Source organism: Sphingopyxis sp. LC363 (genome assembly GCF_000756385.1).
Lineage (GTDB): Bacteria > Pseudomonadota > Alphaproteobacteria > Sphingomonadales > Sphingomonadaceae > Sphingopyxis.
Genome location: NZ_JNFC01000045.1, coordinates 1 through 57,671, shown reverse-complemented (window position 1 = coordinate 57,671; position 57,671 = coordinate 1). Strand labels below are relative to the sequence as shown.

At 62.4% G+C, this 57,671-nt stretch carries 52 protein-coding genes, 3 pseudogenes and 1 riboswitch (1 of these 56 running past the window's edge); of the genes and pseudogenes, 39 read left to right on the top strand and 16 right to left on the bottom strand.

Annotated elements, in window-relative coordinates; translation table 11 throughout:
- The 6 genes in view from FG95_RS15355 to FG95_RS15330 are tightly spaced (at most 56 nt apart) and all read left to right on the top strand, a layout consistent with a single transcriptional unit that may run on beyond the window.
- Positions 1-1,520: the 3' portion of a polysaccharide biosynthesis protein gene (locus FG95_RS15355; protein ID WP_235211583.1), read on the top strand. It extends 475 nt beyond the left edge of the window; the window shows 1,520 of its 1,995 coding nt (coding positions 476-1,995); its start codon lies off the left edge, out of view; the stop codon is at positions 1,518-1,520.
- Between the two features lie 12 nt (positions 1,521-1,532).
- On the top strand, positions 1,533-2,966 hold the full coding sequence (locus tag FG95_RS15350; protein WP_037556987.1) for an O-antigen ligase family protein: 1,434 nt from the start codon (positions 1,533-1,535) through the stop codon (positions 2,964-2,966).
- A gap of 8 nt (positions 2,967-2,974) precedes the next feature.
- Positions 2,975-3,733, top strand: a complete 759-nt coding sequence (locus FG95_RS15345; protein WP_052182414.1) for a polysaccharide biosynthesis/export family protein — start codon at positions 2,975-2,977, stop codon at positions 3,731-3,733.
- Between the two features lie 56 nt (positions 3,734-3,789).
- Positions 3,790-5,982: a GumC family protein gene (locus FG95_RS15340; RefSeq protein WP_052182413.1), complete on the top strand. Its 2,193-nt coding sequence runs from the start codon at positions 3,790-3,792 to the stop codon at positions 5,980-5,982.
- On the top strand, positions 5,982-7,250 hold the full coding sequence (locus FG95_RS15335) for a tetratricopeptide repeat protein (protein ID WP_037556983.1): 1,269 nt from the start codon (positions 5,982-5,984) through the stop codon (positions 7,248-7,250). Before FG95_RS15340 ends, FG95_RS15335 begins: the two co-directional genes overlap by 1 nt.
- A gap of 1 nt (position 7,251) precedes the next feature.
- Complete coding sequence (locus FG95_RS15330; RefSeq protein ID WP_235211582.1) at positions 7,252-7,872, top strand: sugar transferase; 621 nt, start codon at positions 7,252-7,254, stop codon at positions 7,870-7,872.
- A gap of 12 nt (positions 7,873-7,884) precedes the next feature.
- Here the strand turns inward: FG95_RS15330 and FG95_RS15325 are convergent, their stop codons facing one another.
- Positions 7,885-9,063, bottom strand: a complete 1,179-nt coding sequence (locus tag FG95_RS15325) for a DegT/DnrJ/EryC1/StrS family aminotransferase (RefSeq protein WP_037556982.1) — start codon at positions 9,061-9,063, stop codon at positions 7,885-7,887.
- A gap of 55 nt (positions 9,064-9,118) precedes the next feature.
- Entirely contained in the window at positions 9,119-10,339 is a 1,221-nt protein-coding gene (locus FG95_RS15320) for a glycosyltransferase family 4 protein (protein ID WP_037556981.1), read from the bottom strand.
- Between the two features lie 233 nt (positions 10,340-10,572).
- Here FG95_RS15320 and FG95_RS15315 point away from each other — a divergent pair, with 233 nt between their 5' ends.
- From FG95_RS15315 to FG95_RS19975, 3 genes are all read left to right on the top strand, one after another.
- A complete protein-coding gene (locus FG95_RS15315) occupies positions 10,573-11,565 on the top strand; it encodes a glycosyltransferase family 4 protein (protein ID WP_037556980.1) in 993 nt (330 codons plus the stop codon).
- On the top strand, positions 11,562-12,917 hold the full coding sequence (locus FG95_RS15310) for a hypothetical protein (protein ID WP_037556979.1): 1,356 nt from the start codon (positions 11,562-11,564) through the stop codon (positions 12,915-12,917). Before FG95_RS15315 ends, FG95_RS15310 begins: the two co-directional genes overlap by 4 nt.
- A gap of 92 nt (positions 12,918-13,009) precedes the next feature.
- Positions 13,010-13,921, top strand: coding sequence for a class I SAM-dependent methyltransferase (locus FG95_RS19975; protein ID WP_052182412.1), 912 nt, complete (start codon positions 13,010-13,012; stop codon positions 13,919-13,921).
- 436 nt (positions 13,922-14,357) lie between these two features.
- Here the strand turns inward: FG95_RS19975 and FG95_RS20595 are convergent, their stop codons facing one another.
- Positions 14,358-14,666 (bottom strand): hypothetical protein, encoded by a 309-nt coding sequence (locus tag FG95_RS20595; RefSeq protein WP_152567672.1) that lies wholly within the window; start codon positions 14,664-14,666, stop codon positions 14,358-14,360.
- A gap of 426 nt (positions 14,667-15,092) precedes the next feature.
- Here FG95_RS20595 and FG95_RS15300 point away from each other — a divergent pair, with 426 nt between their 5' ends.
- Positions 15,093-15,326, top strand: coding sequence for a hypothetical protein (locus FG95_RS15300; RefSeq protein WP_037556978.1), 234 nt, complete (start codon positions 15,093-15,095; stop codon positions 15,324-15,326).
- Here the strand turns inward: FG95_RS15300 and FG95_RS15295 are convergent.
- From FG95_RS15295 to rfbC, 8 genes are read right to left on the bottom strand one after another with little or no spacing between them, the layout of a single operon-like run.
- Positions 15,323-16,162 (bottom strand): glycosyltransferase family 2 protein, encoded by an 840-nt coding sequence (locus tag FG95_RS15295; protein ID WP_037556976.1) that lies wholly within the window; start codon positions 16,160-16,162, stop codon positions 15,323-15,325. The genes FG95_RS15300 and FG95_RS15295 overlap by 4 nt on opposite strands.
- A gap of 13 nt (positions 16,163-16,175) precedes the next feature.
- Positions 16,176-17,330: a non-hydrolyzing UDP-N-acetylglucosamine 2-epimerase gene (gene wecB / locus FG95_RS15290; RefSeq protein ID WP_037556975.1), complete on the bottom strand. Its 1,155-nt coding sequence runs from the start codon at positions 17,328-17,330 to the stop codon at positions 16,176-16,178.
- The gene (locus tag FG95_RS15285; RefSeq protein WP_037556973.1) at positions 17,327-18,466 is read right to left on the bottom strand and encodes a polysaccharide biosynthesis C-terminal domain-containing protein; all 1,140 of its coding nucleotides are present in this window, start codon (positions 18,464-18,466) and stop codon (positions 17,327-17,329) included. Before FG95_RS15285 ends, wecB begins: the two co-directional genes overlap by 4 nt.
- On the bottom strand, positions 18,463-19,491 hold the full coding sequence (locus FG95_RS15280) for a polysaccharide biosynthesis protein (protein WP_037556972.1): 1,029 nt from the start codon (positions 19,489-19,491) through the stop codon (positions 18,463-18,465). The genes FG95_RS15285 and FG95_RS15280 overlap by 4 nt, the downstream gene beginning before the upstream one ends.
- 33 nt (positions 19,492-19,524) lie before the next feature.
- Positions 19,525-20,394 carry a glucose-1-phosphate thymidylyltransferase RfbA gene (rfbA, locus tag FG95_RS15275; RefSeq protein WP_037556970.1) on the bottom strand — a complete coding sequence of 290 codons (870 nt, stop codon included), beginning with the start codon at positions 20,392-20,394 and terminating at the stop codon, positions 19,525-19,527.
- Positions 20,394-21,287 (bottom strand): dTDP-4-dehydrorhamnose reductase, encoded by an 894-nt coding sequence (gene rfbD, locus FG95_RS15270; protein ID WP_037556969.1) that lies wholly within the window; start codon positions 21,285-21,287, stop codon positions 20,394-20,396. The genes rfbA and rfbD overlap by 1 nt, the downstream gene beginning before the upstream one ends.
- On the bottom strand, positions 21,284-22,357 hold the full coding sequence (rfbB, locus tag FG95_RS15265) for a dTDP-glucose 4,6-dehydratase (RefSeq protein ID WP_037556968.1): 1,074 nt from the start codon (positions 22,355-22,357) through the stop codon (positions 21,284-21,286). Before rfbB ends, rfbD begins: the two co-directional genes overlap by 4 nt.
- Before the next feature lie 16 nt (positions 22,358-22,373).
- Positions 22,374-22,946, bottom strand: a complete 573-nt coding sequence (rfbC, locus tag FG95_RS15260) for a dTDP-4-dehydrorhamnose 3,5-epimerase (protein ID WP_037556967.1) — start codon at positions 22,944-22,946, stop codon at positions 22,374-22,376.
- Positions 22,947-23,257: 311 nt separating this feature from the next.
- On the opposite strand from rfbC, the gene FG95_RS15255 reads away from it, so the two are divergent.
- From FG95_RS15255 to FG95_RS20300, 9 genes are all read left to right on the top strand, one after another.
- Entirely contained in the window at positions 23,258-23,911 is a 654-nt protein-coding gene (locus FG95_RS15255) for an acetyltransferase (RefSeq protein WP_235211581.1), read from the top strand.
- 221 nt (positions 23,912-24,132) lie between these two features.
- Positions 24,133-25,596, top strand: coding sequence for a protein adenylyltransferase SelO (locus FG95_RS15250; RefSeq protein ID WP_037556966.1), 1,464 nt, complete (start codon positions 24,133-24,135; stop codon positions 25,594-25,596).
- A 70-nt stretch (positions 25,597-25,666) separates the two neighbouring features.
- Positions 25,667-26,860, top strand: coding sequence for a nucleotide sugar dehydrogenase (locus tag FG95_RS15245; RefSeq protein WP_037556965.1), 1,194 nt, complete (start codon positions 25,667-25,669; stop codon positions 26,858-26,860).
- A 183-nt stretch (positions 26,861-27,043) separates the two neighbouring features.
- Positions 27,044-29,335: an autotransporter assembly complex protein TamA gene (locus FG95_RS15240; RefSeq protein ID WP_235211580.1), complete on the top strand. Its 2,292-nt coding sequence runs from the start codon at positions 27,044-27,046 to the stop codon at positions 29,333-29,335.
- A complete protein-coding gene (locus FG95_RS15235; protein WP_037556962.1) occupies positions 29,335-33,567 on the top strand; it encodes a translocation/assembly module TamB domain-containing protein in 4,233 nt (1,410 codons plus the stop codon). Before FG95_RS15240 ends, FG95_RS15235 begins: the two co-directional genes overlap by 1 nt.
- Complete coding sequence (locus FG95_RS15230; RefSeq protein ID WP_037556961.1) at positions 33,567-33,782, top strand: hypothetical protein; 216 nt, start codon at positions 33,567-33,569, stop codon at positions 33,780-33,782. The genes FG95_RS15235 and FG95_RS15230 overlap by 1 nt, the downstream gene beginning before the upstream one ends.
- Positions 33,761-33,942, top strand: a riboswitch (yybP-ykoY riboswitch). Its footprint overlaps the gene before it by 22 nt.
- 10 nt (positions 33,943-33,952) lie before the next feature.
- Positions 33,953-34,525, top strand: coding sequence for a TMEM165/GDT1 family protein (locus tag FG95_RS15225; RefSeq protein WP_037556959.1), 573 nt, complete (start codon positions 33,953-33,955; stop codon positions 34,523-34,525).
- Positions 34,526-34,580: 55 nt separating this feature from the next.
- Positions 34,581-34,769, top strand: coding sequence for a hypothetical protein (locus FG95_RS20590; RefSeq protein ID WP_066965032.1), 189 nt, complete (start codon positions 34,581-34,583; stop codon positions 34,767-34,769).
- Positions 34,770-34,818: 49 nt separating this feature from the next.
- Positions 34,819-35,585 (top strand): IS5 family transposase gene (locus FG95_RS20300; protein WP_152567671.1). Its coding sequence is split into 2 segments (ribosomal slippage): positions 34,819-35,131 and positions 35,131-35,585, totalling 768 coding nucleotides; the frame shifts between segments, so codons are not numbered across the junction.
- On the opposite strand, the gene galE is transcribed toward FG95_RS20300, so the two are convergent.
- Positions 35,582-36,598, bottom strand: a complete 1,017-nt coding sequence (gene galE, locus FG95_RS15210; RefSeq protein ID WP_037556957.1) for a UDP-glucose 4-epimerase GalE — start codon at positions 36,596-36,598, stop codon at positions 35,582-35,584. The two genes, FG95_RS20300 and galE, sit on opposite strands and share 4 nt — an antisense overlap.
- A gap of 167 nt (positions 36,599-36,765) precedes the next feature.
- On the opposite strand from galE, the gene FG95_RS15205 reads away from it, so the two are divergent.
- The 6 genes from FG95_RS15205 to FG95_RS15180 are packed head-to-tail and all read left to right on the top strand — an operon-like array spanning position 36,766 to position 40,252.
- Complete coding sequence (locus FG95_RS15205) at positions 36,766-37,062, top strand: BufA1 family periplasmic bufferin-type metallophore (protein ID WP_037556955.1); 297 nt, start codon at positions 36,766-36,768, stop codon at positions 37,060-37,062.
- A gap of 6 nt (positions 37,063-37,068) precedes the next feature.
- On the top strand, positions 37,069-37,932 hold the full coding sequence (bufB, locus tag FG95_RS15200) for an MNIO family bufferin maturase (RefSeq protein ID WP_235211579.1): 864 nt from the start codon (positions 37,069-37,071) through the stop codon (positions 37,930-37,932).
- Positions 37,925-38,623: an HvfC/BufC N-terminal domain-containing protein gene (locus FG95_RS15195; RefSeq protein ID WP_037556954.1), complete on the top strand. Its 699-nt coding sequence runs from the start codon at positions 37,925-37,927 to the stop codon at positions 38,621-38,623. The genes bufB and FG95_RS15195 overlap by 8 nt, the downstream gene beginning before the upstream one ends.
- A gap of 3 nt (positions 38,624-38,626) precedes the next feature.
- The gene (locus FG95_RS15190) at positions 38,627-39,085 is read left to right on the top strand and encodes a DoxX family protein (RefSeq protein WP_037556953.1); all 459 of its coding nucleotides are present in this window, start codon (positions 38,627-38,629) and stop codon (positions 39,083-39,085) included.
- On the top strand, positions 39,082-39,603 hold the full coding sequence (locus tag FG95_RS15185; protein WP_037556952.1) for a sigma-70 family RNA polymerase sigma factor: 522 nt from the start codon (positions 39,082-39,084) through the stop codon (positions 39,601-39,603). Before FG95_RS15190 ends, FG95_RS15185 begins: the two co-directional genes overlap by 4 nt.
- Position 39,604: 1 nt before the next feature.
- Entirely contained in the window at positions 39,605-40,252 is a 648-nt protein-coding gene (locus FG95_RS15180; RefSeq protein ID WP_037556950.1) for a DUF1109 domain-containing protein, read from the top strand.
- Between the two features lie 6 nt (positions 40,253-40,258).
- Here the strand turns inward: FG95_RS15180 and FG95_RS15175 are convergent, their stop codons facing one another.
- Positions 40,259-41,284 (bottom strand): NAD-dependent epimerase/dehydratase family protein, encoded by a 1,026-nt coding sequence (locus FG95_RS15175; protein ID WP_037556949.1) that lies wholly within the window; start codon positions 41,282-41,284, stop codon positions 40,259-40,261.
- Between the two features lie 309 nt (positions 41,285-41,593).
- Here FG95_RS15175 and FG95_RS20820 point away from each other — a divergent pair, with 309 nt between their 5' ends.
- From FG95_RS20820 to FG95_RS15160, 3 genes are all read left to right on the top strand, one after another.
- Positions 41,594-41,782: a hypothetical protein gene (locus tag FG95_RS20820; RefSeq protein ID WP_037556948.1), complete on the top strand. Its 189-nt coding sequence runs from the start codon at positions 41,594-41,596 to the stop codon at positions 41,780-41,782.
- Between the two features lie 64 nt (positions 41,783-41,846).
- A complete protein-coding gene (locus FG95_RS19970) occupies positions 41,847-42,833 on the top strand; it encodes an acyltransferase family protein (protein ID WP_052182411.1) in 987 nt (328 codons plus the stop codon).
- A gap of 596 nt (positions 42,834-43,429) precedes the next feature.
- Positions 43,430-44,431, top strand: a complete 1,002-nt coding sequence (locus FG95_RS15160) for a GSU2403 family nucleotidyltransferase fold protein (RefSeq protein ID WP_161786566.1) — start codon at positions 43,430-43,432, stop codon at positions 44,429-44,431.
- An 82-nt stretch (positions 44,432-44,513) separates the two neighbouring features.
- On the opposite strand, the pseudogene FG95_RS15155 reads toward FG95_RS15160, so the two are convergent.
- Positions 44,514-44,807: pseudogene (locus FG95_RS15155) on the bottom strand (transposase); the annotation flags it as partial.
- 133 nt (positions 44,808-44,940) lie between these two features.
- Here FG95_RS15155 and FG95_RS21380 point away from each other — a divergent pair.
- Together FG95_RS21380 and FG95_RS15140 are read left to right on the top strand one after the other, a co-directional pair.
- A pseudogene (locus FG95_RS21380) lies at positions 44,941-45,483 on the top strand (IS3 family transposase); the annotation flags it as partial.
- 157 nt (positions 45,484-45,640) lie between these two features.
- Positions 45,641-45,970, top strand: coding sequence for a hypothetical protein (locus tag FG95_RS15140; RefSeq protein WP_052182410.1), 330 nt, complete (start codon positions 45,641-45,643; stop codon positions 45,968-45,970).
- A 444-nt stretch (positions 45,971-46,414) separates the two neighbouring features.
- Here the strand turns inward: FG95_RS15140 and FG95_RS15135 are convergent, their stop codons facing one another.
- Together FG95_RS15135 and FG95_RS15130 are read right to left on the bottom strand one after the other, a co-directional pair.
- Entirely contained in the window at positions 46,415-46,714 is a 300-nt protein-coding gene (locus FG95_RS15135) for a HigA family addiction module antitoxin (protein ID WP_037556943.1), read from the bottom strand.
- Positions 46,714-47,001, bottom strand: a complete 288-nt coding sequence (locus FG95_RS15130; protein WP_037556942.1) for a type II toxin-antitoxin system RelE/ParE family toxin — start codon at positions 46,999-47,001, stop codon at positions 46,714-46,716. Before FG95_RS15130 ends, FG95_RS15135 begins: the two co-directional genes overlap by 1 nt.
- Before the next feature lie 560 nt (positions 47,002-47,561).
- Between FG95_RS15130 and FG95_RS15125 the strand changes: the two genes are divergently transcribed.
- The 9 genes and pseudogenes from FG95_RS15125 to FG95_RS21135 form a co-directional block, all read left to right on the top strand.
- Positions 47,562-48,965 (top strand): 3-keto-disaccharide hydrolase, encoded by a 1,404-nt coding sequence (locus FG95_RS15125; protein ID WP_037556941.1) that lies wholly within the window; start codon positions 47,562-47,564, stop codon positions 48,963-48,965.
- Between the two features lie 11 nt (positions 48,966-48,976).
- Positions 48,977-50,290 (top strand): Gfo/Idh/MocA family protein, encoded by a 1,314-nt coding sequence (locus tag FG95_RS15120; protein ID WP_037556940.1) that lies wholly within the window; start codon positions 48,977-48,979, stop codon positions 50,288-50,290.
- 14 nt (positions 50,291-50,304) lie between these two features.
- Complete coding sequence (locus FG95_RS15115) at positions 50,305-51,126, top strand: FAD:protein FMN transferase (protein WP_037556939.1); 822 nt, start codon at positions 50,305-50,307, stop codon at positions 51,124-51,126.
- A 19-nt stretch (positions 51,127-51,145) separates the two neighbouring features.
- Positions 51,146-52,411 carry a Gfo/Idh/MocA family protein gene (locus FG95_RS15110; RefSeq protein WP_037556937.1) on the top strand — a complete coding sequence of 422 codons (1,266 nt, stop codon included), beginning with the start codon at positions 51,146-51,148 and terminating at the stop codon, positions 52,409-52,411.
- Between the two features lie 14 nt (positions 52,412-52,425).
- Positions 52,426-53,595, top strand: a complete 1,170-nt coding sequence (locus FG95_RS15105; RefSeq protein ID WP_037556936.1) for a Gfo/Idh/MocA family protein — start codon at positions 52,426-52,428, stop codon at positions 53,593-53,595.
- A gap of 42 nt (positions 53,596-53,637) precedes the next feature.
- Positions 53,638-54,372 carry a FadR/GntR family transcriptional regulator gene (locus tag FG95_RS15100; RefSeq protein ID WP_037556935.1) on the top strand — a complete coding sequence of 245 codons (735 nt, stop codon included), beginning with the start codon at positions 53,638-53,640 and terminating at the stop codon, positions 54,370-54,372.
- Positions 54,373-54,774: 402 nt separating this feature from the next.
- Entirely contained in the window at positions 54,775-56,088 is a 1,314-nt protein-coding gene (locus FG95_RS15095) for an MFS transporter (protein WP_037556934.1), read from the top strand.
- Positions 56,085-57,497 carry a glucuronate isomerase gene (gene uxaC, locus FG95_RS15090; RefSeq protein WP_037556933.1) on the top strand — a complete coding sequence of 471 codons (1,413 nt, stop codon included), beginning with the start codon at positions 56,085-56,087 and terminating at the stop codon, positions 57,495-57,497. The genes FG95_RS15095 and uxaC overlap by 4 nt, the downstream gene beginning before the upstream one ends.
- A gap of 32 nt (positions 57,498-57,529) precedes the next feature.
- Positions 57,530-57,671, top strand: a pseudogene (locus tag FG95_RS21135) (mannitol dehydrogenase family protein); the annotation flags it as partial.

Below are 57,671 nucleotides of genomic sequence, written 5' to 3'. Positions count from 1 at the left end.
GTTACGCGCTGGTCGATGTGCTCCACCTCGTACATAGAGGGCGTCAGCATCGAGTGGCGATCTATGGCGCCGGACGTGCTGGACAACAGCTAGGGCTAGCTCTCCGCCACGAAGGTCATCTCGTTCTTGCGTGCTATTTTGACGATGACGAAAGCGTTGTTGGTGACCGAATCGACGGCGTCCGGATTTGTGCGGCGCATGATATAGGGCCGCTGATCGGGGAACTCGCCATCGACGAAATCCTTCTTGCGCTGCCCAGCGTCGTGCGCAGTCGGCGGGCCCAGATCGTCGAGCGGCTTAACAAATTCCCCGTGCGTGTCCGATCGCTGCCTAGCATCGGCAACATTATCGATGGAGAGGTCTCGATCAAGGATCTCAAGGACATCCGGGTCGAAGATTTGCTTGGTCGCGACCCGGTTCCGCCCGATGAGCAGCTGTTGGGGCAGGCCATCACGGGCAAGGTGGTTATGGTTTCGGGCGGCGGCGGCTCGATTGGTTCGGAGCTGTGCCGGCAGATCGCTGCGCGCGGACCGAGTTGCTTAGTCGTGGCCGAGCAATCGGAATTCGCCCTCTACAGCATCATGTCGGAACTTGAGGAGGGCGCGAACGATCGCGAAGATGTTCTTATCGTTCCGGAATTGATCGATGTCGCCGATGCCGCGGCGGTCCGGCGCGTCATGCAGCGTCACCGCCCGCAGACAGTTTTTCACGCGGCGGCGTATAAACATGTGCCGTTGGTCGAGAGGAATCCCATTTCAGGCCTGCGGAACAATATCTTTGGAACCTATCACTGCAGTGTTGAAGCGAGCCGCGTCGGGGCCGAGCGGTTCATTTTGGTCAGTACAGACAAGGCCGTCCGCCCGACAAACATCATGGGCGCCTCAAAACGTGTTTGCGAGTTGATCCTGCAGGCCAAAGCCGACGAGGGAAAGGACCCAACGTTGTTCTCGATCGTCCGCTTTGGGAATGTACTGAGCTCAAGCGGCTCAGTCGTTCCTCGTTTTCAAGCGCAGATCAACGCCGGCGGTCCGGTCACGCTGACGCACCGCGATGTGACGCGGTATTTCATGACTATCCCAGAAGCGGCGCAGCTCGTCATGCAGGCAGGGGCGATGGCGAACGGCGGCGAGGTCTTTGTGCTCGATATGGGGCAGCCCGTCCGAATCATCGACCTCGCGCGCTCAATGATTCAGCTGTCGGGCTGTACAGTGCGCGATGATAACAATCTCGACGGGGATATTCTCATCGAAGAAATTGGTTTGCGCCCGGGTGAGAAAATGTATGAGGAACTCCTAATCGGCGACAATCCCGAGCCGACTAGTCACAGCCGCATCATGAGAGCGAAAGAGGAACGACTTGGCTGGTCCGAACTGTTGGGCTGGTTGAACGAGATGGAAAGGGCCCTCGATTTAGGCGACGCCGACAGCGCAATGTCGGTCGTTCGCGCGGTGGTTCCTGGCTATTCGCCGACGGATGTCGATGAGGATCATGTCTCGCAAATGCAACGGAAAGAAAAATAGGATCGCAATCCGATGATTAGCTCGTCCAACGCAATTGAATCAAGGCAGGGCGACAGGGCCGGGGGGGCGTCGAAAGGGGCTCGTTCAAAAGCTGCGCTCATCATTTTGATGGTGCTTCTGGTGACAGGATTCCTGACCGCTGGGGGCGCGCGAGACGATTTGTTGTCTTTGCTTGTCTGGCGCCCGATCAGCATGATTGTTTTGGCGCTTGCCTTAGCCACAGCTTGGCGCGAGGCATGGCTTAATGGTCGCGCGGTTCTGACCCTGGCGCTGAGTGTCGTTGGGCTGACGGCGTTGCACCTTGTGCCGCTTCCACCTGCCGTCTGGACCGCACTTCCGGGCAGGGATATCCTCGTATCGATCTATCACGACGCCGGAATGGCGTTGCCCTGGCAGCCGTTATCTGTCGCCCAAGCGCGCACTTGGAACGCGCTCTTTTCGCTCGCGGCGCCATTGGCGGCACTCGTCCTTGCGCTTACGCTCGACGCGAATTCGCAGCGGAAATTGATGCTCGCGTTGATAGCGCTTGGTTTTGTGAGTGGCGTAATCGGAATGCTGCAGGCGCTAGGACCGGCGCAGGGGATGCTCTATTTCTACCGCATTACTAATAACGGGGTCAGCGTGGGCTTGTTCGCGAATCGGAATCATCAGGCGGCCTTCCTTGCAGTGATGTTCCCGATGATTGCGGCCAATCTGTCGCTGTTCAAAGGTAAGCCCGAACAGTTGTTTTTTCATCGGGCAATTGCGATTGCGGGTGGAGTGTTGCTTGTACCGCTCATTCTTATGACCGGATCGCGTGCTGGATTGGTGCTCGGGGTTGCGGGCATCGCATCGGCTTGGTGGGTCTTTCAATCGCCGGTGGCGCGCATCCGCTCGGCAGAGCGCAAAACGGACAATCGTAAGCGGTTGATTAGTTTTTGTCTTGCAGGTGTCCTTGTCGTCTTTTCGATCATCGTCGCTTTGCGCACGCCGGCGCTTCAGCGTCTTGTTGAGACGGATCCCGCGGATGAGCTGCGATTCAGCGCGCTACCGGTCATTGTCCAGGCGATCGAACGGTTTTTTCCATTCGGGAGCGGAGCCGGCACCTTCGTGGAAGTTTATCAGATTTTCGAGCCGAACAAGTTTATCAATCCTTCCTATTTCAACCATGCGCACAATGATTTCGCCGAATTGTTGCTAACTACAGGCTTGGCAGGCGTCGTATTGATATTGTGGGCAGGCTTCCTCGGATTTAGGTCGTTGATATCGCTTTTCCGCTCGCGAAGCCTGAAGATGGGCGAGCGGGGCTTTCAGGCTCAGGTCTTGGGCCGCGCGGGGTTATCGATCATCGCCATGCTTGCACTCTATAGCGCGGCTGACTATCCGCTCCGCGTTCCCTCGCTTATGCTGCTAGTTGCAGTGACGGCGGCTTGGTGTTCAGCTGCCTACAAGGCCGCTCGAAAGTGAAGAGGTTTATGCTGCAAGCGAGTTTCAAGCAACGCGCCCGTACGGGCTTTGTCGGTGCAATGGCCGTCACCCTGATGGCAACATCGGGTTGCGCCGGCAACAGCCTTACAAAGGGCGGGCTTGGCGGGCCGACGGTGACTCTGGTTGACACCGGTGAATTGCCGGGTCCGAACGGTGAGGTTGGTGCGGCGCAGGGTTATGAATATCGGATCGGACCCTATGACAAGCTGATCATCGACGTGATGGGTATCGAGCAATTGTCCGATCGCCGCGTCACCGCTGATGGCGCTGCGAACATCTCACTTCCCGTTGCAGGCGTCGTCAATCTTAACAACCTGACGATCGGCGAGGCAACGGACCGTGTGACACAGCAACTTCGCGCGGGCCATATGCGCAGCCCACGGGTCGCCGTGAACCTCGAGGAAACCGTCAGCCGCTATGTGACGATCGACGGCGAAGTCCAGCAATCGGGCAATTACCCGGTTGTTGGCGGCATGACGCTGATGCGCGGGGTCGCCGCGGCGAAGGGGGCGACGGAATTTGCCAAGCTGCGCGAGGTGGTGATCCATCGCAATGTGCGAGGCCGGCAGATGATCGCGCTCTATGACCTCGCAGCTATTCGCCGGGGCGCATATGCGGATCCCATACTCTATCCCAATGACATAGTGGTGGTTGGTGAATCGCCCGGACGCCGAATGTTCCAGCAATTCATTTCGGTCGCTCCGCTTCTCGTTTCGCCGCTGGTTGCGGTCCTCGACAATCGCTGACCTTCCTGTTCGGGTGAGTTCTTAAATTTATGTCCACCATGCAATCTCCGACAAAGATGTTCAGCCAGGACGGAACCGCGGCAGGCACGCACCAATTCTGGTCTGCGCCCACGATCCTCGAATATTGGAACGCGCTTAAACGGCACGCTTGGCTTGCGAGTGCGATCCTCGCGGTGACGCTTGTCGTCGGCGTCATTCTGACGTTGCTGATGACGCCGCAATATACGGCGACTTCGCGGATCGAGATCGCTCGCGAACAGGCAAATGTTACGAATGTCGAGGGATTGAAGCGCGAGGATAGCACACCAAACCAGGAATTCTATCTGACGCAATATTCGCTGCTTAACGCGCGCTCTTTGGCAGAGCGCGTCGAGCGGCGCCTCCGCCTGTCGTCGAACAAGGATTTCTTCGCCGCGCACGGCGTAACACCGGAAGGTGAGGGCTTTCTTTCGTCTGAAGGCAGCGCCCCCGTCTCGGTGGAACGGATGCGCGGCCGGCAGCGGCAAGCCGTCGATCTCTTGTTGAAGAATGTCGCGATTTCGCCGTTGCGCGGCTCGGCGCTGATTGACATCAGCTATACTAGTGCATCGCCCAATATCTCGCAATCGGTGGCCCGAACGTGGGTAGGCGAGTTTGCACAGCAGAGCATGGATCGCCGATTTGCCTCTACTTCGGATGCGCGCATTTATCTGGAAACGCGCTTGCAGGGACTGCGCGAGCGGCTCGAGCAATCCGAACGCGACCTCGTAAATTATGCCGCCCGGCAGGGGATCGTGAGACTTTCAGAATCGAAGAGCGGCGAGGGACGGACGCAGACCACGCAGACGCTGGCATCGAGCAACCTCGAACAGCTGAACCGCGTGCTCATTGAAGCGACGGCCGAACGGACGGCCGCCGAAGCGAAGCTGCGCGCGGCGCGATCGCCCGGCAGCACCGAACTGGCGCTTCAGAATCAATCGCTGAACCTGTTGCGCCAAAAGCGCGCAGAGGCGCAGGCTAAATATCAGGACCTGCTGGTCCATTTCGAACCCGAATATCCCGAAGCCAAGGCGGGGCGCGAGCAAGTGGCTGCGCTTGATCGCGCAATTTCCGCTGAGGAACGCCGCGTCCGCGATGCCTATCTGTCGGAATTCGACGCCGCATCACAGCGTGAGCAGGACCTGCGGCAGCGCGTCAACGGCTTGCTCGACAAGTTCGACACCGAAAGCCGTTCGAACATCCAGTATAATATCTACCAGCGCGAAGTGGATACGAACCGCCAACTCTATGATTCTTTGCTGCAGCGCTACAAGGAAATCGGGGTTGCGGGTGTCGGAACCAACAATATCTCGGTCGTCGATTCTGCTCCCATGCCCGAAAAGCCGTCGTCGCCGAAGTTGCTGATCAATGTGATCATGGCGCTTCTTGCCGGCCTCGTGCTCGCAGCCATCGCGGTCATCGTGCTCGAAAATCTCGACGAAAGCCTGCGTGAACCCGGTCAGGTCTCGACCAAGCTGGATGTGCCGCTGCTTGGGGCCATCCCGGTGGTGGACGACGATGCGCTCGAGAAGCTGGACGATCCGAAATCGATCCTCTCCGAAGCCTATATGACCGTTCGAACGAACCTGAGCTTCTCGACCGATCATGGCGTCCCGAAGACGATGGCGCTTACCAGTACGTCGCCTGCGGAGGGCAAGTCGACCTCGGCTTACTCCCTGGCACTGGTGCTTGGCCGGACCTCGGGCTCGGTCGTGCTCGTTGACGTCGATATGCGGCGACCCATTCTCGCTTCGCGGCTGGGACTGCAGAACCTACGCGGCGTTTCCAACTTCCTCGCCGGCGACGACAGTTGGGAACAGCTGATTCAGGACACGGGTAAATCGAACGTCCATTTCATCGCTGCGGGGCCGACGCCGCCGAGTGCATCGGAACTGCTCAGCGGCGAGCGCCTGGCGCTGTTCGTTCAGAAGCTGGCAAGCCGGTATGACCATGTCATCCTCGACAGTCCGCCGATGCTGGGCCTGTCCGACGCCCCGCTGATCGCGAATGTGGTCGAAGGCGTCGTCTATGTCATCGAGGCGGACCGCACCGCCGTTCGGGCGTCGCAGTCGGCAATCCAGCGGCTTCGCGATTCGCGCGCGCACCTTCTCGGCGCCTTACTGACCAAATATCGGGCAAAGCAGTCGGGCTATGGCTATGGCTATGGTTATGGTTATGGTTATGGCCGGGACGGCGCGGAGGATGACAGCGTCGGCGGAGTGCGTAACTGATGCGCTCGGCGGAACGACGGCGCTCGACACGCGACGAGATGGCGAAGAGCCTGACGCCAAGCGTCATCATCGCGCTGTTTGCCGGTTTGCTCACCGCAATTCTGGCGTTTTCCCAAGCCGCCGCCTCGACGGGAATAGTTATCGATACCTTCCGTCCGCTTGGTGGCGGGTTCTTCTCATGGAGAAGTGGCCAAAACCAGCTGACTCAAAGACTCTACGACAATCGGGGCAAGGTTGACGCCAAAGTGCTGTTCGCGACGGGGCGCACCGGCCTTCGCTATGCGCCGCTGTCGGCGCGCTCGCTCTGGATGGTCGGCAAGGGATATGAAGCGAAGGCCGATCTGCCGCGCGCACGCCAGGCCATGTTGCGTGCCGAGGGGATTACGCGCCGCGAGGCCTCTGTGCAGCTCTGGCTTGCTGAAGATGCATTGCGCCGCGAAAAGATCGAAGGGGGTCTGCGCCATTATGATTTGATCATCCGGTCGAGGCCTGACTCGGCACAGGAAATCCTGCCGCGCCTGGCTGCGATCATGGTCGCACCGGAGGGCCGGAAGTATCTTCAGCCTTATGTCCGTCAGAGCAACCCCTGGTTCCCCGAACTGCTCGCCGTCGCGGTCAATCGCTTGCCGCAGTCCGAACCCGTCGGTCGGCTTCTAGTCGAACGAAAAGCGAAGGCTCCCGATCTGCGGCAGCTTGACGCCATTTATGCTCAGCTGGTGTCGAAGCTGGTTTCGCAAGGGGCCGACGACGTTGCGCTCCAGCTTTATCCGTTGCTGCCGCGCGGTAATAACGCCGTGCTCGCGGAAGTCAGCGGCATCGTCAACGGGAAGACGGTCGAAGGATATCCTCCCTTCATCTGGCAACTTGGCAATGAGGCCTATGGCGCGACGTTGGTGAGCGTGGGCGCGGGCGGGGCGGGGATGGAGTTTTACGGCGCATCCGGCACCGTCGGTGTAACGGCCACGAAACTGTTCGCTCCGAATGCATCGACCCAGTTTCGCTGGCGGGTTCGCGAGCGGACCCCCAATCTTCAGAGCTCGGCGACGTGGGTGGCAACCTGCCTGTCCGGACAGGATGAAGGTGCAAAGGCGGTTTCGGTCAACCTCTTGGACGTAAGGACGCCGACCAATCGCGACATGGTGATGTCGTTGCCCGAAGGATGCGACCTCTTTCGTCTCGACATGCGGATCGTCGGCGGCATTGGTACCAACCCCGCGAGCCTGATCGTAAGCGGCCTTTCGTTGGGAAAAGCGGGGGCGGCGAATTGACGTGATCAAGCGCCTTATCGACATCTCCGCGAGCGTCTTGGCGCTGATCTGCTTGTCGCCCATTCTGCTCCTGGTCGCGCTGCTGGTCCGGACTCGGCTGGGGGCGCCCGTCCTGTTCCGGCAGGAAAGGCCGGGCAAGATGGGCAAGCCCTTCCGTATGATCAAGTTCCGGACAATGACCGATCGGCGCGACGCCGACGGCCAATTGATGTCCGACGCCGATCGGCTGACGCCGTTCGGGCGCTGGCTGCGCACGACGAGCCTCGACGAGCTTCCCGAACTTTGGAACGTATTACGCGGCGACATGAGCCTCATCGGCCCCCGGCCGCTTCTGATGCAATATCTGCCGCTCTATTCAAAAGAACAGTGGCGGCGGCACCATGTGCGCCCCGGGGTGACGGGCTGGGCGCAGGTTAACGGGCGTAACGCTCTGAGCTGGGACGAAAAATTTGCGCTCGACGTATGGTACGTTGATCATCACAATCTGTGGATCGATTTCAAAATCCTGCTACTGACGGTCAGGCGGGTGATCGGGCGCGAAGGCATCAGCGCTGCTGGCGATGCGACAATGCCGGTCTTCACCGGGATCCCGGCCGATCCACGACGCGCTCCGGACGGTTGACCGTCCCGGCGCTTACCGGCTCGCTTCCTCGAACACCGAGGTAACCACAGCCAGAATTCGCGCCAGCTCTTCATCGGTGATCGTCGGGTGGCAGAGAAACATCAGGCTCGTTTCGCCAAGTTCGCGCGCGACCGGAAAGCGTTGTGCGGGCCGGAACGGCGCATCGTCGAAAGCTCGCTCCAGATAGACCTCGGAGCAGCTTCCGTGCATTACAACAGCGCCGCGCTCGACGCAAGTGGCAACAATGCGATCGCGCGACCAGCCGGCCTTCAGACCGTCGGGCCGGACATAGGCATATTGCCGGTAATAGGCATGGGTCATCGCTTCCGAAGGTTCAGGCACGCGAACGGCGTCGCCAAAGGGCGCCAGAGCGGAAGCGATCGCGCGGGCAATTGCGGTTCGGCGGGCCGTCCATTCCTCCATCCGCGTGAGTTGGATACGGCCGACGGCCGCTTGGACTTCGAGCATTCGCCAGTTGGTGCCAAAGCTTTCGTGAACCCAGCGAAATCCGGGGGGATGCTGGCGGTTATAGACGGCATCCCAGCTTTTGCCGTGGTCCTTGAACGACCACATGATATCCCACAAACGTTCGTCGGCCGTCGTGACCATGCCGCCTTCGCCGCCGGTGGTCATTATCTTGTCCTGACAGAAGGACCATGCGCCGACATCGCCGATGCTTCCGACGCTTCGCCCGCGGACCTTGGCGCCATGCGCCTGTGCGCAATCTTCGATGACGTGGATGCCGCGATCGGCCGCCAGGTCCATGATGCCGTCCATGTCACATGGCCAGCCACCGAGGTGGACGGGAACAATCGCACGCGTGCGATCAGTCAGAACTGCCGCGATGCTGGCGGGATGGATGTTACCGCTGTTGAGGTCGACATCGGCGAATACGGGCGTCGCGCCGGCATTCACCACGGTCGATACAGATGCGATGAAGGTGCGGGGGGTGACGATCACCTCGTCGCCCGGTCCGATATCCAGCGCTTTCAGTGCTAGATCGAGCGCCAGCGTCCCGTTGGCGAGCGCGATCGCCTTGGGGCTGCCGCACCAGCGCGCGAATTCGGTCTCAAAATTCCGCCCTTCGTCGCCGGTCCAGTAATTGACGCGATTGGAGAGGAGGAGGTCGCGAACCCGATCGGCTTCTTCGTCGGAAAAGCTTGGCCATGGGGATATGGGGGCGTTAAGCATGGCGCGTCTCTTATGGCAAAGATGACTTGCTGCCAATGACCTGATCGCCGTGTGTTCAGCGATTGGAAGCCGCTACCGCGCGCAGCCATCGGGCGGTCTCGTCTACGGCGCGTTCCATCGCGAGATTCCGGTCGTAAAATACGCGCCCCTTCCGGCTCATCTCGGCGCGGCTTTCATCGGATAGCGCCGCGATTTTCCCGATCGCCGCCGCCATGGAGCCCACGTCTTCGGGCGGGCAGACGATAGCTGCGCCCGATTCCTGCAACATCCCCGCGGCTTCACCCGAAAGCCCGGCCAGGATCGGTTTGCCGACCGAAAGATAGTGCTGCAGTTTCGATGGAATTGTGACGTCGTAGAGGCTTTCGCCATTCAGATGCAGAACCAGCGCGTCGGCGCGATCGAATATACGATCCATCTTCGCCCGGCTGACGGGACCGTGCAGGAAAATATCGCCCGAGCCGTCGGCGGCAATCTGCTGTGCCAGGCGGTCGCGTTCGATCCCGTGTCCGAACAGGTGCAGCCTGACTTTGCCGTTCGCCGTGCGCGCGCGAATAAAGGCGTCGACGACATAACCGAGGCTTTGCGCCTGTCCCAGATTTCCGCCGTAGACGAAGTTGATGGTGTCATCGTCCCATCCGTCGATCGCAACCGGCGGCTCGGAGGGCGTCGCGGGGACATGGGTCGACCAATTGTATAGGCGGTGGAGCTTTTCAGGCGGAACCCCGCGCTCGGCCAGCCGCGCCTTCATTCCGTCCGATTGGGCGATCACGAGCGCCGCTCGCCGATAGACGAAATCGCAAATCTTCCCGAGGATCGATGGGATCGCCTTACCGCCCATGCCAGAGGCCAGCACGCTGTCGGGCCACAAATCCTGTATTTCGACGATAAACGGGCGCCGGTAGACCGCGCCGAAAATCGCTGCCGCGAGCGCCGGGGTCACCGGCGGATGATAGACATAGATCACATCGAAGCGTCGAGCCGTGAAAAGGCCGAAGATCAGGCTCGACAGGAAGAAACTGGCATAGTTCAGAATACGTCCGATCGCCGAACGATCGTGCGACGGCCAGATGGGCAGGCGATGAACCTGGAAGGGCCATTGCCGGTCGCGCTGGTAGGGCTTGATCCGGTACCCCGGGTACAGCTTTCCGCCCGGATAATTGGGAAATGCCGTCGCGACCTCGACCTCCATGCCTTCGCCAATAAGGGCGGCGGCGAATGACGCCCCTTTGAAGGCAGGTTCGGGTTCGAACCACTGGGTAAGGAAAAGGACGCGCACGAGAGGGGAGCTTTGCAACGGGATATCTGCCGCGTGCCTAGCTTTTCGGTCGGGCGCTGGCAACCGATAGCCGCTCGCAGCCGGTGGCGTGTCAATCATTGCTTGGCGCGCTCTTCCCGAATGGCTATGGGCGCCACTCGCGAGCGACACGCAACAATGGCCCAGAATTCCCGCCGATGACCAACCAAGATATTCAAGGGCGAACAACGGGGGCGCCAGATGCGGACGGCGGTGTGCGTCTCCTCCTCTATGCCGCCGTTCCCGATCCAGCCATGCTGAAGCAGGGCTTCTATGCCGCCGAGGTCGAGGGTCTGTTGCGGCAGCCTTCGGTGGCGGAGGTGCGCGTCACCAATCGTCTCGGCGATGTGTGGTGCATGTCTTTTGATGGCTTGGTCTGCTATTTCTATTCCTATTCGGCGGCGGCTGCGCTTCTCGCGCGTTTGCGCGGGAAGCCCGTTGTCTCGACCGGGGGCGCAGAACAGGTCCTCCGCTCGATGGCACCCAGCCTGTCGATGTTCCTCGTGCGCATCATATTGTTCTATTTCACCTTGCTGTTCGCCAATCGCATCCTCGCGACATCGTCGACCGACTACCGCGAGATGTGCAAGATCGGCTGGTTCCGCCGGTCGGCAATCCGGTTGAGCTTTCATGGCGCCGATGCGGTCGGCCGTATCGATCCCGCGAACTTTTCCGCCCAGCGATTGCCCGGTTCGCTGGTTACCATCTGCGGGATGGACACCGCGGAAAATATCCGGCGCAAGGGGCTATTGCGCGCCATCGACCTGTTGGCGCGGGTGCGCGAACGGCATCCGGATGCCCGCCTCGTGGTGATCGGCCGCACGACCTGCGCGCATATCGCCCGCGATCATGCGGCGCGCCTTTCCTGCGAGGATGCTGTCGATTTCGTCGGCTATGTTTCGGAGGAAGAGAAGATCCGGCTGCTTCGGACATCGCGCTATTATGTGCAATTGTCCGAATATGAGGGGTTCGGCATCGGGGCGCTCGAGGCGCTCGCGATGGGCTGCCAGGTCGTCCACAGCAATGTGGGAGGCTTGCGCGACAGCGTTGCCGGATATGGCCTGGTCCTGCCGCTCGACGGGATCGCCGAATTCGACACAATGGCGCCGTATACGATCGGAGACTGGTTCCAATTCGAGCAGCATATGGCGCAGTTCGGCGTCGACCGGCGTGCGAACGCGATTTTGGACGCGCTTGGCTGCCGATGATCCGCCAGCGCAGCCTTCGAGCCAATTCGCTGTCCAGCCTTTTCGCGAGCGGCGGGGTGTTCGCCATTACATTGGCCATGCCCGCGGTCCTCTCCCGATCAATCAACGCCGCGGACTATCAGATATATGCGACGGCAATGGCGTTTCTGCCGCTTGCGCTGCTGCTCTCGCAGTCCTTGCGAAATTGCGCCGGCAGCGCGTTGATCGTCGTCATGCAAAGGGCTGAAGGGGCCGATGTCGCGCGCGCTTATCGTCGTATCGTTCTGCTGGTGACGGGCCTGGTCCTTGCCGGGGGCGTGTTGGTCACAGAGTTTCTGCGGTTCTTTTCTTTGGTCGGAGATCTCGATCAAGGGCTGCTCCGCTTCGGCATCTACTGCATCTTGATCAATGTTTCGGGAATCGGTTTCTCGCTTCTCGTCACCGGGCCTGCGACCGCCAGCCAGGACTTCGTGCCCGAAAACCTGCTCAAGCTTGTTCCGCCGGCACTCCTACTGGCGCTCCTCGTCGCGATCTTCGTCAGTTCGCCGGGCGATGAGCTATGGTGGATATTCGCGGCGGTTGCCGTGAGCCCTTGGCCGTTGTCAGGATCGTTGATGCTCCGCTATCATGGCGCGGTGGGGCGTTGGTTCGTCACCAGCCAAGCCGGAACGAAGCGCGTTCCCGATCCGCTGACCCCGAATGCCATTTTTCGCTTTTTGGCCGTGTCGTCGGCCTCGGTGGGGTGGTGGAACCTGACCGCCTATTTCGCGACGTCGATCACCGTCGCCGTGGTGGCGTTGATCTTGCCCGGCGATGTCGTCGCATTCGGCATGGTGTTCAGTCTTATCGGTCTGTTGTCGGGTGGATTGATTGCCATATCTGCGCCGATTGCGTCGCGGGTCGCTTCGATCCCGCTTGACGATACCCCGGCCCGGATCGCCGTTTTCCGGCGGTTCAATGGCTATTTCATCCTCTACATCGTGGCGGTCGCCCTGTTCGTGCTGCTCGTTCCCGTACGGATTTTCGAACTCTGGGTCGGCGCCCAATATGCTGGGTCCGTTCGAACGATGTTGTTGCTGTTGCTTCCGGCCACTGTATTGCGGTTGCAGACGATGTGCTTCACACTATTCGTGATGAGCGTCGGCCGGCAAGCGACGCTGTGGTTGAGTCCGATGATCGAGGCGATTGTCGCAACCTTGGCGAGCTTCCTCCTTGCGCCGTTAATGGGGATAGAAGGTATCGCGTTGGCATTGACACTTTCTGCTGCACTCCGGCTAGCAATGACGCTGTTCCATGATATCGGACTTAATCAGGATGTTTTTCCAATAAGGTGGAACGATTTGTTCGTTGTGCTGGTGCGTGCACAAAAATGACTGATCTCGTTTATTCCCGGCCAAATCAGTGCGGCGCGTGCGGCGCCCCATTGCACCCCTGGCTGTCGGGTGTCCGCGACAGAGTATATGGCGTGGGCGGCGACTGGGACCTGTTTCGGTGTGGTAATGCCGCATGTGCCGCGGCGTATCTCGACGCCCGCCTGACCGGCCAACAACTCGCAAGCTTCTATGCGACATATAGCACCCACAGCGACCCGGTGCTGGCCGTAAGCGGCGCGAAGCGCGGCTTCCGACGGGCGATCGAATGGTTCTTACATCGGAGTCTGGGCTACCGCCGTCCCGATGCGTCGACCGCGACTTCGATATTGGCGCGGTTCTTTCGCGTGATCCCCTTGCTGCGTCACATGGCGTCGTTGCGGGTTTTTTGGCTGCCCTATGTCGCCAAAGGCAAGCTGGTCGAAATCGGCTTTGGAAACGCGCAGACTCTCCTGCAAATGCACGACCTCGGCTGGGATGTCGAAGGCATTGAGTTCGACACTGTCTGTGTCGACAAGGCCCGCGCATTTGGACTTCGCGTGGGGGAGGGGGACTTCCTCGCCCAGAATTATGGCGATTGCAGTCTCGATGCCGTCGTTGGCAGCCATGTGATCGAGCATGTTCCCGATCCAGGCGAGTTGATTGCTGCCATCCACGACAAGCTTGCGCCCGGAGGACGGATGGTTCTGATCACGCCCAATGGCAAGTCGCTGGGATGCCGGTTGATGGGCGCATACTGGCGCGGCTTGGAAGCCCCACGGCACCTGACGATTCAGACTCCGGGTTCGCTGATCCGCCATGCTGAGCGGGCCGGATTTCGGACCGTCAAGCTGTTCGGCACGCCGTTGGGTGGGGGGATATTACAACAGAGTGTGCAAATCCGGCAGGGCAAACCCGTCGGCCCCACGGGACGGATCGCTCAATTATTCTGGGCGATCATCGCGAGCGCCATCCACCTGGTTCGACCCAAGGCATCTGATGAAATTGTCCTGTTTTGCGAGAAATAGGCTGAAAACTCTGCCCCGAATTTGACTCCGTGCTGGAATCGTGCAGGCATGACTCTGCCCGGCCGTGCGAAATTCGTTACATTTGTTGCAGGGGCAACCGGTCCTGAATCGCGTTCGGCTCCATTTCGGCTTGCACAGGACCGCCCCCGGGGCGACTAACCCGCCGCATGACCTATCGCTCGTCGATGTGCCTGTTTCTGTTCGTGACACTCGTCCTGTTCGCGATGGGTTATGTGTTTCGATATTTTTTCTTACCACACTATCTGGGAGCAACAGCTCGCAGTCGCCCGAATATCTCGACCGGCAGAACGTCAACATCGTCCCTTTGGGTTCTGGGATAATGATATGCTCGGCGATCTTCGCAACCTATTGCATTATTCATATCGCTACCACGCGATCGGTCGACCGCCAGCCCGCCCAACTATATCAGGTTAACCTATTGGGCATTGCAGCGCTGGGCGGGTTCATCGTTGCTAACCTCGCGGTGCGAGCGCAATATGGGCCGGCGCTCGGACAGGAAGCTGCGGCTGATGCGGGATTCATTTTCGGGACGCTCAACTATTGCACCCAATCCAACCTGATCCCGCCGTTGATCCTGCTCGTCATGAGGTGGCATGGCGGCATCAGGACGAGGTTCATTGTTATCTTGGTATTGTGCACCCTGGCTGCCTTCTTCATCATCCTGTCGGCGATCACGACCAGCAAGGCGGGCATGCTCTTCTTTCGCCCAGCTCATGATGCTCATGTATCTGACCGAACAGAATCTCCTGAAATATCCGATGCGCATCACGTGGGCTTGCTGGCGACTTGGCGTTTATCATCGGCTCGTGGCTTCGCGCCGAGGCATCCGGCGCGGGGGATTTGCGATATGGGTGTCGCTTTAGTACGGGCATTTTTCCGACACGCTGTTTTAGGTCGTCGGGCTTTTCGCCAACCGCATCCCGGGCGTGGAGGGGCTGGCCCTTTCGTGCGGGATCGGTTGCGACTCGCTTCCCCGATCTCATCTACCCTCGCTCGCGCGATCCGCGGCAGATATCTTCACTAACGACATTATTCGCGTCCGGTGGGCGAACGATTTCGGTTCGCCCGGCCTCGTTGGTCGCGCCGTCCTCCTGACGGGTTTGTGGGGTGGGGTGGCGTTTGGTTCGGTGCCAAATCAATTTGCTCGACGATGGACCGGTTTCGTTTCAGCGCCGCTGCATCCGCCGCGTTCGTGTGCGGTATTCTGCGCATCATGCTGGAGGATGCTTGGTACTGGGTCGATTTCGTCACAATGATGGTAGGCGTGATCGCGACCGAAGCGGTGAGCAGGCTGCTGATCGCGCGAAAATCCAGCAAAAGCGACAGCGAATTGCGCTGCAACCTACATAATGGTCTTGATCCCACCCACGATAGTTTGGTCTAGGCGGCTTTCAATGCTCGGAAGCGGACGAAATCTTTGTCTATCAGCGCTTTGCCGAGAAATTTCAGCCGCAACAGCATAAGCGCGATCGCCGGGTGGGAATGATGCTTGCGGAGCCACAGTCCCTGCGAGCGATAATGCCAGAGGTAGCGCTGGACGGGGATGTCAGCCGAGCTGGTCCCCGCGCGGTGCACCACGCGGGCTTCGGGTGCAATCGCGATGCCGAAACCGGCGGCCCTGATACGCATAGCGAGGTCGGCATCCTCCCAATACATGAAAAAATCCTCGTCGAAGAGCCCGGCACGGCACAGTGCGTCGGCGCGGATGAGCACCGAAGCGGCGGTCACCCAGCTATAGCGATGCGCGGCGAGATCGGCGGGGCCGAAGACAGTGCCGCAGCTCATCAGCCAGGGGCGCATCCAACTTCCAGAATGATCATGTTCGGGATGGTCGGGGTCGGTCATCCATGATCCGATCATGCCCGACTTCTCGCCATCCTCGTCCGCCCGGGCGATGAGCGCGGCAAGGCAATCGGGGTCGGGGCGGGCGTCGTTGTTGAGCAGCCAGATAAAGTCGGACCCATCGCCCACCGCTTCGCGCAGGGCGCGATTGCAGCCGCCTCCGAACCCCAGATTCTTCTCGTTGGCCAGCAGTACGACGCGCGGGTCGCCCGACAGCGCGGCCTGCATCCGCTCCATCGAATCGTCGCCGCTACCATTGTCGACGACATAGATGCGCCGCGGCGCGAGCGTTTGCGTCTGCAGGCTGTCGACCGCAGCCAGCGTTTCGGCGGGCGCGCGCCAGTTGACGATGACGACCGAGACGCTGGCTTCGGACACGGCGGCGAACCGATCAGATATAGTCGTGCATCCGGATGCCGTCCCACTGGTTCGACAGCCGTGCGGTTCCGAGGATCAGCTTGGCGACGCGTTCGCTGGTGTTCGCGATCTGATAGTCGGCGGGGACTACGGGCGGAATTCCCGCAGCGACGCGCTCGGCGTGCAGCTTCACCGCGGCGGCGATCGATTCGAGCATTGCCTGCTGGTCGAGCCCGGTGACGATGATGTTGCCGGTGTCCATCGCTTCGGGACGCTCGATCGCGTCGCGCGGGGTGATCGCGGAGAAGTCGAGGATCGAGCTTTCCTCAGCGATCGTACCGCTGTCCGAAATCGCGCAATGCGCGTGCATTTGCAGGTTATTGTAATCGTGGAAGCCGAAAGGCTTCATATATTGGACGCGCGGGTCGAGGGTGATGCCCTCGAGCGCCTCCAGCCGGTTGCGCGTGCGCGGGTGGGTCGAGACGATCACGGGCTGGTCATAGGTTTCGGCAAGCGCGTTCAGCGTGCCGACGAGCGCCGCCAGCCGCTCCTTGCTGTCGACATTCTCCTCGCGGTGCATCGAGACGATGAAATAGCCGCGGCGCGTCAGGCCAAGGCGCGACAGGATGTCCGACGCCTCGATCTGCGGGCGGTAATGGTCGAGGACCTCCTTCATCGGCGATCCGGTCAGATAGACGCGGCGATGCTGCATCCCCTCGCTCAGGAGGTGGCGGCGGGCATGTTCGGTGTAGACGAGGTTGAAGTCGCTGATATGGTCGACGAGACGGCGGTTCGTTTCCTCGGGGACGTTGCGATCGAAGCTGCGGTTGCTCGCTTCCATATGATAGACGGGGATCTTCATCCGGCGCGCCATGATCGCTGCGATCGCGCTGTTCGTATCGCCGAGGACGAGAAGCGCGTCGGGGCGGTTCGCCTTCAGCTCCTTTTCGGTCTCGATCAAAATGCCGCCGAGCACGGCGCCGAGGCTCGATGTATCGACACCGAGAAAATTGTCGGGCTTGCGCACGCCAAGGTCGCTGAAGAAGACCTCGTTGAGTTCATAATCCCAGTTCTGCCCCGTGTGGACGATCCGGTGATCGGTCAGCGTGTCGAGCCGCGCCATCACGCGCGACAGGCGGATGATCTCGGGCCGGGTACCCAGAACGGTCGTGACCTTGAGCTTGCTCACTGTTTTTCGGTCTCCAAAAGCACCGCGTCGGCATAAGTGTCCGGGTTGGCGGGGTCGAACAGCCGGTGCGACCAGAAAAAGGTCACGACGTCGCTGTCGGTGTCATTGACGATATGGTGGGTGTGCAGCGGCGGCATGTCGATCGCGACCGGTTCGTCGCCCGACACTTCGAAGCTGTGGACTTCGTCGGTCAGCACCTTGCGGATGCGGATCGTCGCCTTGCCCGACACGACGAGGAATCGTTCGACGAGGTTGGTGTGGAAATGATCGCCGCGGCGCATCCCCGGCCGCGTGGTCGAAAGGAAGGTCTGCGAACCGGCAAGCGACTTCGCCGATTCAAACAGGCCGCCGCGCGCGTCGCTGTTGAGCTTCATACGCATCGGATAGTGCGCCGGATAACCACCGGTCCGGTAGCTGTTGAACAGCGCAAGGTCGAAGGGATCGCCGAGGTCGGGAAAGATGTTCGCCTGATAGGAGCGGTGAAAGGCCGCGAGCCGGTCATAGAGCGCGACGATCGACATCTCGCGCCCGGCAGGGGCGATCGTGCCCGACTCCCCCGCGAGGCCCTTTGCGGTGGCGAGGTTCGCGGCCTCGCCTGCATGGAACAGGGCGACCTTGCCCTCGGGATTGATTGTCGGTTCCTGCCCCGCCCAGATCTGGTCGATCAGCGTCGCGGTGACATTGTTGTAATAGGGGCGGGCGCATTCGCCGAAGATGTGCGGCAGGATCAGGTTGGTGAACCCGGCGCTTGCGGCTTCCAATATCTCCGCCGCGCGTTTCTTCGACCGGCCATAGGGCGTGTCTAACCCGGCGTGAGTGCTGTTGGCATAGACGATATGCGGCCGCGCGCCGGTGCGCGCAATGCTGTCGGTGAGCGCCGTCGCGATCGCCGGGTTGCCGGTTTCGACTTCGTCGCCGCGGTTGACCCCCGCGAAGTGGAGGATGACTTCGACATCGGCGATGGCGGCGTCGCGCGCCATATCGTCGCCAAAGGTCTCGCGCCCCAGCTGGACGAGCTCGAACGGCTCGGCCTCGCCGCGATAGCGCGCCGCGCAATTGGCGGCGTGCAGGCGTGCGGCCGCATGCCATCCCAGCAGTCCGGCTGCGCCGGTGACGACGACCTTGCGGCCCGTCATGCGTGCCACGACGCCAGTTCGGCCTGCACCTCGCCGAGCGTGAGCAGTAGTTCCTTGACGCCCGCGACATCGAGCCGCTCGGCGTTGTGCGAGTGGAAGTCCTCCTGCACGGGGCTGATATCGTCGCCTTCGCTGAAATAGGCCGAATAATTGAGGTCGCGGCCGTCGAGCTGGATCCGCCAATAATCGCCGAGGTCCTCGGCGGTCGACAATTCCTGCGCGCTCGCCAGCGTTTCGGCGAGCTTTTCGGCGTGGCGCCAGCCGATCACTTCGACCGGATAATCGGGAGCGTCGAACAGCTCCTTCAGCGCGGTCACGAGGTCGGCGATCGTCGCAGCAGGCGCCTTGCGGACGAACAGGTCACCCTGGCGCGCATGCGCGAAGGCAAAGCGTACAAGGGCGACGCTATCGCGCAGAGGCATAAGGAAGCGCGTCATTTCGGGCTCGGTCACCGTAATCGGGCGGCCTTCTTTGATCTGCTTGATGAACAGCGGGATGACCGATCCGCGCGAGTACATCACATTGCCGTAGCGGACGCAGCTGATCGTGGTCTTTGCCTCCGGGCCGACTTCGCGCGCCGCCGCATGAGCAAGCTTTTCCATCATCGCCTTGGAAATGCCCATCGCATTGATCGGATGGACCGCCTTGTCGGTCGACAGGCAGACGAGGCTGCCGACCCTGTGCTCGACCGCCGAACGGATCACATTTTCGGACCCCAGCACGTTGGTGCGCACGGCTTCGAGCGGGAAGAATTCACACGAGGGCACTTGCTTCAACGCCGCGGCGTGGAAGATCGCGCCGACCCCTTTGACCGCGCGATCGACGCTGCCGCGGTCGCGGATGTCGCCGATGAAGAAACGCACGCGCGGATCGCGCAGGTCGTTACGCAGCGCATCCTGTTTTTCCTCGTCGCGGCTGAGCACGCGAATTTCGCGGTCGCTCACCGCGAGCAGTTCCCGCAAGATCGTCTTGCCGAACGAACCGGTGCCACCGGTAATCAGAATCGGGCTGCTATCGTCGGACAATGATTGTCACTCCCTGCGAGGTATCGGCGTGGTTCAGTTCTGGTCGGCCAGCGCGAGGATGTTACGGCCATATGCCGTCTTTTCCATCAGCTGGCCAGATTTACGCAATTGGTCGGTATCGATGAAGCCTTGGCGGAACGCGATTTCCTCGAGGCAGCCGATCATATGGCCGGTGCGGTTCTGGATCACGCGGACGAATTCGGACGCCTCGACGAGGCTGTCGTGGGTGCCCGTGTCGAGCCAAGCGTAACCGCGGCCCATCTGTTCGACATAAAGCTCGCCCAGTTCCATGTAGAGGCGATTGAGGTCGGTGATCTCCAGTTCGCCGCGCGCCGACGGTTTGATCTGGCGCGCGAGTTCGACGACGCGGTTGTCGTAGAAATAAAGACCGGTGACCGCGAAGTTCGATTTGGGCTGCGCGGGCTTCTCCTCGATGCTGAGCGCGCGGCCCGCATCGTCGAGCTCGACGACGCCATAGGCGCGCGCATCGGCGACCTCATAGGCGAAAACGGTGGCGCCCGTCTGGCGGCTCCGCGCATTGCCGAGCAGAGTCTGGAAACCCGCGCCGTAGAAGATATTGTCGCCGAGCACGAGCGCCGCCGACTGATCCTCGATGAAGTCGGCACCAATATGGAAGGCCTGCGCCAGCCCCTCGGGCTTCGGCTGGACGGCATATTCGATGCGCAGCCCCAACTGGCTGCCGTCGGCGAAAAGCCGGCGATAATTGTCGATATATTCGGGCGAGGAGATGATCAGTATCTCGCGAATCCCGGCGAGCAGCAGCGCCGACAGCGGGTAATAGATCATCGGCTTGTCATAGACCGGCAGCAACTGCTTGTTGATCGCCAGCGTCGCCGGATGGAGACGGGTGCCCGAGCCCCCGGCCAGAATGATTCCGCGCATTATCGATGCTCTCCTGAATTCAGTCGTTCGTCCAATATCGCATCGACGGCGTCGCGCCATGGGCGAAGGGTGAGACGGAGGTCGGCGCGCAGCTTTTCGGTCGCCAGCCGCGCGTTGGCCGGGCGCCGTGCGGGCGTCGGATAGTCCTGCGTCGTGATCGGTTCGAGCCGCGGCGTCTTGCGGCCTGCCGCCGCGCTACGGTCGAAAATATGCCGGGCGAGATCGTACCAGCTCGCATCGCCGCCGTTGACGGCATGCCAGGTCTCGCCGGTCGCCGTATTGCTGTCGACGATGGCGAGCAACACTTCGGCGAGGTCGGCGGCGTTGGTCGGCGAGCCGTGCTGATCGGCGACGACGCGCACGAGGTCGCGCTCTTCGCCGAGCCGCAGCATGGTGTTCAGGAAATTGGCACCGCCCGCGCTGAGGACCCACGCCGTGCGGACGATGGCGTGGCCGCGGGGTGCGGCCTGCCGTACCGCCGCTTCGCCCGCTGCCTTGGTCGACCCATAGACGCCGAGCGGCGCGATCGGATCGGATTCCAGATAGGGTGCGTCCTTCGTGCCGTCGAAGACATAGTCGGTCGACACATGAACGATGGGGATATCACGCGTTGCGGCCAGCTCGGCGAGGATGCCGGGGGCTTCGGCGTTGATGGCGTGAACGAGGGCGGCTTCGCTTTCGGCGCGGTCGACCGCGGTATAAGCGGCGCAGTTGATGATCGCGCGCCAGGAACCCCGGTCGACGAACGCCCGGAGCGCAGCGGGATCGATCAGGTCGCATTCGGCTCGGCCGGGCGCGACGACGGCCACCCCGTTACGGCGGGCCAGCGCGGCGACGGCGCCGCCGACCTGTCCGCTGCCGCCGGTGACAAGGGGGGGATGCGCCGCGGTCATGCCGAAACCGCCGCGCCCAGCCTTTCCCCGCGATAGCTGCCCGAGAGGATGTCCCGCCACCAGCCTTCATTGTCGAGATACCAGCGGATCGTTGCCGCGATGCCGGTTTCAAAGCTTTCGGTCGGCTGCCAGCCGAGTTCGCGTTTCAGCTTGCCAGCGTCGATGGCGTAGCGGAAGTCATGCCCCGGCCGGTCGGCGACGAAATTGATCTGCTCGCGATAGCTGCGTCCGTCGGCGCGCGGGCGGAGCTGGTCGAGCGTGTCGCAAATGACCTCGACCACCTGCAAGTTGGTGCGTTCGCTGTTGCCGCCGATCATATAGCTTTCGCCGACCTTGCCGCGCTCGAACACCGCGCGGAGCGCGCGGACATGATCGTCGACGAACAGCCAGTCGCGGACATTGTCGCCGCGGCCATAGACCGGCAGCGCCTCGCCCGAGAGGCATTTGATGATCATCAGCGGGATCAGCTTTTCGGGGAAATGGTAGGGGCCGTAATTGTTCGAGCAATTGGTGACCAGCGTCGGCAGCCCATAGGTGTGGTGCCAGGCGCTCACCAGATGGTCCGACCCCGCTTTCGACGCCGAATAGGGCGAACGCGGGTCATAGGCGGTCTCTTCGGTGAAGAAGCCTTCGGGTCCAAGGGCGCCGAACACCTCGTCGGTCGAGATATGGTGGAAGCGGAAGCGATCCTTCCGGGTCTCGGGAAGGCCGCGCCAATAGTCGGTCGCTGCCGAGAGCATCGAAAAGGTACCGACGATGTTGGTTTCGATGAAGGCACCGGGGCCATCGATCGACCGGTCGACATGGCTTTCGGCTGCGAGGTGCGTGATAATATCGGGCCGGACCTCGGCCAAGAGATCGACGACCAGCGCGCGATCACAGATATTGCCGTGGACGAACTCGAAGCGGTCGTTCCTTTCGGCTATGGGCAGCGATGCCTTGTTACCCGCATAGGTTAGGGCATCGAGCACGACGACGCGATAATCGCTTTCGGCGACGAGGTGACGCGCGAGCGCCGATCCGATGAAGCCGGCGCCGCCGGTGATCAAGATGGTGTGGGGGGAGGTCATTAGGGGGAACCGTTCGTCAGGGGTGAAGCGGCAACAGGGGTGAGCCGTCATAGGCAAAATCAAGGTCGGCGTCGGCGAGCAGCGGCAGGATCGCATCCTTCGCGGACAGGACGGCGTCGGTCGCTCCGGCTGCGGCGAGTGGCCAGTCGATGCCGAGCGCCGGATCGTCCCAGCGTATGCCACCTTCGGTTTCCGGCGCATAGAAGTCGTCGACCTTGTATGCCACCTCGCAATCGCTTTCGAGCGTCATGAAGGCGTGGCCGAAACCCCCCGGGACAAAGAGTTGATGGCCGTTGTCGGCGGAAAGCTCGGCGCCGACATGCTGGCCGAAAGTCGGGGAATCGGGACGAAGATCGACGGCCACGTCGTAGATGCGACCGCGAAGGCAGCGGACCAGCTTCGCCTGCGCGTGCGGAGCGCGCTGAAAATGGATGCCGCGGATCGTCCCCGGCGGCGCCGAATAGCTGTGATTGTCCTGAACGAAGGTCGCTTCGACGCCAAGGTCGAGATAGCGGCGCTCGTGATAGGTTTCCATGAACCAGCCGCGCTCGTCCGCAAAACGTCTGGGGGTCAGGAGGATGACTGTCATGAGAATTGGAATCCAAGGCATAGATACGCCAGAGGCCTTTAACGCGGCCATCCATGCTGGCCAGCGAAAACTGAACATGACGGCCGGCTCGTCTGTATCATTATACATCGCGTTGGATTCACTTTTCTAGCGAAGCCTTTGGACATTTTTTCTTTGGCGCCGGATTTCCGCGCCGTTTCGCCGTATCTTTCGAACAGCGCGGTTGCGACGGGCGAAGGGATCGTGCATTCACGCCGCCGCATCTGGATTCACGGAGCTGTCCCATCGAAGCATTCGTTGCGATGATCGTTTCGATGTCATGAATGGAGCAAATGATGAGTCGGCTGATCGGAATTTATGGAGCCAGTGGCTTCGGACGCGAAGTGATGTCGGTGGCGCGCGAGCAATATGCGCAAAGCAATAAGCGGCTGGTTTTCATCGACGATAATGCGGCAAATTCTGACGCACGGGTCAACGGCTACGATGTCCTGACATGGCAGGCGTTTGTCGAGCAGGCAGATGACGGAGCTGCCGTCGCGATCGCGATCGCAGATGCGGCGGTACGCGAAAAGTTGATGGCTCGCTGCGCCGAGGCGGGGATCGCGGGTTGCGACATTCGGGCCGCCAATGTGGTGACGGGCGACAATATCACGATCGGCGAAGGGGCTATTCTGCAACCCTTCGTCATCCTGACATCCGATGTCCGGATCGGCCGCGCTTTTCATGCGAATATCTACAGCTATGTCGCGCATGACTGCGTCATCGGCGATTTCGTAACGTTTGCTCCCGGCGTCAAATGCAATGGCAATGTTCATATCGAGGATCGCGCCTATATCGGGACCGGGGCCATTCTCCGCCAAGGGACGCCCGGCAAGCCGCTCGTGATCGGTTCGGGAGCGACCGTCGGAATGGGGGCTGTCGTTACGAAAGATGTACCGGCGGGCGTCACCGTGATCGGAAATCCGGCTCGCGTCATGGAAAAATAATAGCAGAAGGCGGTTGGCGCAAAGGTCGTCTTGGGTGGTTTTCGATTCTGCTTCGGTTGCGCTGGTCAATCCGGGGTGGCGCGTCCGGTCAAAGATGTGCCGATGGCATTTTGCCGCCTAGCCCATTTTGCGCGCGCTTTGGGTGAATATGACGCGCGCTCCATTTGGTGGCTGCAGCGTTGCGCTTGCATTTTTGAGGTCAACGCTCGACATGGAACGTCATGGATTTTGCGTTCCAAAATAGTTTCTACAATAGCATGGAGGGCTTTTACGCGCCGGCCGAGGCTGCGAAACCGTCGTCACCAAACCTCCTTATTTTTAATCATGCATTGGCTGTAAATCTCGGCGTGGACGCGTCGAGCGCCGGCGATGAAGAACTTGCGCGATCTCTCTCGGGTGATTCGCTGCCCGAAGGCGCGAGCCCGCTCGCATTCGCCTATGCCGGGCATCAATTCGGCCATTTTTCGCCGCAGCTCGGTGACGGGCGGGCGCTGCTGCTCGGCGAAATCGTCGCGCCCGGCGGCGCGCGCTTCGATATCCAGCTCAAGGGTTCGGGGCCGACCGCATTTTCGCGCAACGGGGACGGCAAGGCGGCAATGGGGCCCGTCTTGCGCGAGTTTCTGGTTTCTGAGGCGATGGCCGCTATGGGTGTGCCGACGACGCGTGCGCTCGCGGCGGTGGCTACCGGAGATCGCGTCCAGCGTGAGCGCGTGCACCCTGGCGCCGTGCTTACGCGTGTCGCGAGCAGCCATATCCGCGTCGGAACCTTCCAGTTCTTTGCTGCGCATTTCGGCGCCGATCACGTCGCGCAGTTGTCGGCTTACAGCATCCGCCGTCACTTTCCCGACCTTGTCGATGCCGCGAACCCTTCGCTCGCGCTGCTCGATCGGGTTATCGGACTACAATGCGAGTTGGTGGCGCATTGGCTCGGTATCGGCTTCATCCACGGCGTGATGAACACCGACAATGTCGCGATCAGCGGCGAAACGATCGACTATGGTCCCTGCGCCTTCATGGACCGCTTTGCGGTGAACACGGTGTTCAGCTCGATCGATGCCCATGGCCGCTATGCCTATGGCCACCAGCCGCAGATCATGCACTGGAACATGGCGCGCTTTGCCGAGGCGCTGCTGCCGGCGATCCACCGCGTGTCGCCCGAGGATGTCGAGGCGGCGAAGGCGATCGTCGATGCGATACCGGGCCGGTTTCGTGCCAGCTGGCATGCGAAAGTCAGGCAGAAGCTGGGGCTGAGCGGCGATGGCGCCGACGATAGCGAGTTGATCGACGGCCTGTTCGACGAACTCGAAACGCACAGCGTCGATTTCACCGCCTTCTTCCGCGCGCTCGCCATGCTGCTGCGCGGCGACGGCGCGATGCTCGAAAGCCTGCTTCCCAGCGCCGATGCGATGGCGCCGTGGATCGCCGCATGGTGGGACAGGATCGCACTCGACAGCAGTGGACCGATCGTGCTGGCCGCGGCGATGGATGCGGTGAACCCGCTCTACATCCCGCGCAACCACTTGGTCGAGGAGACGCTAGAGGCGGCCGAGGCTGGCGATCTCGCGCCGTGGCTTCAACTGCTCGGCGTCGTCCGCCATCCTTATGAAGTTCGTCCGGGACTCGAGCGCTTTACGCTCCCGGCGCCAGCCGATGCGGGGCCCTACAAGACCTTTTGCGGCACCTGAGGCGGTCGCGGTTGAGCCCGTTCATCGAAGTTGCTAGGGACGGCGCCGCATCACCCAGAGGATTAAATCATTGGCCCCTGCATCTGTTTCGCCCGTCAAGATCGCAGTGGTCGGCACAGGCTATGTCGGCATTTCCAACGCGATCTTGCTGGCGCAGCATAACGAAGTCGTTGCGCTAGACATCGACGTGCGCAAGGTCGAACAACTCAATGCGAAGCAGTCGCCGATCGCCGACGCGGAGATCGAGGATTATCTGGCGAACCGGCCGCTGAACCTCGTCGCGACGACCGACCGCGACGCGGCTTATACCGATGCGAATTTCGTCGTGGTCGCGACGCCGACCGATTATGATCCCGACACCAATTATTTCAACACAAGCACGGTCGAGAAGGTGATCGCCGACGCGCTGGTCAAGGCGCCCGACGCGCTGATCATCGTCAAATCGACTGTGCCCGTGGGTTTCACCGAACGGATGCGCGCCGAACTCGGCAGTGATGCGATCGTCTTTTCGCCCGAATTCCTGCGCGAAGGGCGCGCGCTTTACGACAATCTCTATCCCTCGCGGATCATCGTCGGCAACACGCACCCGCGCGCGGCCGATTTCGCGCGGCTGCTGCTCGAAGGATCGCTGAAGCCCGATGCCGCGATCCTGCAGACGGGCAATACAGAGGCCGAGGCGATCAAGCTGTTCGCCAACACATATCTTGCGATGCGCGTCGCCTTCTTCAACGAACTCGACACCTATGCCGCGGCGCACGGTGTGGACTCGCGCCAGGTGATCGAGGGCGTGTGTCTCGACCCCCGGATCGGCAGTTTCTATAACAATCCTTCCTTCGGCTATGGCGGCTATTGCCTGCCCAAGGATACGAAGCAGATGCTCGCCAATTACAAGGATGTGCCGCAGAACCTGATCCAGGCGATCGTGTCGTCGAACACGACGCGCAAGGATTTCGTCGCGGCCGAGGTGATCAAGCGAGCGCCTCGCATCGTCGGCATCCATCGGCTCGCGATGAAGGCGGGGTCGGATAATTTTCGCGCCAGCAGCATTCTGGGCGTGATGAAGCGCGTCAAGGCGAAAGGGATCGAGGTGATCGTCTATGAACCGCTGATCGAGGAGGATCTGCTGTTCAATTCGCGCGTGATCCGCGATCTCGCCGCCTTCAAGGCCGAGGCCGACGTGATCATCGCAAACCGTGTGACCGACGATCTCGCCGACGTCGCGGACAAGGTTTACAGCCGCGACCTGTTCGGCGCCGATTCCTGATTGTTTCCCCTGACGCAATTCGCCGCATCGCCGGGAACTGTCCCGATCTCGGCGAGTTAGCTTGCAATTAGGGGAGAAACGGGTTGCACAGCCATATCTCGCGAGCCACAAGCATGCACCGGTGGCCAGCAGATGAGACAATCTGAAATTTTTCGCAGATCATGTTGGCGGCCGCACCCACGCATGCGCCCGCTGCTGATCGGCGCCACCTCACTCATCGGTCTCGCCTGGGCGGGCGCCGCGCAGGCGCAGGATGTCGCGCCGCCGAAGGTGGTGCCGACGCTCGACGCCGATTCGGCCGAGATCGCTGCCCCGTCGCCGCCGCCGCCCGAAGCGCAACTGCCCGCCGTCGAACCGATCATCGAGGATGAGGAGTTCGAAAAATCGATCCCGCCCATCAGCGCCGAAGACGATGCCGAACTCGATCGGCCGATCGAATCGATCGCCGAATTCGAGCGGCGCCTGGTGACCGAAGCGGCCAACAAGGGGGCGGCGGACGGCTCCGACGATGCCGCGGACGCGACCGCGGAAACCCAGCCGCCGCAGGTGGACGGCGTGCCCGTTCCCGCGCTGGCCGATGGCGATGCGGCCGAAGTGATCGGTGATGCGCCGATTAGCGACAGCGAGCTCGCCGCGCCGCTGCCGCCGCTTGAAAATTTCGACGTCGAACCCGTCGAGTTCGCCGAGGCCGAAGCTGACAGCGACAATGTCGAGCTTTCCTATACGGTACAGGTCAACGGGCTGAGCGACGCCGATGACAGCACCGACGTCGATCTGGCCGATGTGTTCGGCGATCTGTCGGCGCTCTACGGCGGCGACGGCAAGGCCGACAATGCGGCGATGATCCGCGCGCGCCTCTCGGCCGACGGCGAACTGATGCAACGGATACTCGCGTCCGAGGGCTATTACGACGCGGTCGTCGACACGCGGATCGACCGGGGTGCGCGCGAAGAGGGACAGGAACGCCAGCGCCGGCCGATCACCGCAGTCATCGATGTGAAGCCGGGCAAACGCTATACATTGGCGGACATCATCATCAACGCGGACCCGACCATTCCGCCAAACCTGATCGCCGATAATTTCCCGCTGAGCGTCGGCGAGCCGATCGTCGCGCAGCGCATCCAGGGCGCCGAGGCGGCGATCGCGCTCAAGCTGCCCGAGGAAGGCTATCCTTTCGCCAAGGTCGGGCAGCGCGATATATTGCTCGACGGCGCGACAGGCGACGGCGTTTACACGCTGCCCGTCGATATCGGCAAACGATCGCGCTTCGGCGGGATCGAGACGACGGGCGATCTCGCCTTCGATGCCGAGCATGTCGAGGTGCTCGCGCGTTTCAAGCGCGGCGACCTTTACGACAGCCGGATGGTCGACGATCTGCGCCAGGCGCTCGTCGCGACCGGCCTGTTCGCGACCGTCGCCGCCGAGCCGCAGCCGACCGGCGAGAGCGCGGGCGACGATACCGAATATGTGACGATGCTGGTGACCCAGCAAGCGGGGCCGCCACGAACCATCGCCGCCAGCGCAGGCTATGGCACAGGCGAGGGGATCCGGCTGGAGGGCAGCTGGACGCACCGTAACCTGCTGCCGCCCGAGGGTGCGCTCACGTTCCGGGGCGTGCTGGGAACGCAGGAGCAGGGGATCGGCGCGACGCTGCGCCGGTCGAACGCCGGGCGCCGCGACCGCACCCTTGAGCTCGTTACCGAGGTCACGCGCAGCACCTATGACGCGTTCAACGCGATCACGGGCCGCGTCGGCGCGCGCGTCAGCTATGATTCGACACCGATCTGGCAGAAAAAATTTACTTATGCCTATGGCGTCGAACTCATCGCAACGCGCGAGGATGATTATGATTTCGCGACGGGCGATCGGAGCTACGATTTCTATACGATCTTGGGGCTGACCGGACAGGTCGGGATGGATCGGACCGACAGCCTGCTCGATCCGACGAAGGGCTTTCGCATCACCAGCCTGATCCAGCCCGAGGGCTCGCTCGCCGGGCGCTTCTCGCCCTATGCGCGGCTGCGTACCGACATCAGCGGCTATTACCCCGTGACCGACAGCATCGTGCTTGCAGGCCGTGTGCGCGTCGGATCGATCGTCGGCGCCGCGCGCGAACGGCTCGCGCCTTCGCGGCGTTTCTATGCCGGCGGCGGCGGGTCGGTGCGCGGCTTCGGCTTTCAGGAGCTCGGGCCGAAAGACCCCAACAACGACCCGATCGGCGGTCGCAGCGTGAACGAAGTGGCGTTGGAGGCGCGCTATCGCTTCGGCAATTTCGGCGTCGTCGGCTTCGTCGATGGCGGACAGGTCTATCGCTCGTCGGCGCCGACCTTCCAGAACCTGCGCTTCGGCGCCGGGATCGGCGCGCGTTATTACACCAATTTCGGCCCGATGCGCTTCGATATCGCGACGCCGATCGGGCGCAAGCCGGGCGAGGCGCGCGTCAGCGTCTATGTCTCGATCGGGCAAGCCTTCTGATGACCGAGGAGGCGCCTCTCGCCCCTGCAGAATCAGCCGCAGCGAAGCCGCGGTCATGGCCGCTGGCGATCCTGCGCTGGGTCGGCCTCGGCCTGCTCGGGCTTGTTCTCCTCTTCGCGTTGTTCCTTATGGGGCTCAACAGCGACGCCGGGCGGCGCTTCGTCGTCACCCAGATCGAAAAATATGAATTCGAAAACGGGATGAAGATTGGCATCGGCCGGCTCGACGGCTCGCTCTACGGCCAGATGATCGTTCGCGACTTCTCGCTCTCCGATCCGCAGGGCGTTTTCCTGCGCTCGCCCGAACTTCGTGTCGACTGGCGGCCGATCCGCTATCTCGCGAACCATATCGATGTCAGATCGGCCACGGCAAAGACGCTGGTGATGGAGAAAATCCCCGCCTTCAAGCCGGTGCCCGACACCGGCGAGCCTTTGCTGCCCGACCTCGACATCGATGTCGGGCAGCTCCGCGTCGACCGCTTCGTCTTCGAGCCGGCGGTGGCCGGCGAGCGGCAGGTGGCGGCGCTCAACGGCAAGGTCGCGATCGCCGATCGGCGGGCGCAGGTCAGCGCCAATGCCGAGACGATCAGCGGCGGCGGCGGGCAGGGCGATGCGCTAAAGCTCGTCCTCGATGCGGTGCCCGAGCAGAACCGGCTTGCGGCGACTCTCGATGTGGCCGCGCCCCAGGGCGGGGTGCTCGCCGCGATAGGCGGGTTCGAGGAAACGCTGACCGCGAAGCTTGCCGGGCGCGGCGACTGGAAGGCGTGGAACGGCAATCTGACCGCGAATCTCGGCACCGCGCCGCTCGCGCGTGTCGCGCTGACGGGGCGCGACGGCACCTTTGCTGCCAAAGGCACGGCACAGGCGTCGCGGCTGCTGACCGGGCCGGCGGCCGAATTGCTGGGCACTGAAACCGCGATCGATCTTACGGCACGGCTGCAGGAGCGCAAGGCCGCGATCGACGGCCGGCTTTCGTCGGACGCGGCGCAGCTCGGGATCAGCGGCGGGCTCGACCTCGGTACCAACCGCTTCGAGGGATTGCAGCTGGCGGCCAATATTCTGCGCCCGGGCGCGATCGCGCCGGCGGTGCGGGCGAGCGGCCTACGCGCCACAGCAACGCTCGATGGCGAATTCGCGCTGCCGACGGTCGATTATCAGGCGAATGCGAGCAGCCTCGCGGTCAACGACATTATCGTCGAGCGGCTGAGCCTCGCGGGCAAGGCACGCGTCGATGCCGACCAGATCGTGATTCCGGTCGCGGGCCGTGCCGCGCGCATTCGCGGGCTCGACACCGTCGCGGGTGGCACGCTGGTGCAAGTGCGGCTCGACGGCGATCTCGCCTATGCGGACGGCCGCATCCTCAGCGACAATCTGCGCCTGCGCTCGCCGCGCATCGACGCGAAGGCGATCATCATCGCCGACTTGAACAAGGGTTTCTACACCGGCGCGATTGACGGGCGGATCAACGATTATCGCATCGAAAGCGTCGGCATCTTCGACATCGACAGCGACGCCGACCTCAAGACCGCGCCGCGCGGCGGGTTCGAGATTGTCGGCAATGTCCGGGCGCGTTCGACGCGGCTGTTCAACTCGGGGGTCCGCGATTTCCTCGGCGGCAATGCGACCGCGTCGAGCGCGGTGCGCTATGGCACCGATGGCGTCGTCCGTTTCTCGGGCCTCCGGCTGACCGCGCCGCGCCTGCGCATCACCGGCGGGCAGGGGAGCTATGCGCCGAACGGTCAGATCCGGCTGACCGCGCGCGCGAGTTCGACCGACTATGGCCCAATCGGCGTCCAGCTGGCCGGAACGATCAGCGATCCGCGCGCGGTGGTCACCGCCGACCGCCCAGGCCTCGGCATCGGGCTTGCCAATCTCGTGGCAAAGATCAACGGAGCGCCGAACGGCTATCGCCTCGCGGCGACGGGTGAGACCGACTATGGGCCGCTGTCGGCCGACGTCGTGCTGCTGATGGCGGCGGGTCCGCTGACGATTGACGTCGAGCGCGGCGACCTCGCGGGCATCGGGTTCAACGGCCGGCTCGTACAGAGCGAGGCCGGGCCGTTCACCGGGCAGCTCAACGCGTCGGGACAGGGTCTGGGCGGCCTCGTCCGGCTGAGCGCCGCGGGCGAGTATCAAGCGGCGGCGATCAACGTCCGCGCGAACGATGTCGTGCTTCCCGGGGCCGCCAATCTCGCAGTCGGTTCGGCGATCGTCGATGCCGACGTCACACTCTATGACCAGCCGCATATCGTCGCCGACATCCAGATCGCCGATACCCAAATCCGCGACTATGACATCGCCGTCGGACGGGTGAAGATCGACTATCGGAATGGCAGCGGCAAGGCTCAGGCGCTCGTCGAAGGCACCAGCGGCGTCCCCTTCCGCATCGCCGCGAATGCCGACCTGACGCCCGAACTCTGGCGCGCATCGGTGCAGGGCCGCGCGACGGGCATCAATTTCCGCACCACCTCGCCCGCGCGCATCATTCCCGGCGCCGACGGATATGAATTGCTGCCGACGACGGTCAATCTCGGTCGCGGCAGCAGTGCGCGCATCGCGGGACGGTTCGGCGACGGCATCATGCTTCAGAGCCGGCTTGAGCGCGTCAATATGGCGATCCTCAACGCCGTCTATCCCGATATGGGGCTGGGCGGGCGCGCGGCGGGCAGCCTCGATTTCGAGCAGGCGAATTCCGAAAGCTTCCCGCGCGCCGACGCGCGGCTGACGATCACCGGCTTCACGCGCACGACCGCCGCGTCGGTAAGCCAGCCGGTCGACGTCAATTTCGCCGGCAAGCTGCTCGCCGACGGCGGCGAGGCACGCGCGGTGATGCGCAAGCGCGGCAGCGTGGTGGGCCGGGTGCAGGCGTCGCTGCGGCCGCTTGGCCCCGGCGCGGGCAGCTGGACCGAACGGCTGATGGCCGCGCCGCTCGGCGGCGGCATTCGCTACAACGGTCCGGCCGACACGCTCTATTCCTTCGTCGGTCCTGCCGACCAGCATGTCGCGGGGCCGATCGCGGTCGCCGCCGATTTCAGCTGCAGCGTCGCCGATCCCTGCCTCAATGGCGTGGTGCGCGGCAAGGACATGACCTACGAGAACCAGACTTATGGCACCAAGCTAACTAATATCGTCGTGAACGGCCGTTTCACGGGCAACCGGCTGGAGATTGAGCAGCTCACCGCAAAGGCGGGCGACGGCACCCTGCAGGGGAAGGGCTTTATCAGCCTCGCGTCGGCCGACGGCTATCCGATGAACATTCAGGCGACGCTCGACAACGCCCGCCTTGCCCGCAGCGAAAATATCGCGGCGCGCGCGACCGGCAATCTGACGCTCGAAAAGGTGGCGGGGCAGACTGCGTTGCTGTCGGGGAGCCTGCGGTTACCCGAAACGCGCTATCGCATCGTGCGCGAAGGCGCGGCACAGGTGCCCGTGCTGACCGGTGTGCGGCGCAAGCCGCCCGCCGGGCGCCAGCGGATCAGCGGCGACGGGCTTGCGGCGGTGGGCGGCAGCCTGTTCGACCTCATCCGCCTCGACATCGCGCTGAAAGCACCCGACGAAATCTATGTTTCGGGCATGGGGCTCGAATCCGAATGGAGCGCCGACATCGTGCTACGCGGCACGACGCAGGCGCCGCAGGTGACGGGCGAGATCGAACTGGTGCGCGGCACGCTCGGCTTTGCGGGCCGCTCGTTCGAACTTCAGGAGGGGAGGGTGACCTTCCCGACCGGCGACGCGTTCGACCCCGCGATCCGCCTGATTGCGAGCGACGAGATCGAAACGGTGACGGTGACCGTCAGCGTGACCGGGCGCGCGAGCAATCCGCAGGTCGCCTTTTCGAGCGTTCCCGGCCTGCCGCAGGATGAGATCGTCTCGCGCATCCTGTTCGGCGATTCGATTACGACGCTCTCGCCGTTGCAGGCGGTGCAGCTCGCGGCGTCGCTCAACACGCTCAGCAGCGGCGGCGGCGGATTGAGCCCGCTCGGCGCGCTCCAGTCGGCGACGGGGATCGACCGGCTACGCGTGCTCGGGCCCGACGATACGCTCGGGCGCGGCGCCGCGCTTGCCGCGGGTCAATATATCACCAAGGACATCTATCTGGAGGTGATCACCGACGCGCGCGGCTATACGGCGACGCAGCTAGAAATCAGCCTGACGCGCGCGCTGTCGCTGCTCAGCCAGGCGGGCGGTTCGGGACAGTCGAACCTCTCCATCCGTTATCGCAAGGATTATTGATGCGCGCCGCCTTTCTGCTCGTGCCGTTGCTGCTTCTCGCCGCCTGCAAAGACGAGCCCGACTTCGACACGCGCTACGACAAGGCGGCAAAGGAGATCGAAGCGCGCGCCAAGGCGATGGACGCCGACATCGCCGAATCCGAAAAGGCGGCCGCGGCTTCGGGCTTGTCAGCGCCCGCAAAGCCCGCTAACGCGCCCCCGTCATCTGGGGAGTAGCCAGCCGTCCTTCGGGACGGGCCGCCGCGTCAACATACTTGGCCGAGAGGTCATGGTGCGGTGGAAGCGGGATACCGCTTGGGCGAGACCAATGGCATCGACCTCCGTCCGGGCTGGGCGGCGGGTTTGATGTCCGTTGGAATCGCAAGCCGCCCGGCCCCGGAGTACTCATGGAAGCCCTGTTCACATCGACGGCAATCGTCGCGCTCGCCGAAATCGGCGACAAGACGCAGCTGCTCGCGATCCTGCTCGCGACGCGTTTCAGGCAGCCCCTGCCGATCATATTGGGCATATTGGTCGCGACTCTCGCAAACCATGCGCTCGCGGCGCTGCTCGGCGCATCGGCGGCCGCCTTACTCGACAGCCCGGTCTTTCGTTATGTTATCGGCGCTTCGTTCATCGCGATGGCGGCGTGGACGCTGATCCCCGACACGTTCGACGATGATGAGGCTCCGAAGCCGCGCTTCGGGGCGTTCCTCACGACGCTCGTCGCTTTTTTTCTCGTCGAAATGGGCGACAAGACGCAGGTGGCGACGATCGCGCTGGGCGCCCAATATCATGACGTCGTCGCGGTCACCGCAGGGACGACGCTCGGCATGATGATCGCCAATGTGCCGGCGATCTTCCTCGGGCACGAACTGCTGAAGCGGGTGGATCTGGCGAAGGTGCGCCTCGTTGCGGCGGGCCTGTTCCTCGTGATCGGCCTGTGGATACTGGCGCAGACCGCGGGCTGGTTCGGCTAGGTCGTGAACTCATAAAAGGTTGAGCGGGCGCGGGCATCCCGTTAACTCTGGGCGCATGGGCAAGCGTAGCGGCGTCATTGATCATGAGGAGGGTTTGGCTAAGCTGAGCCTGGTTGAACTGGATGCGGAGATCGACCGTTGCCGGACGCGGCTAAAGATCGCGCCGACAAGCCAGCTCCGTAAGTCGTTTGAAAGCCGGATTCACTGGCTTGAGCGGTATCGCGCCAAGCACCATTCTGACTGAGGTGCGCAAATCGCTTTCACTGCCGGTCGATGTCTGATTCAGTATTGGCATGAGCCGATATGACCTGACCGACTTCGAGTGGCGCGTGATCGAGCCGCTCCTGCCCAACAAGCCCAGGGGCATTCCGCGTGTCGATGACCGCCGCGTGCTGAATGGTATCTTCTGGGTGCTGCGCTCCGGGGCACCGTGGCGCGACCTGCCGGAACGCTATGGCCCGCGCACCACCTGCTACAACCGCTTCGTGCGATGGCGGAAGGCGGGCATCTGGGATCGGATGATGGATACCATCACCGCCGCGCATGATGGCGATATCCAGATGATCGACAGCACTTCCGTTCGCGCCCATCAACAGGCCGCGACGGCAAAAAGGGGGATCGAGATCACTGTCTCGGTCGTTCCCGAGGCGGGCTTACAACCAAAATCCACGCTGTCGTCGATGGGCAAGGCCTCCCGATCCGACTGAGCTTGACCGCTGGTCAATGCCATGACGGCCAAGCTGCCGATGGCCTGCTCGACCATATTGGTGCCGGAACGATAGTGCTGGCCGATAAGGCATATGATGCCGACCGCATCCGGGCGTCTCTCCGCGAAAGGGGCGCGTTCGCCAATATCCCACCCAAGTCCAACCGCCGGTCAAAACCGTACTTCAGCACTTGGCTCTATCGCGAGCGGAACCTCATCGAACGCTTCTTCTCCAAGCTGAAGCACTTTCGACGCATCGCCACCCGCTACGACAAGCTAGCCGAAAACTTCCTCGCCATGGTCCAACTCGCCTCAATGCGGCTGCGGTTGCGGGTTTATGAGTCTACGGCCTAGTCCGAATTGCGCCCCGCGAGCGTGCGCTCGAAGTTCCAGCTCGACGCGCACATCGCGTCGAGACCGCGCTCGGCCTTCCAGCCCAGTTCGCGCGCGGCGCGGTCGGGGCTGGCGAAACAGCTCGCGACATCGCCGTCGCGGCGCGGCGCGATGCGATAGGGGATGCGGACGCCGTTCACGCGTTCGAACGCTTCGACCATGTCGAGCACCGAATAGCCCTGACCGGTCCCGAGGTTCCAGATCGACAGCGCTTCTTCGCTCTTCGCGATTGCGCCGAGCGCCGCGACATGGCCCTCGGCGAGATCGACGACGTGGATATAGTCGCGCACCCCGGTGCCGTCGGGCGTGTCGTAATCGTTGCCGAATACCGACAGCTCGGCGAGCCGCCCGGCAGCGACACGGCTGACGAAGGGCATCAGATTGTTCGGAATGCCGTTGGGATTCTCGCCGATCAGTCCGCTGTCGTGCGCGCCGACGGGGTTGAAATAGCGCAGGATCGCGATGCGCCATTCGGGGTCGGCGGCGGCGACGTCGGCAAGCATCTCCTCGATCATCAGCTTGGTGCGGCCATAGGGATTGGTCGCCGACGTCGGATGATTCTCGTCGAGCGGCAGATATTGCGGCTGGCCATAAACGGTCGCGCTTGACGAGAAGACGAGCGTCTTGGCCCCGCAATCGGCCATCGCTTCGAGCAGCGACAAAGTGCCGCGAACATTATTGTCGTAATATTTCATGGGCTCGGCAACCGACTCGCCGACCGCCTTCAGCCCCGCGAAGTGGATCACGGCGTCGATCTTATGGTCCCGCAGCACTTCGCGCAGCGCATCGCCGTCGCGGATGTCGCCGGTGACGAGCGGAACGGAATGGCCGGTGATCGCCTCGAGCCGATCCATCACCGCTGGGTCGCTGTTCGACAGATTGTCGAAGCAGACGACGCCGTGCCCCGCCGACACCAGCGGCGCCGCGACATGGCTTCCGATATAGCCGGCGCCGCCGGTGAGCAGAATATTCATGCCTTGCTTGTCTCCATTCGCGCGTCCTCGTTCGATCCGGGCCTATTCTATCGGAGTTACCCTGCCAAATCATTGTCTCCCGCCTCGGCGTAACTTTCGCACCTTCTCCCGCGAACCCATGACGATGCCATCCTCCGCATCATTCATTTCTCAAAAGGGAGATCATCATGACCAATGCACTGAAACTGTCGCTCGCCGCTTCGGCCGTCCTCGCCATGGCCGCGGGCACCGCGATCGGCGGCACCGCCGTCGCCGCCGAGGGCGCCAAGGAAAAATGCTATGGCGTCGCGCTGAAGGGCAAGAACGACTGCGCCGCCGGACCGGGCACGAGCTGCGCTGGCACCTCGACCGTCGACTATCAGGGCAATGCCTGGAAGCATGTGCCCGCTGGCAGCTGCGTGAAGATGGGCGGCACCTTGGCCGCGCACAAGGGCAACGCCAAGCCGGTTGCCAAGAAGGGCTAACCGACCGTGATCGCTTCCCTGCTTTCGACGCTGCCGGTACGCGCCGGCATCGGCCTCAAGCCGCAGCATTATGCCGATGTGCTGGCAGCGACGGAGCAGGGAAGGGCGCCCGCCTGGGCCGAAGTCCACCCCCAGAATTACTTCGGCGCGGGCGGGCCGCCGCACCGCTGGCTGACCGCGATCGCCGAGCATCTGCCGATCAGCTTTCATTCGGTCGGGCTGTCGCTGGGCTCGGCGGCGGGCGTGGACGAGGGCGAACTCGAAGCGCTCGCGGCGCTTTGCCTTCGTTATGATCCTGCGATGGTTTCCGATCATCTCAGCTGGAGCAACGGGCCCGACGACAAATTTCCGGACCTCCTGCCGATCCCCTATAGCCACGCGGCGCTCGACCATTTCACCGCCGAAGTCGGCCGTGTGCAGGACCGGCTGCGCCGGCGGATCCTGATCGAAAATCCGTCGCGCTACCTCGCTTATGCTGGTGACGATTGGAGCGAGGTCGATTTCCTTCACGAACTTTGCCGGCGCAGCGGCTGCGGTCTGCTGCTCGATATCAACAATGTCGAGGTTTCGGCCTTCAACCTCGGGCTCGATACGGTGGCCTGGCTCGACTGCTTCGATCCACGCCATGTCGGCGAAATCCACGTCGCGGGTCACGCGGTCAAGGACGACGATATGGGCGGTACGATCGCGATCGACGATCATGGGTCGCCGGTGCGTGCGAGCTGCTGGGACCTGCTGGCCCGATTCCTCGACCGATCCGGCCCAAGGCCCGTGCTGGTCGAATGGGACAGCGACATTCCCGATTACGCGACCTTGATCGCCGAGGTGGCGAAGGCCGACGCACTGCTGTGGACGCCCGCTCATGCTTGAGCCCGGGCAGGCGGCGATAGCTGCGACCTTGCTGCGCGGCCCCGCCCATCTGCCGCCCAACCTGTTTGCGGGAGGCGAGGCCACCGTGCTGCGCGGGCTTCGCGTTCACGCCAACACCATATCGCACGCGCGCCTCGTCGCGCTCGAAGAAACGTTCCCGCGCACGCGTGCTTATCTGGGCGACGAGGAATTCAACCGTCTGTCGCGCCGCTTTGTCGAAGAAGGCGGGGCGGGACGCCGGCCGTTGAACGACATTGGCGAGACCTTTGCCGAACGGCTCGCTGATCCGCGCGCCGCCGACCTCGCGCGCGTCGAATGGGCCTGGCTCGAAAGCTATCACGCAGCCGATGCACTCGCGCTGGCCCTCGCCGATCTGCTCGCCCTCGGCGAAGCCGGCCTGCTCAGCCTTCCGGTCCGGCTTCACCCGGCAACGCGTGTCGTGGTGCTTTCCAGCGACGCCGCGCCGTTGACCGATCCGGCCTTTGCGTCCGATACGCGGGCGCTGCTCGTTACGCGCCCCGACGCCGAAGTCCGCCTGTTCGCGATCGAACAGGCTGCGGCAGCCGCGATCGGCATGGCTCAAGAAATCGCGCACATCGGTAACCTCATCGCGCATCTTGCCGAACAGCATCCGGACGGCGGCGCCGCAATCGCGGCGCTCATCGAGGCCGGGGCTTTCGAGAGGGTTTGAGCGATGAATGCGATAACGGGATTTTATGACAAGAGCGTAGCCATTGCGGGGTCGCGGCTCGCCGAAGGGGCCGCGCTGTTGCTGCTGCGCGTCTCGCTCGCGGGCGTCTTTTGGCGATCGGGGCAGACGAAGGTGCTCGAGGGCAGCTTCCTCAAGATCGATCCCTCGCAATATGATCTGTTCCGCAGCGAATTTTCGGGGCTGCCGCTCGATCCCGCGATAGCAGTGCCGCTAACGACATTTTCCGAGCATTTTTTCCCGGCGTTGCTGCTTTTCGGGCTCGCAACGCGATTGTCGGCGGGCGCCCTGCTCGTGATGACGCTCGTCATCCAGATCTTCGTCTTTCCCGACGCTTGGTGGCCGGTCCATTCGCTGTGGGCGGCGATGGCGGCGATCCTGATCGTTCGCGGCGGCGGACTGTTCTCGCTCGACGCGCTGATTGCTAGGGTGCGCGCGAAATGAGCATCGACGAACCTTCGCTGGCGCGCTTGATGGCCGCATCGCAGCGGGGGGATCGCAGCGCCTATCGCGCGTTGCTTGTCGATTGCCGCAAATGGCTCGAACGTTATTTCGCCCGGCGGATCGCGCCGCACCATATCGACGATCTTGTGCAGGAAACGCTGGTGTCGATGCACCGCAAGCTTGCGACATGGGACAGCGGGCGGGCGTTTCTGCCATGGCTCGCGGCGATAGCGCGTTATCGCTGGATCGACATGCTGCGTCGCCAGCGTGACGAGGCCGAACTCGGCGACAATGATGCAGCGGTCGGCGCCGAGGATGAAGCGGTCCATGCGCGGCTGAGCATCGATCATCTGCTGACGCTGTTGCCGCCAAGGCAGGCGCAGGCGATCACGCTGGTCAAGATCGAAGGCGCATCGATAGCCGAGGCATCGCAGATTTGCGGGCAGAGCGAGTCGCTCGTCAAAGTGAATATCCACCGCGGGCTCAAGAAGCTTGCCGAACTGATTGAAAGCGAATGAAATGAAGGACGCATCGATCGATGATCTGATCGACGACCTCGCCGGGGACTTGACGCCCGTGCGGCCGCGGCGCGTTGCGCGCGGGTCCATATGGGTCGCGGCCGGATGGGTCGCGGGCGCCGCGGCGTTGCTGTGGATCTTCGGCTTGCGCGAGGACCTGGCGGTGAGCGGAATGCCGCCGCTTTCGATGCTCGCCTTCTGGTTGACCGCGGCGACGGGACTTGCCGCGACATGGAGCGCTCTGCGCATGGGGTTGCCGGGTGTCGGGCGCGATTATGGCGGCTGGCGTTGGGCGGTCGGTGCCTCGCTGTCGCTGCCGCTAGCGGCCCTCGTCGCGTGCATCACCGACGGCCATGCGGCGATGGAATCCGCGCGCCACGGCTTTGGCCTGCGCTGCCTCTTGCAAGGCGTCGCATCGGGCTTGGGAGTTGGCGCGGCGCTCTTCTTCTGGCTCAAGGCCGGCGCGCCGACGTCGCCGACGCGCGCGGGCTGGGTCATCGGTATCGCCGCGGGGGCTGCGGGCGCGACCATCGTCGCGCTTCATTGCGCGACCGATGACGTTGTCCACATCGCGCTCTGGCACGGCGCAGCGGTTCTGCTTTCGGCGATTGCGGGGCGGCTGGTCCTTCCGCGTTTCTTGCGCTGGTAGGACGCGTCACGCCTTGCTCGGAACCGTTTCCTGCCGCTTCATCCATTCCTCCCGATACCAAGCGACAAAAGCAGGTATTCCGGTAGTGATCGGGGTAGTCGGTGCAAAGCCTAGATCGCGGCTGATATCGGCGATATCCGCGGCCGTCTGATAGACGTCGCCGTCTTGCATCGGCAGCAGGCTGATTTCCGCCTTGCGACCGCACGCCATTTCGATCGCACGGATAAGTTCGGTAAGTTGTTCGGGGCGGTTATTCCCGATGTTGTAAAGCCGGTGCGGCGTCGTGAAACCACCCGGCTTCTCGCGGTGGTCGTCTTCGGGCGGGTAATCGAGCGCCAGGACGACGCCGTTGACGATATCGTCGATGAAGGTGAAATCACGGAGCATGTCGCCGTGATTATAGACGTCGATCGGCCGGCCCTGGAGAACCGCCTCGGTGAATTTCCAGACCGCCATGTCGGGCCGCCCCCACGGGCCATAAACTGTGAAAAAGCGAAGGCCGGTTTGGGGTATCCTGAAGAGATGTGCATAGGTTTCGCTAAGCAATTCGTCCGCCCGTTTCGTCGCCGCATATAGCGAAATCGGCGTATCGGCGCGGTCGGCCACGCGAAAGGGCGTACTGGCGCGCATGCCATAGACCGACGACGACGACGCATAAACCAGATGCGCGACCGAGCGGTGGCGCGCCAGCTCGAGAATGTTGACGTGCCCCGCGACGTTCGAATGAATATAAGCAGCGGGATTTTCTAGCGAATAGCGGACGCCGGGCTGTGCGCCGAGATGGACGATCCGGTCGATCCCGTGGCTGGAAAGCGCAGCGGCGAGCGCGTCGGCATCGCCAAAATCGACATCTATAAAGGTGAACAATTCGCCATAGCGTGCGTAGAGATGCGCGACGCGCGCATGTTTGAGATCGAGCGAGTAATAGGGTGTAAAATTGTCGATGCCGACGACGCACTCGCCGCGACCGAGCAGGGCTGCCCCGACGTGCATTCCGATGAACCCGGCCGCGCCGGTAATAAGCGTCGTCAAATCTCTTCCCCTTGTCGTCCACTAGCCTTTGCAATGCGTAGCAAGCCGTTCGGTCGATGCGTCGGGTTGCGTGCGATACCGATCACCGGAAGGCGAATTTCCTACACGCGCTTTCGCGTTAGAGAATAGCGGAAAATCATTGAAATTTGGTGAGCCAAGCTAGTCATGTTCGCATCGTATCTCTTGTAGCTGGCGATGCCGCAGCTTCCGCGACGATCCCAACTTTGTTTGCTGGGCGATCCGAGACAGTGTGGCTCTGCCACGATCATTGGCGACAATTCTGCCCCCCCCCATAGCGCCGTACGCAGCGTGTATCCCCGCTTCTTCCGCCTGGCGGAGAAGATCAACGATCGCGATGGCGCAAAAGCGTGGCCCGACGAACTCGAACGCCGTTACTGGCGCTTCTGGTTCGCGCTCGTTCGCAGGGCCCGCGCGCCTCGCGGGCAGAAGCTGGACGAAGCCGAGATCAACCGCCTTATGGACTGGGATGCCTGTTGAAACCCATGATCAGCGAAACAATCACTTAACGAAATTTTTCTTATCGGCCCGTAGGATGCCACGCATGAAGGGGCGTCTCACCGGATTGGATGGATTGCGCGGGGTCGCAGCGCTCATGGTGCTCGCCCACCACACCTATATGGCATCACACGACGGCATCCCCCGAGGCGCCGGATATTTGGCCGTAGACTTCTTTTTCATGCTCAGCGGCTATGTCATGGCGCGAACTTACGAAAGTGGTTGGACGGGCCCTTCATCGACCTTCTCGTTTCTCGCCGTTCGCCTTCGCCGCCTATGGCCGACAATGACGGTAGGCGCGCTGATCGGCTCGGTTTCTGTGTGGATGGCCTATTCCGCAAGCGATGCGACGCGCGCGATGATCAACCTAGTCTTCATACCGTACTTCCTCGGTGAGCGAATTTTCCCTCTGAACGGCCCGGCTTGGTCAATTTTCTTCGAACTGGTTGTCAACCTTCTCCATGTGCTCGTCCTTCGCCGGATGAGCACGCGCAGCCTCATCGTGGTTGCGGCTGCAATGGTACCATTCCTGCTGGCGGGAGCCGCGACGCACGGCCTCGACGTCGGATCTCGGCCCGATACCTTCGTCGGAGGTTTTCCCAGAGTGCTCCTGTCCTATACGATCGGAATTATTCTTTGGCGCAGCTGGAGAGATGCGCCCAATATCAAAGTGTCAACTAGCTTCGCATTTCTCGCGATGCCGCTCTTTTTCGGGGCCACGGCCATGATGGGCGGCAATTCGCGGCTTGCTGGTCTCTGCTTTGTCGTAATCATCTGCCCGATGATTATCGCCGGTGGATTGCGGTTTCCCGCCTATTCGCGCTGGGCAGGCTTGGCGACGATCGCTGGCGCGGTGTCGTTTCCTCTTTATGCGGTGCACGATCCCATTTTGTGGTTGGCATCCGATTTCCGGCTTGGATCGCTTACCGGCATCGCCTGTGTGGTGCTCGCGGTCATGGCGTTTCCGTCCGTCCGACGTGCAATCCAGAATCAAATGGGCAATAGAAGGCGACATGCCGAGAGTGTGGCCTGATCCCCGCGACAATGATCCGGAGCCAGAGAGCCTGTTCAAAGGAGGTCATGGTCTATTTCGTCGCTGCACTAATCGCGGGTATGATCGCGGACCGATGGGGTACGGCTGGAACTGGTAATTGAAGGCAGGCTTGAAATAGCGCGCTGGTTTGCAAGGGGCAAAGGCTGAGTTGAATAAGAGGGGCAAATTGCATTTTCCGCAAAAATGCTCGCCAGTGACTGCTTTGCGGAAAATGCAAAGAATGTCCGAATGCCAGATTCTCCCGAACTCACCTCCAGCCAGCGCGACCGCCTCTTACCCTGCGCAGCAACTGACACATGCGATGAGAGAACGCCGCACGACAATCTTGATGCCGGATGCTCAAGGCCTGCATACGCCGGTTTCCTGACTTCGATCCTGGCCTCTGCTCACCCGACTGCTTCCTCCCGATTCCGTATCCGGCGGGCGGTCGATCCCGACGTGTTCGCTGTTCGCGCAACAAATTAGCGTTAGCTGAGACATCGGGCCGTGAATGTATGATTCTGAGTTTGCGATTCCTTGCACTTCGCCGGTTTATCCCACATATTTGGAATTCAGTAAATTGTGGGATAATGGCAATGCTTCGTTCCTTCACTGATGAACAGGCGCGCGCGCTGGTTAATCTGCGCCAGCGCTATGAGGTGTGGATCGAGGCCGCTCGTGCCAGAGCAGCGCTACCCTATGATCTGCGGCGCAAAGAGGTTTCGGGAAAAGCCTATCTGTACGAAATCCGTGATCGAAGCGGTAACGGTAAGAGCTTGGGCCCTTGGTCTGATGAGCTTAAAAATCGTTTTGAGGCTTTTCGGGCGGAGAAGCAGCAGCTGAAAGAGCGCATTGAAGCCAGTCGCATCGCGCTCGATGAATCATCGAGGCTTGCCCGCGCGCTGCGTGTCCCGATGATCGCAAGCGAGGCGGGGCCGATCCTGCGCGAAGCTGACCGGCGAGGGCTTTTGGATGGCACGCTTCTCGTCGTCGGCACTAATGCCGTTGCGGCATATGCCCTCGAGGCAGGGGGCTTCATGCCTGAAATTCCCGACGAGACAGCAGGCTTCGATCTGGCTTGGGCTGAAACCGAACAACAGGACGACGTGCAACTGTTGTGGGACATGCTGAAGGCGGTCGATCCAACCTTCACCGTGAATACCGAGCGAACTTTCCAGGCCCGCAATGCAAAGGCTTATGAGGTCGAAATTCTTGTTGCGCCTTCGCGTGCCCAAACCATGGCGCGAACGGATCGGCCGCGACCAGTACCGCTGCCTGAGCAGGAGTGGTTGCTGGTCGGACAACCGGTCGACCAAGTCGTAATCTGCCGTGATGGTTCACCGGCGCGCATAGTCGCACCCGATCCACGCTGGTTCGCGCTTCAGAAATTTTGGATGTCCGAGCAACCTAAACGCAATCCTTTGAAACGAGGCAAGGATGCAAAACAGGCGCTGCTGATCTTGAATGCGGTGGCGCTTGCCATGCCCCATTATCCACTCAACGACGAATTCTCGGCGAAACTCCCTGATGAGCTCAAACCCTATTATTCGCGCTGGTCAGCGCAGCGGCCTGAAACATCCACTGCAAGCTGGCGGTAGCTGACTGTCAAGTAGCCATCTGGTGAAGGCCGCGCCGGAGATCGGTTATTTATTTTCCGGAGTGATTATGCGCTTAGCCGCTGCGTTGCGGCGGGCGGCAGAAGTTTCCCCGGGCAGCCTCCTGCAGGATCAGCTTGTCGAGCGTCAGGTCCGAGATCGCCCGGCGAAGCCGCGCATTCTCCTTCTCCAGATCCTTCATCCGGCGCGCCTGGTCAGTCTTCAGACCACCATATTCCTTGCGCCACCGATAATAGGTCTGTTCGCTGATCGCGATCCGGCGGCATGCCTCCGCAGTCGTAGCGCCCTGCGCCAGCACAACCTCCGCCTCACGCAGCTTGCCGATAATCTCTTCCGGGCGATGCTTCTTGGCCGGCATTCATATTCTCCTTCGTAATCCAAAATATCATCGATTTTGGACCACTCAGAAGGGGGCAGATCAATCAGATCGTGCCCGGCGCGATCGGGACCTGAAGCCCGAGGTGCTGCGCGTCTTTGCCGAGAACTTCGGCGTCTACGGGGTGCGCAAGGTCTGGCGGCAGATGAACCGCGAGGGCATCGTCGTCGCGCGATGCACCATCGAGCGGCTGATGCGCGACCTGGGCTTGCAGCGTGTCATCCGGGGCAAGCCGTTGCGCACGCCATGAATACGCGGCCGCGAAAAACGCTCGGCTGGAAGACCCCAGCAGAAATCCTCGACCAGTTCCTGGTCGCGCAGTATGAAACCAGTGTTGCGACGACCGGTTGAATCCGCCTAGTTTGTATCGATCAAATATACCGAGCGCCTCGCCGAGGCCGGGATCGAGCCGTCGGTCGGGAGTGTTGGCGACAGTTATGACAACGCCTTGGCGGAGACGATCAATGGCCTTTACAAGGCCGAGGTGATCCACCGGCGAGGTCCGTGGCGATCCTTTGAAGCTGTCGAATATGCCACGCTCGAATGGGTCGACTGGTTCAACAACAGGCGGCTGCTGGAACCCATCGGCAATATCCCGCCCGCTGAAGCAGAAGAACGATACTACGCCATGCTGGACGACGTCTCCATGGCTGCGTAACTTAAACCAAATGGCCTCCGGCAGTCCCGGGGCGATTCATCCCGTTACGGGAGCAATCCATGAACATATGCTGGAATACCAACAGTCACTTGGCGGTCTCGGGGTTCGCGCGACATTGGCCACGTGACGTTAAGGTACGTTAAGCGACGGAGCGCTAATGGAGAGCCTAATCGATTTTTATCGGCCGCTGAGCGGCGAAATCGGCATGATAACCGGCGCTTCCGACAGCTTGGCGCATGTTCACGGCGGTATGTTCATCTTGTTTGTCGCCCGAATTCTGACGCGCCGATCACTTGCCACGTGGACGCCCTTTCTGATCGTACTGGCTGCGGCGCTTGCAAAAGAAGGAGCGGACCGGATCGCCCACGGTGTCTGGCGGCCCGATACCGCGTTCGACATCATCAACACCATATTCTGGCCTTTTGTCTTGATGGTGGGCTTAAGGTGGCGCCGCGCCCGCCCAGACAAAATAGAGCAGGCTGTTTAGGCTAATGCTTCGATTTGGCCGGGCCGAAGCTGCTGTTAGTGCTGACCCGATGACGCTCGTCCGATTAACGGCCCCATTGAAGAATATTGAGCGTAACCCCTTCCAAGGACCGGGAAGCCGGAGCTCTTGGGAGGCATGCAAGTACCGTGGTCACGCCACATCTCGCAAGGGGGATCGCGAAGCGCGCTGTCTCCCATGACGATATCCTCCTGCGGAAAATCTCGCCATTATCATCCCGCCTGCACCAAAAGTGAGTCAGAGCCCCTTTTGAACACGATGACGTAATTGCTGCCGTTGTTCCCATTGGGGCGCGACAGCTGATTGCCCACAACGCCACCGGACACGCGCACTTAGTTAGTTTCGGAAGGCATACTGTCCATCGTGGACAATATTTTATGCAAATGCGCAGATAGGGCGCCGCCGACCCCATTGCGGGACGGGGGCCTATGCGGCAATTAGGCTCGGCACCAAGAGGTCGGCCTCATGTTCACGGGCCTTGCCGAGTTCATAGCGGGCCTGCATCCGCACCAGCGTCTCCGCCTTCACCCCGAAGGCATGCTCGAAGCGGATCGCCATATCGGCCGACAGGGAGGTCCGCCCGTTGAGGACGGCGCTGATCGACTGGCGGCTGACCCCGAAGGCCTCTGCCAGCTCGTTGATCGAAACCCCGTGGGCCTCGACGATTTCGGTCTTGAGCCACTTCCCGGCATGGATCGCGAACGACGGATGAATCTTGATAGCCATCAGTGATAATCCTCCAGATCCAGATCGGCGATGGCGTCCTGCTCATTGAGCGAGAAGGTCATGCGCCAGTTGCGGGTCACGGTCATCGCCCACGTTCCGGCGCGGTCACCGGTCGGCGGATGAAGGCCATAGTTCGGCGGGGTCGAGAGCTCGTCCAGCGTCTCGGCGTCGATGATGAAGTTGATCATCTTGAACAGCCGGTCGACCAGATCACCGGGAAGCCCCTTCGGCTTGCCGGTCTCGACAAACCGTCTGAGCGCCTTGTGATTGATGCTCTCGATTTCCATGTTATGGAAGGTAACGCTTTACGCCGCAATGTCAAGCGGGGCTTTACGTCAAGCCGGGGCGAGGATAACAGGGTTACCGAAAGGGCGAGCCGTCCATCGAAAAGCAGATTCGCGCCTGTTCCCCTGTCATCATGTCGCGCGCCGAACCTGACGCCATCGAAAAGGGCGCCGTTCACGGCGCGGCGCAAGAAAGCGTACGAGGTGCTGCACCCGGAGACGAAGCGAGGGGCTTCGAGCAATCCAGTATTCCGGAGCGCGTTGCGAACTGCTCCTCGACGGTTCACGTTACAGCATCCGAAAGATAGCCGACGAGCGGGTCCCATCTAAGGCCGACTGACGGCCTTTTTTCCGTGGGCGTAAACACATGGCGAGCGTGACGCCCTCCCTGACGGTAATCGGTCTGACATATCTATTGCAAGTGGCCTGACCACATACTAATGCTCAGCTGGCATAAGTCGTGCGCGCGTGGTTACGCTGGCGGCAATATAACGCGAGAGCATGGCGCGTGAGGAAATGAAGCGCGTTCGGGAAGCCCACGCAATAAAAAGTTGAGAGGAGCCATGATGTTTCGAAAGATCGCGTTTCTGGCTTTGGCCCCCGCGCCGATGATAGCGCTCGCGCCCGTTTCGGCTGCTCAGGATCAGCAGCAGGCTCCTTGGGAGGACGTAACGCCGCGCGCCGGACTAGCTGGTTGGCACAGTGCCGGGGGGCAGGCGCCTTATCGCGTTGTCGATGGCGAGGTCGTCGGCAGCGCGGTGCCGAACTCGGCGAACAGCTGGCTGGTGTCCGACGCGCTTTACGGCGACTTCATCCTCGAATTCGATGCCAAAACCGACCCGACGCTGAATTCGGGCGTGATGATCCGAGGCCAGAGCCGGCCCGATTATCGCAATGGCGTCGTTCACGGCTATCAGATGGAGATCGATCCCTCGTCGCGGCGCTGGAGCGCCGGCATCTATGACGAGCAGCGTCGCCAATGGCTCTACACGCTCGGTCGCAATGACGCGGCGCGGCAGGCCTTCCGTTCGGGCGACTGGAATCGCTATCGTGTCGAAGCGATCGGTACGCGGCTGCGCACCTGGATCAATGGCGTGCCCGCCGCCGACGTCGTCGACGATATGGACGCGCGCGGTTTCATCGCTTTCCAGGTGCACTCCGTTCCCGATGCGGTCGCGGCTAAAAAGCCCGAGGCGCGTTTCCGTAACGTGCGGATCATCACCGACGCGCCCGCCCGTTTCGCCTCGCCCGCGACGACGGTCGAGCAGCAGGGGTGGCTGGCCAATCGCCTGACCGACGCCGAGCGCCGCGCCGGCTGGAAGCTGCTCTGGGACGGCAAGACGACGCAGGGCTGGCGGAGCGCCAAGGGGCCTGCCTTCCCGAAGAAAGGCTGGTCGATCGCCGACGGCATCCTGTCGGTCGAGAAATCGGGCGGCGCCGAAGCGACCAATGGCGGCGACATCATCACGACCCGCGATTACAGGAATTTCGAGCTGTCGGTCGATTTCCGGCTGACGCCGGGCGCCAATAGCGGGATCAAATATTTCGTCGATCCGAACCTGCTCAAGGGGGATGGATCGGCGATCGGCCTCGAATTCCAATTGCTCGACGATGAGCGCCATCCCGACGCGAAGATGGGCCGCGACGGTAATCGGACGATCGGCTCGCTTTACGATCTGATCACCGCGCGCAACCTTTCCGATCCTGATAGTCCGGGTAAGCGCGTCAACGCGCCGGGCGAATGGAACCGAGCGGTCATCGTCGTGCGCGGCAAGCATGTCGAGCATTGGCTGAACGGGTTCAAGGTCGTCGAATATGAACGGGGATCGCCCGCCTTTCGCGCGCTTGTCGCGCGCAGCAAATATGCGAAATGGCCGAACTTTGGCGAGTGGGAGCAGGGACCGATCCTGCTTCAGGATCATGGCGACAGGGTCGACTTCCGGTCGATCAAGCTGCGCGAATTTTAAGGGGACAGGACATGCTTGACCGCCGTACGATGTTGAAGGGTGCCGCAGCTACGCTGGGCGCCACGATGAGCGCGCGCAGCTATGCGCAGATCCAGGGTGCGAACGATCGCCTGCGTGTGGCGGTGGTTGGCGTGAATGGGCGCGGGCAGGCGCATATGAGCGCCTTCTCGAAGCTGCCGAACGTGGCCGTCACCCATTTCGTCGATGTGGATTCGGCTATCCTCGCGAAGCGCGCAAGCGAATTTGCCGCCAAAGGCCATCCGGCCCCGAAGATCGTTGAGGACTATCGCCGGCTGCTCGACGGCAAGGACGTCGACATCGTTAGCATCGCGACGCCCGATCATTGGCACGCAAAGCTCGCGATCGATTCGATGAATGCGGGGCGCCACGTCTATCTGGAAAAGCCGATCGGTATCGCCCCCGCCGAGGGCGAAGCGCTGATCGCCGCACAGCGCCGCACCGGGCGTCAGTTGCAGGTTGGCAACCAGCAACGCTCGAGCGTGGAGACGCGGCAGCTTGTCGACATGGTCCGGGCCGGCGAACTCGGCGACGTCTATGAGGCACAGACCTGGTATGCGAATAATCGCGGGTCGATCGGCAAGGGGCAGGAAATCGCGCCGCCCGCCAATCTGAACTGGGATTTGTGGCAGGGGCCGCGCCCGCGCGGACCGTACCGGTCGAACCTGGTGCATTATAACTGGCACTGGTTCTGGAAATACGGGACCGGCGAGATTTGCAACAATGCGATGCACGAACTCGACGTTGCGCGCTGGGCGATGGGCCTGACCTATCCGACCCGCGTGTCGACGCACGGCGGACGGCATTTTCACCGTGGCGACGATTGGGAAATGTATGATTCGCTCGCGCTCGACCTGATCTACGACCACGGCCGCGCGATCCGCTGGAACGGGCAAAGCTGCAATGGCATCAAGACTTATGGGCGTGGCCGCGGCGTGTTGCTGCTCGGCACCAAGGGGTCGGCCGTCGTCGATCGCAACGGGTTCGAGCTGTACGATCTGGAAGGCAAGTTGACGCGGGAAGTGAAGGCCCCGGCCAGTTCGGAAACCACCGGAACGGTCGGCGAGGGCGCGCTCGACGTCCTTCATGCCGGCAATCTGGTCGACGTCATCCGCGGCCGCGCCAGCGCGCTCGCATCGCCGATTGCCGAAGGACATATCAGCACCGCGCTCTGCCACCTCGGCAATATCGCCTATCGCACGAGCGGCGCGCTGACGATCGACCCGTTGACGGGCAAGCCGACCAGCGCCGACGGCATGAAGCTGTGGTCGGTCGACTATGAGCCGGGCTGGGAGGTCAAGGGCTGACCCCAGGCGCGATCATGGCCGACGTTGTGCGCTTTGCGTCGATGGGAACGCGCGTCGAGCTGCACCGGTTCGGTGCGGGCGAGGACGACGCGTTGACCGCGGCGCAGCATGCAATCGAGGCGGTCGATGATGCGCTCACGATCCATCGCCCCTCGGCAACGACCGCGCTCAACGAGCGCCTGATGGCGGGGAAAGGGGCAGCCATCGACGATGCGCTGCTGTTCGACGCGCTGGTCAAGATTGAGGAATTGCACGCCTCGACGCTCGGGCTGTTCGATCCCGCGGCCGATCGCCGGTTCGCGTCGGCGGGATGGAGCGCCATCGCATTCGATCGCGGCGCCGCGCGGGTCGAGGTATCGCAGCCTGTCGCGCTCGATTTCGGCGGGCTCGGCAAGGGCTTTGCGCTCGATCGCGCCTGCGCGGTGTTGCGCGAGAAGGGCGTCGTATCGGCCTGCCTGTCGGCCGGAGAAAGTTCGATTGCGGTCGTCGGCGAACACCCGCTTGGCGGCGGTTGGCCGTTTGCGATTCCCAGCCCGCTGCGCCCCGATGAGATTCTGGTCGAAATCGAGCTCACCGACGAATCGGTGTCGATCTCGTCGACCGTCGGTGCGGGGACGGCGGCGCCCGAACGCGCCGCTATGATACGCCCGGCCGATGCGACGATCGTGTCGGTGCCGCGCTGCTCGGTTGCCATCGACCGGCTTGGCGCGCATGCCGAGGCGATGAGCACCGCTTTGCTCGTTGCTGATGAAGATCGGGCGGAGCGCTTGCTGAATGGCGACCGGACGCGCCGTTTTCGGTTCGATTTCCCCTGCGGGGCTGCGATCCCCGATTAACAAGCCAGGATGCGTTTTAATGACTGACAAAGATTTCGACCTGTCGCGGCGATCGTTCATCGATCGCGTGCTGATGGCGACAGCTGGAGCCGGAATGGCCGCAGCGGCGCCTTGGGCAAGCGCGGCGGCCCTCGCCGCACCGATGGCAAAGGGCGATCGCGTGCGACTGGGCGTTATCGGCACCGGCGATCGCGGCCGGGCCCTGATCCAGAATATCGCCAAGACCCGCAACTGCACCGTGGCCGCGATCTGCGACAATTTCGAGCTGCATCTGGCGAAGGGTCGCGCGCTGGTCGATGCGTCGACGCGCGCCTTCACCGATCATCGCGCGATGCTCGATGCGGGCGGTCTCGACGCGGTGGTGATCGCGACCCCGCTCGACGGCCATAAGCAGCACAGCTTTGATGCCTTCGACGCCGGACTCCATGTGTGGTGCGAAAAGGCGATGGCGCGCACGATCGACGATTGTGGAGCAATGGTGAAAAAGTCGCAGGACAGCGGCAAGCTGCTTCAGATCGGTCATCAGCGTATGTTCAAACCGACCTATCTAAATGCGGTCCGCCGTGCGAAGGAGGGCGAAATCGGGGCGATTACACAGATCCGGGCCAGCTGGCACCGTCAAAGCAGCTGGCGCCGGCCCGTCCCCGCCGGGGCGACTGATCGACAGATCAATTGGCGCCTCTATCGCGACAGCTCCGCCGGACTTATGACCGAACTGGCGACGCACCAGATACAGGTCGGCAATCTATTCTTCGATGCCGTACCGACGCGCGTCATGGGATCGGGCAGTATCTGTTTCTGGAAGGATGGGCGGGAGGTCTATGACCATGTCGCACTGATCTATGAATATGCGGGGGGGCGCAAACTCATCTACACCTCGCTGCTCAACAATGCGCGCTACGGCTGCGAAGAACAGATTCAAGGCAGCAAAGGGACCATCGAACCCGAACTCGGCCGCATTTATCAGGAACTGCCGCCGAAGGAGCTTGCTCTGTTAAGGATGCAGGCCGACGTGGCGAGCGGGCACAAGCGTACGGTGCCGATCGGCGGCGCGACCTGGTTCGCCGAGCTTCCCGTCACCACGCCCGGCGATTCGCTCGGCTGGGGAGAATATGACGAGACGATGCTGCAGTTCGAGGGTTTTGGCGAAGCGGTGCGGACGGGCAAACCGCTGCCCGGCCTGTTGTCGCAGGCCTATTACGCGAGCGTCGCGTCGCTGCTCGGCGAACAGGCGATGGACAGCAGCCAGATATTGAACTGGCCGACGTCGCTGGTCGCTACCTGAAGAAGGAACACGCCATGACCGATACCAACCGACGCGACCTTCTGGGGCTTGGCCTTGCTGCCGGGCTCGCCGCAGGCTTCACGGCCGACGCGCTGGCGCAGTCCGCGGCGCGGGGCGATGCGCCGACCGAGAGCGCGCCTGCACGCCCGGCGCCCGAGGCGAAATATCGCGTGCCGTTCGCGGTCATCGGGCTCGATCATAATCATATCTATGGCATCACCGACGCCATGATCCGCGGAGGCGGCGTCCTCACGGCCTTCCATGCCACCGATCCCAAGCAGATTGCGATGTTCCGCGCGCGCTACGGCGATATTGCGCTGGCGCGGTCGGAAGACGAGATTCTAGGCAATCCCGCGATCAAGCTGGTCTGCAGCGCGGCCGTTCCCGGGCTGCGCGCGCCGCTGGGCATCCGCGTCATGCGCGCGGGCAAGGATTATCTCAGCGACAAGGCGGCGATTACCTCGCTGAAGCAGCTCGCCGAAGTTCGCCGCGCGATCAAGGAGACCGGCCGCAAATTTGCGATCATGTATTCCGAGCGGCTGGAAGTGCCCGCGGCGGTCATGGCCGGGCAGCTTGTCCACGACGGCGCGATCGGGCGCGTCATCCAGACCGTCAACCTTGCCCCGCACCGGCTGGCCGCGGCATCGCGGCCCGACTGGTTCTGGGACACGGCGCGCAACGGCGGGATCCTGACCGATATCGGCAGCCACCAGGCCGATCAGTTCGTCTATCTGACCGGCAGCAAGCGTGCGCATGTCGTCGCGTCGCAGACCGGCAATTTCGCGCATCCCGAACATCCGGCGTTCGAGGATTTCGGCGATATGATGCTGAGCGGCGACGGCGGCACCGGCTATGTCCGCGTCGACTGGTTTACGCCCGACGGTTTGCCGACCTGGGGCGATGGCCGTCTCTTCATTCTCGGGACCGAGGGCTATATCGAGCTCAGGAAATATGTCGACATCGCCGGGCGGCAGGGCGGAAATCACCTGCTTATCGCCGATAGGAAGGGCACTCGCTACCTGGATTGTTCCAAAGTGCCTCTGCCCTTCGGTCCGCAATTCGTCACCGACATCGTCGAAGGCACATCGGTGGCGCAGGAGCAGGAGGGGGCGTTGCTTGCCGCCGAACTGGTATTGACGGCGCAGGCGCATGCCAAGCCCGCCCGGCAACAAGCGACCTTGTAACGTATAGGCCAACAAGATAGCGCTTTCCTCAAGGGGAATGGCATGGAATCAAAACGGCTCTACGAACGCGTATCCACCGATATCGCGGCCAAGATCGAGGCGGGGGAATATCCGATCGGGGCGCGTTTGCCGTCGGAGCGGCAACTCGCCCAGTCTTACGACGTATCGCGGCCGACGGTTCGCGAGGCGATCATCGCCCTCGAGGTCGACGGGATGGTCGAAGTCCGCAAGGGGTCGGGCGTCTATGTGACGGCAACGTCGCATGCCGATGCTGAAGGCCCTTCGGCCGACGTCGGTCCCTTTGAACTCCTCGAAGCGCGCCGTCAGATCGAGGGGGAGGTTGCTGCGCTTGCGGCCGGACGGATCACCGACGACCAGCTTGCCGAGCTTCGTGCGCTGGTAAAAGCGATGGGCGACGCCGGCGCCGACAGCGCGCGCGCTGAGGTGGCCGATCGTCAGTTCCACGAACTGATCGCGAGCGCGAGCCTGAACAGCGCCTTTGTCGCGGTCGTCGAATCGCTGTGGGACATGCGCGCCCGCTCGTCGCTTTATCGTCTGCTCAGCAGCAAGGCGCATGTCGCGGGGGTCACCCCGAGCGTTGCCGAACACGAAGATATACTCCTCGCGCTGGAATCGCGCGATCCGGCGGCGGCGCGCATGGCGATGCAAAAACATCTGGGACGCGTGCTCGAAGCGCTGCTGGAGGCAACCGAGGTGCACGAGGTCGAACTAGCCCGAAAGCGGGTCGCCGACGAACGGAGCCGCTACGCCCCCTAACCGGGCCATACCGCCGCCGGACGATCTCGGCGGGCTGACGCCAATCTGTTTGGTATGGCCAATTTAAAAAGCGCTCTCCCTTCCTGTGCGACTCGGGCTGCGCCAATCTCTGTCGCGATCTGAGCATTTTCAGAAAATCTGTGGCAAACCACCTGTTGCAATCGGCCTGACCAATATCTATGAAAGCCGCACAAAGGGACGCGGAAAGCGTCCGGATCTGCGGCGGAGAATGTGATGCAGGCCTTCCCTTCTGATAACGCATCGGCGCGCCCTTTGACAGGCGGAGCCCTCCTGCTTGCGCGCGCCACCGGCGCGACCGCACCGGCCTTCTAACCATCCCCAGCCTTGCCGAGGTTCGTTCGGACGGGCCTCGGCATTTTTCTGGTGCCACGGGAGAGACATATGACGCAGGCCATCGCAGCCGGAACGGCGCCGCCGGTGCCCAAGGCAGGACGCTATCGCTGGCTGATCGTCGCGCTGCTGTTCGCCGCGACGACGGTCAATTATATCGACCGCACCATGCTCGGACTGCTCGCGCCCGCCCTCGGCGACGAGATGCGGTGGAGCGAGAATGACTATGGCAACATCGTCACCGCCTTCCAGGCCGCCTATGCGCTGGGCTTTCTCCTCATGGGTTGGCTGATCGACCGCTTCGGCCCCAAGATTGGCTACAGCATCGCGATCACCATCTGGACGATCGGCCATGTCGCCCATGGGTTCGCGGGGTCGATTGCATCCTTCATGGCAGCGCGTGTCGTCCTCGGGGTCGGGGAGGCGGGGCATTTCCCTGCCGTCGTGCGCGCGTCGAGCGAATGGTTTCCCCAAAAGGAACGCGCTTTGGCGATCGGCTGGGTTAACAGTGCGACGACGATCGGCGTCATTCTGACCGCGCCGACGATCTGGCTGTTCATGGTCTGGGCGGGTTTCGACTGGCGTCAGACCTTCATCTATACCGGCGCATTCGGCGCTCTGCTGCTGTTATTGTGGCTGTGGCTCTACAGCAATCCGCGCGAGAGCGGGAAGGTCAGCGATGCCGAACTCTCGTGGATCGAGCATGATCCGCCCGGGCAGGTCGAGCGCATCGGCTGGGGCCGGATCGTCACCAAGCGTGAGGCATGGGCTTTTGCGATGGCGAAATTCCTCATCGATCCGGTCTGGTATCTGATGCTGTTCTGGCTGCCCAAATATTTCGCCAGCACCTATGACGTCGACCTGAAGGTCGTGCTGCTCCCGATGATCATCATGTACCTGCTCTCGGACGTAGGCAGTATCGCGGGCGGCTGGCTCTCCTCGAAGCTGATCCAGCGTGGGCGCACCCCCAATTTTGCGCGCAAGCTGACTATGGTGATCGCCGGTTGTTTCGTGCTGCCGCTGCTGTTCGTCACGGGGCTCGACAATATGTGGCTAGCCATCGTCCTGATCGGTCTCGCGCTCGCCGGTCATCAGGCATTTTCGTCGACGATCCTGTCGATCCCACCCGACATGTTTCCCAAACGCGCGGTCGGGTCGGTGATCGGGCTTGGCGGCTTCATGGGCGGTATCGGCGGGATGATCATGGCCAAATCGACCGGGCTCGTGCTTGACGCGACAAATGGCAATTACACGATTATCTTTGCCGTGTGCACGACGGTCTATTTCCTCGCCGTGCTGGCGCTCCATCTTCTCAGCCCACGCCTGGCGCCGGTCACTGTCGAAAGCGAAGGCGCTCCCGTATGACGCGTCCGTTTCAGCTGCATCCCGATCGCTTGTTTCCGTCCAACCCCGCGCAGCGCGATATTAGCCGGCGCCTCTATGCCGAGGTTGCCGATCTGCCGATCGTCAGTCCGCACGGACACACCGATCCAGCGTGGTTCGCGGGCAATGCGCCCTTCGGCAATGCCGCCGAGTTCCTGCTCCATCCCGACCATTATGTATTCCGGATGCTCTATTCGCAGGGCATTTCGCTCGATGATCTGGGTATCCGGAACCGCGACGCCGACCCGCGCGAGAGCTGGCGGCTCTTTGCGCAAAATTATCACCTTTTTCGCGGCACCCCGTCGCGGATGTGGATGGATTGGGTGTTCGCCGAGGCTTTCGGGTTCGACGTGCAATTCGGCGCGGAGACGTCGGACCTCTATTACGACCTGATCACCGAGAAGCTTGCGACCGATGCCTTCCGCCCGCGCGCGCTCTTCGACCGCTTCGGGATCGAGGTGATCGCGACGACCGAAAGCCCCCTCGACACGCTCGAACACCACGCCGCGATCCGCGCCGCGAACGCAAACGGCGAGTGGGCGGGGCGGGTGGTTACCGCCTATCGCCCCGATCCGGTGGTCGATCCCGAATTCGAAGGCTTTCGCGACAATCTGGCGCGCTTCTCCGACCTGTCGGGCGAAGACGCGTTCAGCTACGCTGGCTATCTCGCCGCGCACCGCAACCGCCGCGCTTTCTTCGCTGAAATGGGCGCGACCTCGACCGACCACGGCCACCCGACCGCCGCGACCGCCGACCTCTCGGACGCTGAAGCCGAAGTTCTCTTCGTACGCGTCACCGGCGACGATGTCAGCGCCACCGATGCCGAACTGTTCCGCGCGCATATGCTGACGGTGATGGCTGGGATGAGCCTCGACGACGGGTTCGTCATGCAGATCCACCCGGGCAGCTATCGCAACCACAATCCCTGGCTGTTCGCCAACTATGGCCGCGACAAGGGCGCCGATATCCCGATGGCGACCGACTATGTCCACGCGCTGCGCCCATTGCTCGGAAAATATGGCAACGAAGCTGCGCTGACTCTAATCCTCTTCACGCTCGACGAGACGAGCTACGCGCGAGAGTTGGCGCCGCTCGCGGGCCATTATCCGGCGCTGAAGCTCGGCCCGGCCTGGTGGTTCCACGACAGTCCCGAGGGGATGCGGCGCTTCCGCAGCCAGACCACCGAGACCGCAGGCTTCTACAATACGGTGGGTTTCAATGACGACACGCGCGCCTTCCTGTCGATCCCCGCGCGCCACGACGTCGCGCGGCGCATCGATTGCGGCTTCCTCGCGCAATTGGTCGCCGAGCACCGGATGGAGGAATGGGAGGCGGCCGAACTCGCGACCGACCTCAGCTACAATCTCGCCAAGGCGGCGTACAAGCTGTGAGGCTTTCGGCACAAACACCGCTCCCGGCGTCGGTGCAGGCGCCGGGCTACGACCGCGCCGCCCAGGCGGCGGGCATCGTCCATATCGGCATCGGCGCCTTCCACCGCGCGCATCAGGCCGTCTACACCGACGATGCGATGGGCGCGGGCGACCGCGACTGGGGCATTATCGGCG

Excerpts from the sequence above, each read along its gene's own strand:
- FG95_RS15285 (WP_037556973.1), bottom strand. The coding sequence starts at position 18,466 with ATGACGGGCCGCAAGGTCGTCGTCACCGGCGCAGCCGGACTGCTGGGA.
- FG95_RS15325 (WP_037556982.1), bottom strand. The coding sequence starts at position 9,063 with ATGCTTAACGCCCCCATATCCCCATGGCCAAGCTTTTCCGACGAAGAA.
- rfbC (WP_037556967.1), bottom strand. The coding sequence starts at position 22,946 with ATGACAGTCATCCTCCTGACCCCCAGACGTTTTGCGGACGAGCGCGGC.
- uxaC (WP_037556933.1), top strand. The coding sequence starts at position 56,085 with ATGACGCGTCCGTTTCAGCTGCATCCCGATCGCTTGTTTCCGTCCAAC.
- FG95_RS15135 (WP_037556943.1), bottom strand. The coding sequence starts at position 46,714 with ATGGCTATCAAGATTCATCCGTCGTTCGCGATCCATGCCGGGAAGTGG.
- FG95_RS15340 (WP_052182413.1), top strand. The coding sequence starts at position 3,790 with ATGTTCAGCCAGGACGGAACCGCGGCAGGCACGCACCAATTCTGGTCT.
- FG95_RS15240 (WP_235211580.1), top strand. The coding sequence starts at position 27,044 with ATGCGCCCGCTGCTGATCGGCGCCACCTCACTCATCGGTCTCGCCTGG.
- FG95_RS15250 (WP_037556966.1), top strand. The coding sequence starts at position 24,133 with ATGGATTTTGCGTTCCAAAATAGTTTCTACAATAGCATGGAGGGCTTT.
- FG95_RS15345 (WP_052182414.1), top strand. The coding sequence starts at position 2,975 with ATGCTGCAAGCGAGTTTCAAGCAACGCGCCCGTACGGGCTTTGTCGGT.
- FG95_RS15115 (WP_037556939.1), top strand. The coding sequence starts at position 50,305 with ATGGCCGACGTTGTGCGCTTTGCGTCGATGGGAACGCGCGTCGAGCTG.
- FG95_RS20595 (WP_152567672.1), bottom strand. The coding sequence starts at position 14,666 with ATGAGCATCATGAGCTGGGCGAAAGAAGAGCATGCCCGCCTTGCTGGT.
- FG95_RS15180 (WP_037556950.1), top strand. The coding sequence starts at position 39,605 with ATGAAGGACGCATCGATCGATGATCTGATCGACGACCTCGCCGGGGAC.
- FG95_RS15110 (WP_037556937.1), top strand. The coding sequence starts at position 51,146 with ATGACTGACAAAGATTTCGACCTGTCGCGGCGATCGTTCATCGATCGC.
- FG95_RS15130 (WP_037556942.1), bottom strand. The coding sequence starts at position 47,001 with ATGGAAATCGAGAGCATCAATCACAAGGCGCTCAGACGGTTTGTCGAG.
- FG95_RS15100 (WP_037556935.1), top strand. The coding sequence starts at position 53,638 with ATGGAATCAAAACGGCTCTACGAACGCGTATCCACCGATATCGCGGCC.
- FG95_RS15195 (WP_037556954.1), top strand. The coding sequence starts at position 37,925 with ATGCTTGAGCCCGGGCAGGCGGCGATAGCTGCGACCTTGCTGCGCGGC.
- FG95_RS15160 (WP_161786566.1), top strand. The coding sequence starts at position 43,430 with ATGCTTCGTTCCTTCACTGATGAACAGGCGCGCGCGCTGGTTAATCTG.
- FG95_RS15235 (WP_037556962.1), top strand. The coding sequence starts at position 29,335 with ATGACCGAGGAGGCGCCTCTCGCCCCTGCAGAATCAGCCGCAGCGAAG.
- FG95_RS15225 (WP_037556959.1), top strand. The coding sequence starts at position 33,953 with ATGGAAGCCCTGTTCACATCGACGGCAATCGTCGCGCTCGCCGAAATC.
- rfbA (WP_037556970.1), bottom strand. The coding sequence starts at position 20,394 with ATGCGCGGAATCATTCTGGCCGGGGGCTCGGGCACCCGTCTCCATCCG.
- FG95_RS19970 (WP_052182411.1), top strand. The coding sequence starts at position 41,847 with ATGAAGGGGCGTCTCACCGGATTGGATGGATTGCGCGGGGTCGCAGCG.
- FG95_RS15205 (WP_037556955.1), top strand. The coding sequence starts at position 36,766 with ATGACCAATGCACTGAAACTGTCGCTCGCCGCTTCGGCCGTCCTCGCC.
- rfbB (WP_037556968.1), bottom strand. The coding sequence starts at position 22,357 with ATGACCTCCCCCCACACCATCTTGATCACCGGCGGCGCCGGCTTCATC.
- FG95_RS15300 (WP_037556978.1), top strand. The coding sequence starts at position 15,093 with ATGGACCGGTTTCGTTTCAGCGCCGCTGCATCCGCCGCGTTCGTGTGC.
- FG95_RS15230 (WP_037556961.1), top strand. The coding sequence starts at position 33,567 with ATGCGCGCCGCCTTTCTGCTCGTGCCGTTGCTGCTTCTCGCCGCCTGC.
- FG95_RS15335 (WP_037556983.1), top strand. The coding sequence starts at position 5,982 with ATGCGCTCGGCGGAACGACGGCGCTCGACACGCGACGAGATGGCGAAG.
- FG95_RS15185 (WP_037556952.1), top strand. The coding sequence starts at position 39,082 with ATGAGCATCGACGAACCTTCGCTGGCGCGCTTGATGGCCGCATCGCAG.
- galE (WP_037556957.1), bottom strand. The coding sequence starts at position 36,598 with ATGAATATTCTGCTCACCGGCGGCGCCGGCTATATCGGAAGCCATGTC.
- FG95_RS20590 (WP_066965032.1), top strand. The coding sequence starts at position 34,581 with ATGGGCAAGCGTAGCGGCGTCATTGATCATGAGGAGGGTTTGGCTAAG.
- FG95_RS15125 (WP_037556941.1), top strand. The coding sequence starts at position 47,562 with ATGATGTTTCGAAAGATCGCGTTTCTGGCTTTGGCCCCCGCGCCGATG.
- FG95_RS15255 (WP_235211581.1), top strand. The coding sequence starts at position 23,258 with ATGATGAGTCGGCTGATCGGAATTTATGGAGCCAGTGGCTTCGGACGC.
- FG95_RS15350 (WP_037556987.1), top strand. The coding sequence starts at position 1,533 with ATGATTAGCTCGTCCAACGCAATTGAATCAAGGCAGGGCGACAGGGCC.
- FG95_RS15095 (WP_037556934.1), top strand. The coding sequence starts at position 54,775 with ATGACGCAGGCCATCGCAGCCGGAACGGCGCCGCCGGTGCCCAAGGCA.
- FG95_RS15190 (WP_037556953.1), top strand. The coding sequence starts at position 38,627 with ATGAATGCGATAACGGGATTTTATGACAAGAGCGTAGCCATTGCGGGG.
- FG95_RS15140 (WP_052182410.1), top strand. The coding sequence starts at position 45,641 with ATGGAGAGCCTAATCGATTTTTATCGGCCGCTGAGCGGCGAAATCGGC.
- FG95_RS15105 (WP_037556936.1), top strand. The coding sequence starts at position 52,426 with ATGACCGATACCAACCGACGCGACCTTCTGGGGCTTGGCCTTGCTGCC.
- FG95_RS15120 (WP_037556940.1), top strand. The coding sequence starts at position 48,977 with ATGCTTGACCGCCGTACGATGTTGAAGGGTGCCGCAGCTACGCTGGGC.
- rfbD (WP_037556969.1), bottom strand. The coding sequence starts at position 21,287 with ATGACCGCGGCGCATCCCCCCCTTGTCACCGGCGGCAGCGGACAGGTC.
- FG95_RS15310 (WP_037556979.1), top strand. The coding sequence starts at position 11,562 with ATGATCCGCCAGCGCAGCCTTCGAGCCAATTCGCTGTCCAGCCTTTTC.